General features: G+C 46.0%; 48 protein-coding genes (1 of these 48 running past the window's edge). 31 read left to right on the top strand and 17 right to left on the bottom strand.

The window, feature by feature from the left end:
- A protein-coding gene (gene ilvY / locus KUL49_RS10005) for an HTH-type transcriptional activator IlvY (protein ID WP_131137193.1) crosses the window boundary here: on the top strand, window positions 1–532 show its 3' portion. The gene continues 341 nt to the left of window position 1, outside the view; 532 of the gene's 873 nt are visible here — the last part of the coding sequence; its start codon lies off the left edge, out of view; its stop codon occupies window positions 530–532.
- Window positions 533–563: 31 nt separating this feature from the next.
- Here ilvY and KUL49_RS10000 read toward each other — a convergent pair whose 3' ends face one another.
- Window positions 564–2078, bottom strand: a complete 1515-nt coding sequence (locus KUL49_RS10000; protein WP_131137192.1) for a YifB family Mg chelatase-like AAA ATPase — start codon at window positions 2076–2078, stop codon at window positions 564–566.
- Between the two features lie 208 nt (window positions 2079–2286).
- A complete protein-coding gene (locus KUL49_RS09995; protein ID WP_014951393.1) occupies window positions 2287–2904 on the bottom strand; it encodes a trimeric intracellular cation channel family protein in 618 nt (205 codons plus the stop codon).
- A 442-nt stretch (window positions 2905–3346) separates the two neighbouring features.
- Between KUL49_RS09995 and ilvD the strand changes: the two genes are divergently transcribed.
- The gene (gene ilvD, locus KUL49_RS09990; RefSeq protein ID WP_131137191.1) at window positions 3347–5197 is read left to right on the top strand and encodes a dihydroxy-acid dehydratase; all 1851 of its coding nucleotides are present in this window, start codon (window positions 3347–3349) and stop codon (window positions 5195–5197) included.
- A complete protein-coding gene (gene ilvA / locus KUL49_RS09985; RefSeq protein WP_131137190.1) occupies window positions 5197–6750 on the top strand; it encodes a threonine ammonia-lyase, biosynthetic in 1554 nt (517 codons plus the stop codon). The genes ilvD and ilvA overlap by 1 nt, the downstream gene beginning before the upstream one ends.
- A gap of 245 nt (window positions 6751–6995) precedes the next feature.
- Here ilvA and plsB read toward each other — a convergent pair whose 3' ends face one another.
- Window positions 6996–9449, bottom strand: a complete 2454-nt coding sequence (gene plsB / locus KUL49_RS09980) for a glycerol-3-phosphate 1-O-acyltransferase PlsB (RefSeq protein WP_014951390.1) — start codon at window positions 9447–9449, stop codon at window positions 6996–6998.
- Window positions 9450–9716: 267 nt separating this feature from the next.
- Here plsB and KUL49_RS09975 point away from each other — a divergent pair, with 267 nt between their 5' ends.
- The 7 genes from KUL49_RS09975 (at window position 9717) to KUL49_RS09945 (ending at window position 21507) form a co-directional block, all read left to right on the top strand.
- Window positions 9717–12002, top strand: coding sequence for a diguanylate cyclase (locus KUL49_RS09975; RefSeq protein ID WP_131137189.1), 2286 nt, complete (start codon window positions 9717–9719; stop codon window positions 12000–12002).
- Between the two features lie 172 nt (window positions 12003–12174).
- Window positions 12175–15735, top strand: coding sequence for a hypothetical protein (locus KUL49_RS09970; RefSeq protein WP_131137188.1), 3561 nt, complete (start codon window positions 12175–12177; stop codon window positions 15733–15735).
- Between the two features lie 112 nt (window positions 15736–15847).
- On the top strand, window positions 15848–16471 hold the full coding sequence (gene lexA / locus KUL49_RS09965; RefSeq protein WP_131137187.1) for a transcriptional repressor LexA: 624 nt from the start codon (window positions 15848–15850) through the stop codon (window positions 16469–16471).
- A gap of 582 nt (window positions 16472–17053) precedes the next feature.
- Window positions 17054–18217 carry a cytochrome c oxidase subunit II gene (coxB, locus tag KUL49_RS09960; protein WP_014951386.1) on the top strand — a complete coding sequence of 388 codons (1164 nt, stop codon included), beginning with the start codon at window positions 17054–17056 and terminating at the stop codon, window positions 18215–18217.
- A 9-nt stretch (window positions 18218–18226) separates the two neighbouring features.
- Entirely contained in the window at window positions 18227–19855 is a 1629-nt protein-coding gene (ctaD, locus tag KUL49_RS09955) for a cytochrome c oxidase subunit I (protein ID WP_039228778.1), read from the top strand.
- Window positions 19856–20002: 147 nt separating this feature from the next.
- Window positions 20003–20590: a cytochrome c oxidase assembly protein gene (locus KUL49_RS09950; RefSeq protein ID WP_014951384.1), complete on the top strand. Its 588-nt coding sequence runs from the start codon at window positions 20003–20005 to the stop codon at window positions 20588–20590.
- 23 nt (window positions 20591–20613) lie between these two features.
- Window positions 20614–21507, top strand: a complete 894-nt coding sequence (locus KUL49_RS09945) for a cytochrome c oxidase subunit 3 (protein ID WP_014951383.1) — start codon at window positions 20614–20616, stop codon at window positions 21505–21507.
- 15 nt (window positions 21508–21522) lie between these two features.
- On the opposite strand, the gene KUL49_RS09940 is transcribed toward KUL49_RS09945, so the two are convergent.
- Complete coding sequence (locus KUL49_RS09940; RefSeq protein ID WP_039221374.1) at window positions 21523–21732, bottom strand: DUF2909 domain-containing protein; 210 nt, start codon at window positions 21730–21732, stop codon at window positions 21523–21525.
- 45 nt (window positions 21733–21777) lie between these two features.
- On the opposite strand from KUL49_RS09940, the gene KUL49_RS09935 reads away from it, so the two are divergent.
- Genes KUL49_RS09935 through KUL49_RS09910 form a run of 6 tightly spaced genes read left to right on the top strand, consistent with a single transcriptional unit; the run spans window position 21778 to window position 26377 of the window.
- Window positions 21778–22482 (top strand): SURF1 family protein, encoded by a 705-nt coding sequence (locus tag KUL49_RS09935; protein ID WP_131137186.1) that lies wholly within the window; start codon window positions 21778–21780, stop codon window positions 22480–22482.
- Window positions 22475–23014, top strand: coding sequence for a hypothetical protein (locus KUL49_RS09930; RefSeq protein ID WP_131137185.1), 540 nt, complete (start codon window positions 22475–22477; stop codon window positions 23012–23014). Before KUL49_RS09935 ends, KUL49_RS09930 begins: the two co-directional genes overlap by 8 nt.
- A gap of 5 nt (window positions 23015–23019) precedes the next feature.
- Entirely contained in the window at window positions 23020–24237 is a 1218-nt protein-coding gene (locus KUL49_RS09925; RefSeq protein WP_131137184.1) for a heme A synthase, read from the top strand.
- Window positions 24230–25147 carry a heme o synthase gene (gene cyoE, locus KUL49_RS09920; protein ID WP_131137183.1) on the top strand — a complete coding sequence of 306 codons (918 nt, stop codon included), beginning with the start codon at window positions 24230–24232 and terminating at the stop codon, window positions 25145–25147. The genes KUL49_RS09925 and cyoE overlap by 8 nt, the downstream gene beginning before the upstream one ends.
- A complete protein-coding gene (locus tag KUL49_RS09915) occupies window positions 25144–25788 on the top strand; it encodes an SCO family protein (protein ID WP_131137182.1) in 645 nt (214 codons plus the stop codon). Before cyoE ends, KUL49_RS09915 begins: the two co-directional genes overlap by 4 nt.
- A 1-nt stretch (window position 25789) precedes the next feature.
- The gene (locus tag KUL49_RS09910) at window positions 25790–26377 is read left to right on the top strand and encodes a GNAT family N-acetyltransferase (RefSeq protein WP_131137181.1); all 588 of its coding nucleotides are present in this window, start codon (window positions 25790–25792) and stop codon (window positions 26375–26377) included.
- A gap of 79 nt (window positions 26378–26456) precedes the next feature.
- Here KUL49_RS09910 and KUL49_RS09905 read toward each other — a convergent pair whose 3' ends face one another.
- Window positions 26457–27683, bottom strand: a complete 1227-nt coding sequence (locus KUL49_RS09905; protein WP_131137180.1) for a polysaccharide deacetylase family protein — start codon at window positions 27681–27683, stop codon at window positions 26457–26459.
- Between the two features lie 121 nt (window positions 27684–27804).
- On the opposite strand from KUL49_RS09905, the gene KUL49_RS09900 reads away from it, so the two are divergent.
- Window positions 27805–29151, top strand: a complete 1347-nt coding sequence (locus tag KUL49_RS09900) for an MATE family efflux transporter (RefSeq protein ID WP_131137179.1) — start codon at window positions 27805–27807, stop codon at window positions 29149–29151.
- Between the two features lie 98 nt (window positions 29152–29249).
- On the opposite strand, the gene KUL49_RS09895 is transcribed toward KUL49_RS09900, so the two are convergent.
- The 4 genes from KUL49_RS09895 to nfuA form a co-directional block, all read right to left on the bottom strand.
- Window positions 29250–29984, bottom strand: a complete 735-nt coding sequence (locus KUL49_RS09895) for a trans-aconitate 2-methyltransferase (RefSeq protein WP_131137178.1) — start codon at window positions 29982–29984, stop codon at window positions 29250–29252.
- 277 nt (window positions 29985–30261) lie between these two features.
- Window positions 30262–30645 carry a VOC family protein gene (locus tag KUL49_RS09890; protein ID WP_014951372.1) on the bottom strand — a complete coding sequence of 128 codons (384 nt, stop codon included), beginning with the start codon at window positions 30643–30645 and terminating at the stop codon, window positions 30262–30264.
- Between the two features lie 87 nt (window positions 30646–30732).
- Window positions 30733–31437, bottom strand: a complete 705-nt coding sequence (locus tag KUL49_RS09885) for an aspartate/glutamate racemase family protein (protein ID WP_131137177.1) — start codon at window positions 31435–31437, stop codon at window positions 30733–30735.
- 484 nt (window positions 31438–31921) lie between these two features.
- On the bottom strand, window positions 31922–32500 hold the full coding sequence (nfuA, locus tag KUL49_RS09875; RefSeq protein WP_014951369.1) for a Fe-S biogenesis protein NfuA: 579 nt from the start codon (window positions 32498–32500) through the stop codon (window positions 31922–31924).
- A gap of 160 nt (window positions 32501–32660) precedes the next feature.
- On the opposite strand from nfuA, the gene KUL49_RS09870 reads away from it, so the two are divergent.
- Window positions 32661–35318 (top strand): M14 family zinc carboxypeptidase, encoded by a 2658-nt coding sequence (locus KUL49_RS09870; RefSeq protein ID WP_131137176.1) that lies wholly within the window; start codon window positions 32661–32663, stop codon window positions 35316–35318.
- Between the two features lie 56 nt (window positions 35319–35374).
- Here KUL49_RS09870 and KUL49_RS09865 read toward each other — a convergent pair whose 3' ends face one another.
- On the bottom strand, window positions 35375–36088 hold the full coding sequence (locus KUL49_RS09865) for a ComF family protein (RefSeq protein WP_131137175.1): 714 nt from the start codon (window positions 36086–36088) through the stop codon (window positions 35375–35377).
- Window positions 36089–36186: 98 nt separating this feature from the next.
- Here KUL49_RS09865 and bioH point away from each other — a divergent pair, with 98 nt between their 5' ends.
- From bioH to KUL49_RS09850, 3 genes are all read left to right on the top strand, one after another.
- The gene (bioH, locus tag KUL49_RS09860) at window positions 36187–36996 is read left to right on the top strand and encodes a pimeloyl-ACP methyl ester esterase BioH (protein WP_110289570.1); all 810 of its coding nucleotides are present in this window, start codon (window positions 36187–36189) and stop codon (window positions 36994–36996) included.
- Between the two features lie 177 nt (window positions 36997–37173).
- Window positions 37174–37491 (top strand): hypothetical protein, encoded by a 318-nt coding sequence (locus KUL49_RS09855; protein WP_014951365.1) that lies wholly within the window; start codon window positions 37174–37176, stop codon window positions 37489–37491.
- A 14-nt stretch (window positions 37492–37505) separates the two neighbouring features.
- Complete coding sequence (locus tag KUL49_RS09850) at window positions 37506–38432, top strand: putative metalloprotease CJM1_0395 family protein (protein WP_131137174.1); 927 nt, start codon at window positions 37506–37508, stop codon at window positions 38430–38432.
- A gap of 121 nt (window positions 38433–38553) precedes the next feature.
- Here the strand turns inward: KUL49_RS09850 and KUL49_RS09845 are convergent, their stop codons facing one another.
- The 3 genes from KUL49_RS09845 to greB form a co-directional block, all read right to left on the bottom strand.
- The gene (locus KUL49_RS09845) at window positions 38554–40332 is read right to left on the bottom strand and encodes a C1 family peptidase (protein ID WP_131137173.1); all 1779 of its coding nucleotides are present in this window, start codon (window positions 40330–40332) and stop codon (window positions 38554–38556) included.
- 436 nt (window positions 40333–40768) lie between these two features.
- Window positions 40769–43117: a Tex family protein gene (locus tag KUL49_RS09840; RefSeq protein ID WP_131137172.1), complete on the bottom strand. Its 2349-nt coding sequence runs from the start codon at window positions 43115–43117 to the stop codon at window positions 40769–40771.
- Between the two features lie 178 nt (window positions 43118–43295).
- Window positions 43296–43781, bottom strand: a complete 486-nt coding sequence (gene greB, locus KUL49_RS09835; protein WP_014951337.1) for a transcription elongation factor GreB — start codon at window positions 43779–43781, stop codon at window positions 43296–43298.
- 174 nt (window positions 43782–43955) lie between these two features.
- Between greB and KUL49_RS09830 the strand changes: the two genes are divergently transcribed.
- Window positions 43956–44225, top strand: coding sequence for a hypothetical protein (locus KUL49_RS09830; protein ID WP_170826521.1), 270 nt, complete (start codon window positions 43956–43958; stop codon window positions 44223–44225).
- A gap of 266 nt (window positions 44226–44491) precedes the next feature.
- On the opposite strand, the gene fkpA is transcribed toward KUL49_RS09830, so the two are convergent.
- Window positions 44492–45277, bottom strand: a complete 786-nt coding sequence (gene fkpA, locus KUL49_RS09825; protein ID WP_131137171.1) for an FKBP-type peptidyl-prolyl cis-trans isomerase — start codon at window positions 45275–45277, stop codon at window positions 44492–44494.
- A 197-nt stretch (window positions 45278–45474) separates the two neighbouring features.
- Between fkpA and KUL49_RS09820 the strand changes: the two genes are divergently transcribed.
- The 3 genes from KUL49_RS09820 (at window position 45475) to KUL49_RS20800 (ending at window position 47107) form a co-directional block, all read left to right on the top strand.
- Window positions 45475–46407, top strand: a complete 933-nt coding sequence (locus tag KUL49_RS09820; RefSeq protein WP_131137243.1) for a WD40 repeat domain-containing protein — start codon at window positions 45475–45477, stop codon at window positions 46405–46407.
- 9 nt (window positions 46408–46416) lie between these two features.
- On the top strand, window positions 46417–46665 hold the full coding sequence (locus KUL49_RS09815) for a SlyX family protein (protein WP_052234916.1): 249 nt from the start codon (window positions 46417–46419) through the stop codon (window positions 46663–46665).
- Between the two features lie 283 nt (window positions 46666–46948).
- Window positions 46949–47107 carry a hypothetical protein gene (locus tag KUL49_RS20800; protein ID WP_012520154.1) on the top strand — a complete coding sequence of 53 codons (159 nt, stop codon included), beginning with the start codon at window positions 46949–46951 and terminating at the stop codon, window positions 47105–47107.
- A gap of 22 nt (window positions 47108–47129) precedes the next feature.
- Here KUL49_RS20800 and KUL49_RS09810 read toward each other — a convergent pair whose 3' ends face one another.
- Both KUL49_RS09810 and KUL49_RS09805 read right to left on the bottom strand, forming a co-directional pair.
- Entirely contained in the window at window positions 47130–48242 is a 1113-nt protein-coding gene (locus tag KUL49_RS09810) for a DUF748 domain-containing protein (RefSeq protein ID WP_131137170.1), read from the bottom strand.
- A 178-nt stretch (window positions 48243–48420) separates the two neighbouring features.
- Window positions 48421–48627 (bottom strand): YheV family putative zinc ribbon protein, encoded by a 207-nt coding sequence (locus tag KUL49_RS09805; protein WP_131137169.1) that lies wholly within the window; start codon window positions 48625–48627, stop codon window positions 48421–48423.
- Window positions 48628–48745: 118 nt separating this feature from the next.
- Between KUL49_RS09805 and KUL49_RS09800 the strand changes: the two genes are divergently transcribed.
- From KUL49_RS09800 to KUL49_RS09785, 4 genes are read left to right on the top strand one after another with little or no spacing between them, the layout of a single operon-like run.
- Window positions 48746–50698, top strand: a complete 1953-nt coding sequence (locus tag KUL49_RS09800) for an ATP-binding cassette domain-containing protein (protein WP_131137168.1) — start codon at window positions 48746–48748, stop codon at window positions 50696–50698.
- The gene (locus tag KUL49_RS09795) at window positions 50679–51188 is read left to right on the top strand and encodes a TIGR02444 family protein (protein WP_014977787.1); all 510 of its coding nucleotides are present in this window, start codon (window positions 50679–50681) and stop codon (window positions 51186–51188) included. The genes KUL49_RS09800 and KUL49_RS09795 overlap by 20 nt, the downstream gene beginning before the upstream one ends.
- A gap of 20 nt (window positions 51189–51208) precedes the next feature.
- Window positions 51209–52243, top strand: a complete 1035-nt coding sequence (locus KUL49_RS09790) for a hydrolase (RefSeq protein WP_014951329.1) — start codon at window positions 51209–51211, stop codon at window positions 52241–52243.
- Between the two features lie 48 nt (window positions 52244–52291).
- Entirely contained in the window at window positions 52292–52525 is a 234-nt protein-coding gene (locus tag KUL49_RS09785) for a YheU family protein (protein WP_131137167.1), read from the top strand.
- 92 nt (window positions 52526–52617) lie between these two features.
- Here KUL49_RS09785 and KUL49_RS09780 read toward each other — a convergent pair whose 3' ends face one another.
- Entirely contained in the window at window positions 52618–53172 is a 555-nt protein-coding gene (locus KUL49_RS09780; protein WP_131137166.1) for an outer membrane beta-barrel protein, read from the bottom strand.
- 858 nt (window positions 53173–54030) lie between these two features.
- Between KUL49_RS09780 and KUL49_RS09775 the strand changes: the two genes are divergently transcribed.
- Together KUL49_RS09775 and mdoH are read left to right on the top strand one after the other, a co-directional pair.
- Complete coding sequence (locus KUL49_RS09775) at window positions 54031–55656, top strand: glucan biosynthesis protein (protein WP_131137165.1); 1626 nt, start codon at window positions 54031–54033, stop codon at window positions 55654–55656.
- Window positions 55637–57628 (top strand): glucans biosynthesis glucosyltransferase MdoH, encoded by a 1992-nt coding sequence (mdoH, locus tag KUL49_RS09770; protein ID WP_131137164.1) that lies wholly within the window; start codon window positions 55637–55639, stop codon window positions 57626–57628. The genes KUL49_RS09775 and mdoH overlap by 20 nt, the downstream gene beginning before the upstream one ends.
- Window positions 57629–57671 lie beyond the last annotated feature (43 nt).

The following is a 57671-nucleotide window of genomic DNA, read 5'->3' as shown; positions in this document are numbered from 1 at the left end:
GCAGCAGCATCCTGGCGTAGATATACGCCTTATTACCGGCGACCCTGCCCTTGCGATTGAAAAAGTAAAAGGTAAGCAGTGCGACTTATCTATTGCTATCTACACCCCAGATATGCCGACAGATTTGCATTTCACCGCCCTTGATAACGTACCTTTGGTACTTATTGCGTCAAGGGAGTGGCGGCTTACTCAGCTAAGTCAGCTTGATTGGACCAAACACCAGGTGATCATGCCTGAAACTGGCCCAACCCGACGTACTGCCTATCACTGGTTTGCTGAGCACGGCATTCGCCCTAACGTTTATGCCTACGTGGGCGGGAATGAAGCTATTGTAAGCATGGTGGCACTTGAATGTGGCGTGGGTTTTGTGCCAAAAGTGGTACTAGATCACTCTAGTATGGCCAATGCAGTAACCCAAATACCTGTTGAAGATATCGAGCCTTATTCCCTAGGTTTGTGCTGCCTGCAAGACAAACAAAACGAGCCGCTTATTAACGCCTTTATGCAACTTAATGTACAAGCTCGTGGGTAAATTTAAGGTACAAGCTGTATTTAAGTTGTAATCAGCTGGTGCTCAACTGCTTAATAAGATTATCGAGGGCGCGATAGCCCAATGCTTCTGCAATGTGCGCCCGCGATACAGCGTTCTGCTCTTCAAGGTCAGCAATGGTTCTTGCCACTTTTAACGTGCGATGAAATACCCGCATAGACAAATTAAGCTGTTTAGCAGCGGCTTGTAAAAACTGCAAATCAGCGTCATCTAGCAAGCATATATCGGCAAGCTCGCCCGCATGTAGAGCACCATTTGGTTTGCCTTGCCTAAGCCCTTGTTTGTGGCGTGCCGCAATAACTCTTTCTCGCGTTGCATGTAACGAGTCGTCAGGTTTATTGGCTCGCTCTGGCAGGTCGTAGTCTGGTAGCCGTGGCACTTCGACCTGTATATCTATTCTATCAAGTAGCGGGCCTGACAAGCGGTTTAAGTAGCTAAGCTGTTGCTGGGGTGTCAACCGGTTATCATCAATATCTCCTGTCGGACTTGGGTTCATCGCCGCAACTAACTGAAAGTTAGCGGGGTATGTCGCACTTCCCGAGGCGCGAGACAAATGCACGTCTCCGGTTTCTAGTGGTTCGCGCAATACATCTAGTGCCTTTCGCCCAAATTCAGGCAGTTCGTCTAAAAACAAGATGCCATTGTGGGCCAGCGATATTTCACCTGGCACAGGGTTAGAACCACCGCCAGTAAGCGCGACGGCAGAACTTGTGTGATGGGGTGAGCGCAGGTGGCGGGTTAGAAATCGTTCTGCATGCAGCTTTTCGCCTTTCACCGAATGGATAGCAGCAACTTCCAGCGCTTCTTCCTCGCTCATATCGGGTAATAGCGACAGCATTCGGCTGGCAAGTAAGCTTTTACCCGTGCCTGGAGGCCCTACCATAAGCAAATTATGCGAACCGCTGGCGGCAATAATTAGCGCGCGTTTGGCTTGCTCTTGGCCGATAATGTCATCCCACCCTGTTAAGGTTTTGTTAGGCGCCCGTGAGGTAAACGGCTGGCCTTTGGCGAGCTTTTTGTTGCCGGTAAGGTGTTCATAAACAGACAGTAAATCGAAAGCGGGATAGCGCGTTGCGTGAGAAACCAATGCAGCTTCTACGTCATTATCCCCCGGATATACGAGCGCAATATCTTCATTTGCGGCTGCCATGACAACAGGAATAAGCCCGTTAACCGGCTTTATTTCACCGTTTAATGCAAGCTCGCCCACAAAGGCAATGTTAAGTAGGCTAATGTCTGAGATGTAGCCCGACGCAGCTAAAATGCCTACGGCAATAGGAAGGTCGAACCGCCCGCCAAATTTGGGAATATCTGCTGGCGCTAAATTGACGGTTATTCGTTTTGCGGGAAACTCAAAACCACTGTTTATCAGGGCACTGCGTACTCTTTCTCGCGCTTCTTTAACGCTGGTTTCTGCCATACCGACCAGTTGAAAAGCAGGTAAACCATTAGCTAGGTGAATCTCTACACTTACCTCTGGCGCTGCCACGCCCTGCCCTGCAAAGGTTTTAACAACAGCCATTCCCATAATCTAAACAACCTCCTCTCGCTGAATACTTATGATTCGTGGTTATGAAACGTAAACGTGTCAGCGCGGTAAAAATGTAAGCCAACGCAGTCGGCGTAAACTTTAGAGAGAGTCGGGATAAGATGTAACTGTACTAACGATGGGATTTACTGAGAGTGCATAAAACGCTTGGCATGTAATGATCCTGCTCAGCAAACTTAGGCTAGTGCTAGTGGTGGTCGTTGTAGAAAACGGGCAGCTGCCAATGCCAGCGCATGGCGCCAAGCCTAAACAGTACGGTTGTGACAAGGGCCGCAATACCACACCACTGTGTGGCGAGTTCCATTTGCATGCCTATTCCATAAACCACGCCCCCTGCAATACAGGTCATGGCATACAGTTCGCCGTTGAGTACCAGCGGTACCTCTCGGCAAATAACGTCCCGTAACAGACCGCCAAACACGCCGGTAATGGTGCCCATGGCAACCGCCACGGCCATGCCTGTATCGTTTGCCAAGGCTTTCTCTATGCCTACTACGTTAAACAGCGCCAGCCCGAAAGCATCGGCAATTAATAAATAGTGAAAAGGAAAGCGTGGACTAATACGCAGCCAGATAATGGGTATAAAGGCGGCTATCAGTGTGGTGTATAAATAATCGGTATCGGCAATCCAGAAGACCGGGACATCTAACATGACATCACGCAGTGTTCCGCCGCCAATGGCGGTTGCGCTGGCAAGCACGACCACGCCAAATCCATCCATACGCTTTTGATAGGCCATCAGGGTGCCGGAAATTGCGCACACTGCAACCCCCGCTAAGTTTAACCAATGAAACCAATCAAACATCTTCTTGTACCCTTTTACTACCCTTAAAAACTCGCCATTCCTACCGCAAAATACTTGATCAAGCCTTATGTTTCATGCTATTTCTTTGCCCAATATCGAAACGTACTGTTGAGATTACGGTTCGTGATATTGAGTGATGAGGTAAAGCCATAACCTCTAACGAACAACATTTCATAATTACAATGCCAATGGATATAGGTATTGTATGTCAAATATATCATATAAAACAAAGCGCTACTGATGTGTTAGCAGTTAGGCTTTGTTGCTCCTCGCTTTGAACGACCTTAGATGATGTGTTACATCATCAGTATGACATGCAATTTTGAGTAAAACAGCGCGTATTGGAAGTTGAGCCAAAGCATTACTGGTTTACCACTGTTTTTTAGTTTCACAAAAAGGTCTAGCGCCTAAACCTAGAACCTTAAATTAACGGGAAGGATTTATGCCCAAGTTACGTTCAGCAACTACCACCCAAGGTAGAAATATGGCGGGAGCTCGCGCGTTATGGCGAGCAACTGGAATGAAAGACTCTGATTTCGGCAAGCCTATTATTGCTATTGCGAACTCATTTACGCAGTTCGTACCTGGGCATGTTCACCTAAAAGATCTCGGCCAATTAGTGGCACGCAGCGTTGAAGAAGCGGGTGGTGTGGCGAAAGAATTCAACACTATCGCAGTGGATGACGGTATCGCCATGGGGCACAGCGGTATGCTGTATAGCTTACCATCTCGAGAAATCATTGCTGATGCAGTGGAATACATGGTGAACGCACATTGCGCCGATGCCATTGTTTGCATTTCTAACTGCGACAAGATTACCCCGGGAATGCTAATGGCGTCTATGCGCTTGAACGTACCGGTCATTTTTGTGTCTGGGGGCCCAATGGAAGCGGGTAAAACCAAGCTTTCAGACCAGCTTATTAAACTAGACTTGGTTGACGCCATGGTAGCGGCTGCTGACGACAAAGTTAGCGATGCTGATACCGACGAAATTGAGCGCTCAGCCTGCCCTACCTGTGGTTCTTGCTCGGGAATGTTCACGGCAAACTCAATGAACTGTCTAACCGAAGCGTTAGGTTTATCCTTGCCGGGCAACGGCTCTATGCTGGCTACCCACGCCGACCGTGAAGGTTTATTTAAACAAGCGGGCAAACAAATTGTTGAGCTGTGCAAGCGTTACTACGGCGAAGATGATGACAGTGTATTACCACGTAATATCGCTAACTTTAAGGCTTTTGAGAATGCCATGAGCTTGGATATTGCCATGGGGGGGTCGACCAATACCATTTTGCATCTGTTAGCAGCGGCAATGGAAGGCGAAGTGCCGTTTACTATGGCAGACATCGACAGATTGTCTCGCAAAGTGCCTCACTTATGTAAAGTGGCGCCGTCTACGCCTAAATATCACATGGAAGACGTTCACCGTGCCGGTGGCGTATTGGGTATTTTAAACGAGCTAAATAAGGCTGGCTTGCTGAACACCGATGTTAATCATGTTTTAGGAAAACCGCTTACCGACGTTATCAGCGAGTGGGACATCACTAACCCTGAAAACGAAGACGCTATTACCTTTTATCGCGCGGGTCCTGCGGGTATTCGCACGACAAAAGCATTTAGCCAAGATTGTCGCTGGGATGAAGCCGATGACGACCGCGAAAACGGCTGCATTCGCTCTATCGAGAATGCGTTCAGTCAAGAAGGTGGCTTAGCCGTGCTTTACGGTAATGTGGCTGAAGATGGCTGTATTGTAAAAACGGCTGGCGTAGATGAGTCTATTCTTAAATTTAACGGTACTGCCCGTATTTACGAAAGCCAAGACGACGCGGTAGCAGGTATCTTGGGCGATGAAGTAAAAGCCGGTGACGTGGTCTTCATTCGCTACGAAGGTCCTCGCGGGGGCCCGGGTATGCAAGAAATGCTGTACCCAACGTCTTACTTGAAATCTAAAGGGTTAGGTAAGCACTGCGCTTTGGTAACAGACGGACGCTTTAGTGGCGGTACCAGTGGGTTGTCTATAGGTCACTGCTCACCTGAAGCCGCCAGTGGTGGTGGCATTGGCCTAGTGGAAGATGGCGATAAAATTGAAATAGATATCCCCAATAGAAGTATCAATATTGCTATTAGCGATGAAGAACTAGCAGAGCGTCGCGCGAAAATGGAAGCCAGTGATAAGCCTTGGAAGCCGAAAGATCGCGTTCGTGAAGTCTCCACATCACTTAAAACCTTTGCGGCGTTAGCTACCAGTGCCGATAAAGGTGCAGTGCGTGATGTGACTAAGCTGGAAAATCTGTAATGGCAGCCGAACACGTTAGCGATCATGAATATTTGAAGAAGATCTTACTTGCCCCTGTTTACGATGTAGCAGTGGCAAGTGAACTTTCCTATATGTCTTTGCTTTCAGCCGAGCTTGGCAATGAAATTTTTCTGAAACGCGAAGATCAGCAGCCGGTAAAAAGCTTTAAGCTGCGCGGTGCCTATAACCGTATTTGCTCACTAAGCGACGAGCAATTGCAAGCTGGCGTAATTGGCGCCTCGGCGGGTAATCATGCGCAAGGCTTAGCGTACAGTGCAAAAATGAAAGGTATTCAGGCGACTATTGTCATGCCTGAAACCACGCCTGATATCAAGGTAGACGCAGTACGACGCTTCGGCGGTGAAAACGTGAATGTGGTATTGCATGGCACCAGCTTTGATCAAGCAAGTAGCCATGCAAAAGCATTATGTGAGACCCACGGTTATACCTTTGTTCCGCCCTTTGACGACCCCGATGTCATTGCAGGGCAAGGTACAGTCGCGCGAGAGCTGCTAGAGCAAAACCCACACCTCGATATCTTATTTATTGCTGTGGGCGGCGGTGGTTTAGCCGCTGGTATTGCGGTTTACTTAAAGCAACTAAAACCAAGCATAAAAATCGTTGCGGTAGAGTCGGAAGAATCGGCCTGTTTCATTAAAGCAAAGGCGCAAGGCGTGCCTACCGAGCTTGAAAGCGTCGGCATTTTTGCTGATGGCGTTGCTGTAAAAGTGATGGGGCAGGAAACTTTCCGTCTGTGTAATCGTTTAATTGATGAAACCATTACGGTTACTAATGATGAAATATGCGGAGCTATTAAGGATATCTTTGATGATACCCGTGTTATTGCAGAGCCTGCGGGCGCATTGTCGGTGGCGGCAATTCGCAAGTACGCTAAGCAACACGACCTCAAAGGTAAGAAGTTAGGCGGCATTCTGTGTGGCGCAAACATCAACTTTCATACCCTTCGCTATGTGTCTGAACGCTGTGAATTAGGTGAGCAGAAAGAAGCGGTCTTTGCGGTTAAAATTCCTGAAAACAAAGGTGCGTTTAAACAGTTTTGCGAGTGCGTTGGGGCAAAAGCAATCACCGAATTTAACTATCGCTATGCCAGTGAGAGCGAAGCACATATTTTCGTGGGCGTTAAGCTTAAAGGCGGGCAGCAAGAGTTTGCTGCACTGCAAAGCGACCTTGAAAGCAAAGGGTATGACTGCGTTAACTTAACCGATAATGAGTTAGCGAAGCTCCATGTTCGTCACATGGTTGGTGGCCGTCCGCCAACTATTCTCAACGAGCAAGTCTTCAGCTTTGAATTTCCTGAGCGTCCGGGTGCGCTACTGAACTTCTTAAATACGTTAGGTGAACAGTGGAATATTACCCTATTTCACTATCGCAACCATGGCGCAGCAGAAGGTTTGGTATTAGCAGGCTTTGATATCGCACCAGAAAGTAGAGATGACTTTAACCAGCATGTTGCTGAGTTAGGCTATAAGGTTGAAGAAGTAACAGACAACCCCGCCTATCGTTTTTTCCTGTCGCAACCAGCGAAGGTCTAAATAGCGAAACAGGCGAAACGAGCCTATCTCCCGTTTTCGCTTTGTATTGCTTCGCGTTAAGCGCAGGTTTACCGGGGAGCGATACGAAGCGGCACTATCTAGCGTCTATCTATCAATGAAGTATGGGGATTTTCAATGCCTGCCAAGATAGATTGACGCGCAATAAAAAGCCCATGCAGTAGCATGGGCTTTCTCTTTTTACCTAAGCTCCGTAGTGCTGGCAAATTCAGCCAGCTAGCGTCGCCTTAATTCGAAGCGTTTAGTGTAACGTTCTCCAAATGCTGCATCATTTCTGGCCAAATCAGGGCCATAACGTCAGCACGTAAGGCTTCACACTCTTCTGAGTACTTCAAGCTGCCATCTTTTTCAGAGTCCAGCCAGTGGTTTTCTTTCAATGCACTGATAAAGCTAGATAACACATTCTTATCGTAAAACTCTGGTGAGCTTAGTCCATAGAGTGCAGATAAGCGTTCAGCCACTTGCTTACTTTCGCGCTCAAGTGCACTTCGGCTAATGACCTTTTCTTTATCTAGAATGGTCAATACCACCGCGTAACGCTGAAGCGTTTCCTGCATGCATCGGCTTAACAGCCATGCTGAGTGGAATTGTTTGCAGTGTGCATCTGGCGGCAACAGTTCATCGCCCTCCTGACGCAACAATCCTTTGTTTAGTAGCGCTGTTATAAGCGCATCAGTATGCGCAAGCGCTTCATCTTGGGTAAGGTGCAAGAACAGTTCTTTTTGCAGCAACGGATAAAGCGCCGCAATAAGCTGAAAAATACTGTTCTTCGTGGTGCCTTTCTTCGCGAAGATAGATGCCATAATAAGACCTGGGATCGCGAATAAATGCAAAATGTTGTTGCGATAATAAGTAAGGTATACCGCTGATTTTGGTTGAGGACTGATCAAACGCCCATAATCGTCTTCTTTTACGTCAAAGCGGCCTAATTTCAGCGTATCGCGCAGTAGCTCTTCCGCTGATGAATCTGGAATGGTGGCATCATCGCTGAACGGTACCGCTTTAAACAAGTCCATGAAATCGCCCATTGCTTGTTTTAACTCAGCTTCACTCATGGTCTGTCGTTTAGAAGACAGTAAGCATAACGACGCTAACGCCATACCATTTAATGCCGCTGCGCGATTAATTCGCGTCATGACATTATTGGCCAGTTCGTTAACCGCAGGTGTAAGCCACGCTGGTTTTTTCTCTGGCTCGGCATCGCGACAATCTCGCCAGTTAGGCACATGATTTTCAAGAAACTGGTTAAGCGCAATGGGTTCGCCAAAATTCACGTATCCGTGACCATAATTCTTGAGTTTACGAATAGCCGAGAACACCTGAAGGTTAGATTCTTTTTTCTTCTTAGAGCCTTTGAGTTCGTTCAAATAGCTCTTCACTTCCATCACGTTTTCATAGCCAATATAGACAGGCACGATACTAACTGGACGGTTAACGCCTTTGAGCATGGCTTGAATGGTCATGGCTAGCATGCCCGTTTTCGGTGGGATCAAACGGCCGGTTCGGCTGCGGCCACCTTCGGGATAGTATTTTACCGAATAGCCTTTGTTAAACAGCAGCTCTAGATATTCTCTGAAAACAGCTGTGTAGAGCTTGTTGCCTGCAAAACTGCGGCGTAAGAAAAAAGCACCGCCACGACGGAACATTTTTCCAACCGGCCAAAAGTTCAGATTGATACCTGCAGCGATATGTGGCGTAACCATACCTTCGTGATAAATCACGTAAGTCAATAATAGGTAATCCATGTGACTACGGTGGCACGGTACGTAGATGATTTCATGACCATTAGCCGCCAATTCACGAATGCGATCGGCATGACCTACACTAATACCGTTATAAATTTTGTTCCAGATACGGGTAAGTAGCCTGTCGCCAAAACGAATTAGCCCTTCGCGGTAGTCTGCCGCGATTTCTGTGATGTAGGTTTGGGCAGTCTCTTTCGCTTTTTCATGAGACACCTTCTTGCTTCGTGATTCCTCAGCAATAGCGCGACGCACTGCATCAGAGCCCAACACACTATTATTGAGTTCTTGGCGCTCTAACAGCGTAGGGCCAGTCATGCTTTGGCGCTTTCTTTGAAAGTGAGTGCTTGCTACGCGCACAAGCTTGTGTGCAATACTTTGGTCACTACCATGTTGATTGGACATCGCGCGTGCAGAAACGGCTTTAGAGTAGTTAATAAAGTTGTCGCGGCCCAAAAACAGCACAATGAACAACTTACGAAGCCAACTTGGCGCCGCTTTATCAGCAATGAGATCGCTTAAGCCTGGCTTACCACGACCCGGGGCACGGCCCCACGTCACATAGACAGGAACAACTTGTAAATCTAGGTTTTCATGGTCTCTATGCAAATGAAAGAGGTCAGTAAAAACGTCTTCAATTCCCGTATCTTTAGCCGACGAACGGAAAAGAGGCTGGGTTTTGCGTAAAAATAAGGTCGACGAATACTCTCGCCCCGCTAATGTGAGGGTTTCTGTAGGACTAGGTAAACCTAGCGCTTTAGTCGACATTCTCAGTGCAAGTTGGTCTGTCACTGAGTTGGTGGGGAGTAGATAAACGATAGGTTTACTTTTATCTATTCCTAATTCGGTTTCAACGTTAACTGGAATGCTGTGGGCTTTAACCAGTAACTTAACAGGATAATGAAATACCGACAGAAGGGCTTTTCGCATCCACGACATGAATTATGTAATCCTATGAAATAAAAACGGGTGAAGTGTAACACAAACGCGTCACAATCTCGCGACAAGCCAATTTCATCGCTTCTCATGCTGTAATGACTATCCATAACATGGGAAGTTCAAAAGCGCCCTTCTCCTTTTCTTGTGAGTCACAGCCATTTCTATAATGGGTTCGAATACAGAGAACGTAACATTAGCTGTATTTAATTGCGGTACAGCCGGACTGTTACTACTTTTATAAGGGCAAATGAATATGAGCAAGCAGTAGTGGATGATCAAAGCCGGTTAAAGACAATTGATGACTTTATGCTCAATAGCGAAGTGCCGTTAGATCTTGATGATTTAATGATGGTGCTCGCAGAGGCATACAAGGTGCCGATCGCACTCATTGGCGTCGTCGGAGAGTTTGAAGAAACCTTTAAAGCACACTACGGAACCACTCTTTCTAAAGTCACTCGTGAACATGCGTTTTGTAGTCACGTTGTTGAAGAGCGCAAGCAGGTGGTTGTTAGCAACGCGCAAGAAGATCCACGGTTTATGCATAATCCTCTCGTCACCGGAGAACCTCACATTTGTTTCTACGCAGGAACGCCGGTCGAGATAAATGATCAGGTAATCGGTGCCGTATGTTTAATTGATACCGTGCCAAGAGAAATAGACGCAAAACACTTAGAAGTTTTAGAGAGAATAGGTGCTTTGGTTAGTCAGCATATTTCGCTTTCAAGAGAACACGAAGCGCTTAAACGCGAGCACGGGCTTATTGAGAAGTCTCCTATTGTGTTGGCAACGTGGCGCTATGATACGTCGTTGAGGCTGGTGTATATCTCGAAAAATAGTGAGCGTGTATTGGGAGTTTCACCCCAAGATTTGCTCACTGGAACGGTGGCATTGAGTGAGGTGCTGTCTGAGGTGGCGGAGGGTGATTTTACCTTTGCTATGCAGGCCCACATGGAAGGTGTTGAAACGCACACCTGCCGTCTTCAGATAAAGACGCCAACGCGTACTATTTGGGTGAGCATGATATCAACGGCAAATTTTCGCGAAGACGGCATGTTGTACTCGGTTCAAGCATTTTTGTTTGACACTAGTGATCAAAAGTATGTGGAAGATAAGCTCAACAAAACCAATCAGCGGATGCGTTTATTACTCGAGGCTTCAGAGTTAGGAACATGGGACTGGAACTTGGCCGCCGATGTTAATCAAGTCAACAAGCGCTGGTGCGACATTGTTGGTCTTGAGTATGAATACTATGACAGTGGCTCCCGCTTTTTTAGACAGCTCATTCATCCCGCGGATTACGTCAAAGTTGAAAAGCAGCTCAACATGCATCTAATTGGTAAGAGCAAAGTCTTTAACACCACATTTCGCATGAAACACACTGATGGCTCTTGGGTTTGGGTTGAAAGTTATGGGAAAACCGTTGAGACAGATGCCCAAGGTAAGCCGGTTCGTATAGCAGGTATTCATAGAGATATAACGCAACGAATGGAAAGCGAACTGCATGAGAGAAAGAAAACCCAGCTCCTTCAATTTATCAATAAAACCCGGGCATCATATCTCCAAAACAATGACTTGACGATGGCGTGTCAGTCCGTATTGGCCGAACTCATAGATATCTCAGATAGCCAGTTTGCCTTCGTCGGCCAAATGAAAGGAGACGGTAGCTCATCTAGACTTTTCATTCATGCGATTTCTGAAATTGTTTGGGATAACAGTAGCTTTTCTCAATATGCAGAATACAAAAAACGAAACCTCTACTTTAGTAACTTCGACAACCTTTTTGGAACCTCAATTTTAACGGGAGAAGTTACCATTAGTAATGCGCCAAACAGTCACCCTAATTCCAAAGGTGTTCCGCACGGTCATCCGCGCATTAGCCGATTTTTAGGCCTACCTATAAAAGTGAAAGATAAAGTAGTGGGAATGGTCGGTTTAGCGAATAAGTTTGATACCTACACTGACGAAGATGCTGAGTTTCTACAGCCCTTTTTAGATGCATTGGCTGGCTTGTTCTACGCAGTAGAGCTTGAGGAAGCCCGAGCCGTTGCTGAAGAGAAGCTTAGGCATTTGGCGATGACCGATTCTTTAACGGGCCTTTATAACCGACGCGCGTTCCTTGACGAGTGCATCTCATTCTCAAAACAACATTGTCGTGGATGTGTTGCTATCGTCGATATTGATCACTTCAAAAAAGTAAACGATACCTACGGTCACGATGCTGGAGATCAGGCGCTTATTGCTGTTGCGAGGAAAATAGCTAAACATAATCAAGCGCCAAATGTCGTGGCTCGATTAGGAGGAGAAGAGTTTGCAATAGTCATGATAGGTGACAAGAAAGAAGAGATCCATAGGCAGCTAGAAGCACTGCGCATTGCTGTTGAAGAGGGGAGAGTGACCTACAAGACAGACACGATGAATTTATCGATCAGCATCGGCGCAACATTTATCAAAGACACCTTTGAGGCGGATTTCAGCGCCCTCTTATCGCTTGCTGACAAGGCGCTGTACAGAGCCAAGGAGCAGGGCAGAAACCAAGTCGTATGGGATGAATAATAATAGTACGTGGCTTCGCCTACATTAAATATAAGCGTATACGCCCAAGGCGCTGTTGCTAGATTGATAAAGTTAAGTTATAAAAAACGAATATTTTATTTAACTTAATAATTAGGCGTGTTTTGAGCTTTTAACTAAAAAGCCGACATGCCTTTTAAATCAGGGACGATGTATGAAAACTTCGCGCTTGGGTTTTTCTGGCCTTTTTTCTCTTGTAGCTCTAACTGCGTGTGGTGGTGGAGGTGGCTCTGATTCTTCTCCACCTACAAACCCACCACCTCCACCTGAGCCGACAGCACTAGAAATTTTATCAAATCCTTTAGATTACTCAGAGTCACGACTAAACTCGGCGGCAACCACCTATGCTGATGCGAACTACAGTGGAGAAACGAAAGTCTCTACTGTGGATATCAGCGCAGTACAAGAGGTTTACATCACGCTCTTTGGTGACAATACAAGTGGCTCACCCTATGTAGATCAATATGATATCTACACCTTCCTAGATGAGAACGGCAACGTTGAAGGTACGACCGAGTGCTATGAATCAGGATCAGTAACATACTCAGGTAAGCTTGATGAAGACACGGGGACAGGAACGATTACTGTAGACTATGATCAGTGCATTCAATATTACGACTCCACTCGGTATGACGGACAATTTTCGCTAGTTATTACTGACGCAGGTGAAAACAGCTCCGAAGTAACGTCTTATTTCACTACTTTGTCTATGCTAGACGGTGGCGTGCGCACAACATTAAAAGGCTACTTAAGTGTTGATTTTCGCTACCGCCCACAAACAGGTACGTTTTATGAAGAGACGAGGCAGTATCTTACTGTCACGCACAATAGTGAAACTTACAAGGTCAGTGGCACATCAGCAGAAGGGGTGACAAACAACACCTTCGTGTCTGAACTTAATGGTTCAATCTACATTGCGTCTAAAGGCAAATTGGACTTTGCGTATTCTTCTGATCAGGGCGACCTTCCCTATTCGTCATCTGGCTCGCTAGTCGTAAAAGGAGATAAAACGGCTGGAATTGACGTTATTGATGGCGCAGTTCGCTATGGCGAAGATAACAACGGCGATGATATTTACGATGTAGGTGTATACTTTAATAATTTAACAGCGTTTGCCAGCGGAAACCATACTGGCCTTGCGCTTTCAGATATCGATGCGATATCCGTACCTCCTGTAGTTAATCAGCCTTATTACTATGCCTATGAGACTGTCTATACCACAGATGAAGTCACCGTTGAGCCTGGCTACTATTATGATTCAGATACTCCCGACTCAGAGCTGGTGATTTCGTTTCGCTGGTATGTAAATGGTGTAGTCCTTGACGATGTTAATAGTACCACGCTGCCACCTTACAGCGCAGTCTTCGGTGATGAAGTTAAAGTTACCATGGTGGTGTCAGACGGTATTAACGTTGTTGAATCCCAGCCTACTTTCGTTGAGATCGGCAATTCTCCTATGACGCTCACTGCATCGAATATGCCTGAAGTAGTAACTGCGGGCGGATACGTAGAGTTTACCGTATCGATGAGTGACCCAGACAGAGTTGACGATGACGTCGCGGGAGAGCTTATTTCAGCGCCTCCCGGTGCTTCGTTAAATGCGGAAGGTCTGATGACCTGGAATGTACCTGCGAATCAACTTTTCAACGCTCAAACTTATATGTTTAGTTTCGCTAGCTTAGACGGAACTGAATCCCAACAAACGCTCGAAATCACTTCTTATGCGGACAAGGCCCCGGCTTATGCTCGTACTACTGTGATGACACCAATTTATAATCATGGCTTTGCTATTGCTTCGACCAATGGTGTAAGTGAACTTATCACGGTAAATGCTCGAAACGTGGGCGCATTTTCGCTAGAAGGTAAGACGCTTAAAAATACCTATGTGTATCCGTATAAACTGCCAACTAAAGGCGAAATTAGAAGCGTGCATACCCAAGATGTTGATGGTGACAATAATGATGAAATCTACCTTCTTACTCAACAGGGATTGTCTGTAATAAAAGACCGCGAAAGTAACGCAGAAGCGGTGTTTATTATTGAAGATAGTATTATTTCTGGCTTATTTTATGACATCAATGGTGACGGGGTTGATGAAGTTGCTTATTTATATGGGAGCGAATATTACAATGCGACTTCTATTGCCATTGTAGATGTTCGCACAGGTGAGCAGTTGCAACAGTACGATATTGACGGCGTCAATAACCTTGCTTTTGGTAACGTAGATGATGACGCATCGATAGAAATGGTAACGAACAATGGTTATGTATTTGATATCGAAAGCGGTGCCAACCAATGGCTATACGGTAGCGGGTTCAGCGACGCATTTGTTGTGCTGGGTGATATGAATAACGATGGTGTAGATGAAATCATCGGTGCCGATAGTTGGAATGATATCTCAATTTACTCAGCAGTATCGAAAAGCAGTTTGGCAACGGCGGAACATGGTGACATTTGTGATATCGCCTATAGTAAAGAAAGCCCAGCTACAGAAGGAATAGTGGTTGTCTCCGAGTGTCAGTGGGGACAAGTTAGAGGTTTTGCATTAGAAGCGGGACAAATCTCTGAGCAGTGGGCTCTTAACCACAACACTTACAGTGGCATGTCACTTTTCATTGACGATTTAGACAATGACAATGTGGACGACATTATTTGGACTGGTGAGAATCAAATTTTAGTAGCGCAACAAGATGCCAACGGTGAATATGCCTTGTCAGATATAAAAGGTGCGCCGCGCGCGAGTAGATATCATGCCGCGGGTTGGGCACCTTATGGCGATAATGATGAAAGAGCCGTCTTTGTTAGCGATACAAGTAGTTACGAATCATCTATTCAGATTTTATCGGTAGATAAAGAGGATAACTTTGCGATAAGTGCTGAGGTTGGCGAAGATGTCTATAACTATAGCAAACCGGTCGTTACAGACTACAACAATGACGGTGTGGGTGAGTTACTAATAGGGGCACTGGATTATAGTTCGTCGTTTAATGTCGTGAGACTTACAGATAACGCTATTCAATGGGCACTGAACAATAATCAGAATAGTGAAATTTCGTTTATTGAAGCCATTGACGTAAATAACGACAGTTACGCCGATGCAGTTATTATTGAGAACAATCGACTTAAAGCGTTTGATATCGAGAATCAGGTGCTTATCGACTCAATCATTAACGATTTTTCAATTAATGCGCTTGCTGCCTCTGAAAAAGACGGTGTGCATTATTTTGCTGTTGGGGGCTATAGTTCGCTCAAGCTCTATAAAATGCAGGATGGTGAATTTGTTGGATTGAATGAATTGGAAACCAATTGTGACCAATTGCTCACGGTAAATTTTGATAGTGATAGCGAACTTGAAGTTGCGTGTTTAAATAGAAACTACAACACCATCAATGTTTATGACGTGGCGAGCGATGCATTAGAACTCAAAGACGCTATAGCACCGTCATTCTACCCTCAGTATATAGCGGCTGTTCCAACGACGTCGTCTAATCAGTCGATTCTCGCTATCTACCAGCCTAACGAGAATGACTATTCGTACAATTATTATGACAGCATCGCATATCGCGTGGTTGAGGTTGATAATAAAGGCAATGTGGTGTGGCAAAGCCCTGGACTTGGGCTCGATAATGTTGAAGGCATGCGCACACGTCAAAATAGTGATGGGGAGCTGGAGTTACAAATTAGTAACCCGAACATGGCTCTTCTCGTAAAATAAGAGGAAAGCACTTGTCGTAGGCTATTGCAGATCGCAAAAGACGCGGCAAGTGCTTGTTATTTAGTTTTAGGTGTATATACTTACAGGAACTGTATGAACAGACAGGTCTTTTATGCGCCCACTCACAGCTCGACAAACCGAAGTTTTAGAACTTATTAAAACAACCATGTTAGAAACGGGAATGCCGCCTACTCGTGCGGAAATAGCCCGTCAGCTTGGCTTTCGTTCTGCTAATGCAGCAGAGGAACATTTGAAAGCATTGGCGCGTAAAGGCGTGATTGAAATTTTGCCTGGTACGTCTCGTGGCATTAAGCTCAATATCCCTCTTGATAACGACGCACAAGAAGAAGGCCTACCGTTAATTGGGCGTGTTGCAGCCGGTGAGCCGATCTTGGCGCAAGAGCATGTTGAATCGCACTACAAAGTCGATCCTGCACTGTTTCAACCCCATGCCGACTTTTTGCTACGCGTTAACGGTATGAGCATGAAAGACATTGGTATTTTAGACGGTGATCTTCTCGCTGTTCATCGCACCACTGATGTACACAACGGTCAGGTGGTTGTGGCGCGTGTAGATGAAGACGTCACCGTAAAGCGTCTAGAGAAACGCGGGCGTGAAGTATTGCTTCATGCTGAGAATGATGAGTTTGCACCAATAAAAGTCGATTTGGCGACTGAACATTTTGCGATAGAAGGTATTGCGGTGGGTGTGATCAGAAACGCTGACTGGATGTAGTATTTTAGCTTGTTTGTATAAAAGCGGCGCGTTAGCCGCTTTTTTTATGTCTTTTGTTCCTGTTTTTTTCTTCAATCTGCCAACTTAGGTTTTATCCTGCCCAGCAAACCTGTTGGTTTTCTGCGCGCTTATTTTTATCATTACTCACGTTATTCTTTCTATGAATGCTTCAAGTATTTTCCATTTTTTATTTTGAATTTTGTTTGAAATCGACATTGAGTAATCGATTACTTATTGATTTCTTAACTAGTTAGTCGAGCATTTACTTTAATCCCGTGTTCAAAATGCCTGTTTGATTCCAAGGGCATCCCACAGCAATGGCTCTCTCTTTTTGCACGTGAAATCCCCCGCGACCATTTTAGTAAATGATTAAAAATTAACCGCTTCGTTAAATTTTTAATAGAAAAGACTAGACGGCACGACATTATTGCGCAATTCTTATACAGAGATTAACAAAATAATAACAATGACTCTAAATTTGTTTTACAAGTTGAGGTTATGGGTCAATCGTTCGCAAACCATTTGGTAGGGCATCGCGCAAATTAATCAGCGTCTTTGACCACGCCATTACGGAGGTGCTGAGTGAAACAACTAACGACCGTTTTCGCAAAATGGTGTTCTAGTATACCAATTTTGCTTTTTTCCCCTTTGCTTTTTGCGCAAGAAGCAAGCGAAGAAGCCTCTTCGCTTAATTTGAGACGCGGTGCTACCGACATCAGTGGGCAGGTATACGACCTCCATATGTTGATGTTCTTCATTTGTGTAGGTATCGCGGTTGTAGTTTTTGGCGTGATGTTCGCCTCAATGTATCTACATAGAAAGTCCCGTGGTGCCAAGCCAGCTAATTTTCACGAAAACGTGAAGGTCGAAATTGCTTGGACCGTTATTCCTTTCCTTATTCTTATTTTCATGGCGGTACCCGCAGCGAATACTCTAATTGCTATGGAAGACACGTCTGAGCCTGACATGACGGTGTTAGTAACAGGCTCTCAATGGAAATGGCACTACAAGTACATGGATAGCGATGTAGAGTTTTATTCTTTACTCGCCACTCAGCGCGAGCAAATAGAAAACAAATTTCAGAAAACAGATAACTACCTGCTTGAAGTTGACCGCCCTCTGGTTATTCCTACTGGGAAAAAAGTACGCTTTCTTATTACTTCTGACGACGTTATCCACTCTTGGTGGGTTCCTGACTTTGCCGTGAAAAAAGATGCCAACCCCGGCTTTATTAACGAGTCTTGGGCCAAGGTGAATGAGCCGGGTATTTATCGCGGACAGTGCGCAGAGCTTTGTGGTAAAGACCATGGCTATATGCCGGTTGTGGTAATTGCTAAAGAACCCGCCGAGTTTGAAAAGTGGATGGGCGAACAAGAAGAGATTGTTCGTAAAGCAAAAGAAGAAGAGCAGCGTCTACTTTCTATGAATATGTCTATGGATGAACTGATGAAAGAGGGCGAGCGAGTATACAACGCAACGTGCGCTGCTTGCCATATGCCAAATGGTGAAGGTTTACCTGGCGTGTTCCCGGCATTAAAAGGCAGCAAGATGGCACTAGAAGATCAGCAAGGTCACATTGACATCGTGCTGCATGGAAAGTCAGGAACAGCCATGCAAGCGTTTGGAAAAATGCTAAGTCTTAAGGAAATTGCCGCCGTAGTCACTTACGAGCGAAATGCCTGGGGCAATAAAACTGGCGATATGGTTCAAGCCAAAGATGTCAACGCAGTGGCAAACGGAAACTAGGAGCAGACAATGAGCAAAGCAACTGAAGTTATTTCGCCAGATACCTCTGCGCCTCATGACGGTCACCTACATGATGACCATGAACACCACGATCATATTCCTAAAGGGATAACGCGTTGGTTGTTTACCACTAACCACAAAGACATAGGCACACTTTACCTGTGGTTTGCCTTTATTATGTTTTTAGTTGGTGGTGCGATGGCCATGGTGATCCGCGCTGAACTATTCCAACCCGGTCTACAAATTGTAGAGCCAAACTTCTTTAACCAAATGACTACGGTACACGGGCTTATCATGGTATTTGGTGCAGTAATGCCAGCCTTTACTGGGCTCGCAAACTGGCTTATTCCCATGATGATCGGCGCACCTGACATGGCGTTACCGCGCATGAATAACTGGAGCTTCTGGATTTTACCAGGTGCCTTTCTCATTCTTTTGAGCTCGCTCTTTATGGAAGGCGGCGGCCCTGCTTTTGGATGGACTTTCTACGCGCCCCTTTCAACGACTTACAGTGGCGATTCGACAGCGTTGTTTGTGTTCTCTGTTCACATCATGGGTATTTCATCCATTATGGGTGCGATTAACGTGATTGTGACCATCTTTAATATGCGTGCGCCAGGCATGACCTGGATGAAAATGCCGCTGTTTGTATGGACGTGGCTTATCACCGCGTTTTTGCTGATTGCGGTAATGCCAGTGCTCGCCGGTGCGGTTACTATGGTGTTAACTGATAAGTTCTTTGGCACGAGCTTTTTTGATGCTGCTGGTGGCGGCGACCCGGTTATGTTCCAGCATATTTTCTGGTTCTTCGGGCATCCTGAAGTGTACATTATGATCTTGCCCGCTTTCGGCATTATCTCGCAAATTGTTCCTACCTTCTCTCGAAAGCAGCTGTTTGGATACGCGTCTATGGTTTACGCCACGGCGTCGATTGCGCTGCTCTCTTTTGTTGTGTGGGCTCACCATATGTTCACCACGGGCATGCCGGTGTACATGGAAATGTTTTTCATGTTTGCCACCATGCTTATCTCGGTGCCTACTGGTGTAAAAGTGTTTAACTGGGTAGCGACCATGTGGCGCGGCTCACTGAGCTTTGAAATGCCAATGATGTTCGCTATTGCCTTTATTGTGCTGTTCACCATTGGTGGGTTGTCAGGGCTAATGTTGGCGATCACGCCCGTGGACTTCCAATATCACGACACTTACTTCGTTGTAGCCCATTTCCACTATGTGCTGGTAACTGGCGCGGTCTTTTCCATCATGGCTGCGGTGTATTACTGGTTGCCTAAATGGACGGGAAAAATGTACGACACAACGTTAGCTAAATGGCATTTCTGGTGTTCTTTAGTGTCGGTTAATGTGTTGTTCTTCCCTATGCACTTTGTGGGTTTGGCTGGTATGCCACGCCGTATTCCTGACTATGCATTGCAGTTCGCTGATTTTAACAAATGGATAAGCCTGGGTGGTTTTGCATTCGGTTTATCTCAGCTCATCTTTCTTGCCCTGCTCATCAAGGCATGCAAAAAGCAAGGTGAGCCGGTATCAGCGCAAGTTTGGGACGGCGCAGAAGGACTGGAATGGGAAATTCCATCACCCGCTCCTTATCACACGTTTGAAACGCCACCTGTCGTTAAGTAACGGTAGGTGGAGTTGTGAATAGGTCATTCCTTTCAACCGGCAAAAGCCGATGGGAATGACATTCACACATTGCAGGTGGTGAGGGAGATAAACGACTAAGCAAGCGTTTACCAACCTTCATCTATGGATTTACCCGGAGGTCACGTGATGTCACAGCAAAGCGCAAACAACAAGATGGTTATTAAACTTGTTGCTATTGTCATTGGCATGTTTGGCTTCGGCTTTGCCCTTGTTCCCTTGTACGACGTATTTTGCGACGTTACGGGAATTAACGGAAAAACCGAAGGCACGGCTGCGGTTTATCAATCGGTTGAGATTGATGAGTCGCGAGAAGTGACCGTCGAGTTTATTACTCGCACAAATACCGGTATGCCGTGGGAGTTTCGTGCTGAAACCAAGCGCGTGAAAGTGCACCCTGGCGAACTTAATACGGTGTCGTTTTATGTGAGAAACCCTGCATCAAGCAATATCGTAGCTCAGGCCATTCCCTCTGTATCCCCCGGAACGGCAGCACTGTACCTGAACAAGACTGAATGCTTCTGCTTCAATCAGCAGCCATTAGATGCGGGTAGTGAAGCCTATATGCCCATGCAGTTTTATGTAGACCCTCAGCTACCTGAAGAAATTACGTTTTTTACCTTGCAGTACACACTCTATGACGTCACAGCGCGAGCCAGTGACCTAACGACAACACCGAATCCCTTTATGGCTTCAACACCATCAAATGGCGAATAGGCCGAAGGGGTAAGGAGAAGAAAATGCAACCCGAAGTACAGAATCACGAATACCAAAAATATTATGTACCCGCACAAAGTCCATGGCCCATCGTAGGGGCCGTTGCTCTATTTCTTATCGCCGTAGGTGCGGGCAATTATGTGGTGCAAGCAACCAAAGGTGAAACAGGCTATGGCGGTCATATCCTTTTAGCGGGGATAGCAGTATTGCTCGTTATGCTTGTAGGTTGGTTTAAAAATCAAATAGACGAATCTATGGCAGGGCTTTACAGCGATCAGCTGGGGCGTTCATATCGACAAGGTATGAGCTGGTTTATCTTTTCAGAGGTGATGTTTTTCGCTGCGTTTTTCGGCGCCCTCTACTACGCGAGATTTATTTCCGTTCCGTGGCTGGGCGGCGCATCGAACAACGCTATGACCAATGAGGTCTTATGGCCGACCTTTGAGGCCATGTGGCCGCTGGTGTCAACGCCAGGCGGCACTACCACACAGGAAATGAGTGCTGCGGGGTTGCCCACAATCAACACGGTTATCTTGCTTATATCATCTATTACACTGCACTTCGCTCATGTGGGACTAGAGCAAAACAAACGCAAACAGCTAACCCTAATGCTGGGTATCACTATCTTACTTGGATGTGGGTTCTTGTTCCTACAGGTAGAAGAGTACATACATGCGTATCGCGACTTGGGGCTTACGCTTCAGTCAGGCATTTACGGCAACACCTTCTTTATGCTCACAGGGTTTCACGGCATGCATGTGACCCTTGGCACCATCATTCTAATTGTATTGTTTTTTAGGGTCTTGAAAGGCCATTTCACGCCTGAAAACCACTTCGCGTTTCAGGCGGGGAGCTGGTACTGGCACTTTGTAGATGTAGTGTGGGTCATGCTCTACATCTTTGTTTACGTACTTTAAAAGGAATCCCCAAACTCAGTAAGGCCTTGGGTTTGGGGTAATTAAACCGGTACCAATAGCGATAAGAATAATAATAACAATGACTGCAGAAGTGAGCACGCGTCGACCAATGTACTTACTCATAGGCCCTTTTGATGTGTCGTTTTTCATCATGATTCGCATCGCCATAAACAAATTCACAATCATGTACAGCACCAACGCAACAAGGACTATTTTTATCAACATATTCACCTCTGTTTTTATTCTAATTTTGCATGGTGCGAAATAATCATGTTTTCTCGCACTCGCCACGTTATTCCTTGGTTACTCACGGGCTTTAGTGTGGCGATTATGTGCGGTTTAGGGTACTGGCAACTTGATCGCATGGTCCAAAAGCAACAACGCTTAGCTAGCATAGCGCAAAAGCAAAGTAATGGAACCTTGAGTTTAGAAGAGGCGTTGTCTCATGATGATCCTCGGGATATTACCGTATCGTTCAGCGGCGCAATAGACGCTAACCATGTGTTGCTATTAGATAATCAGATTCACAATCAGCGGGTGGGTTTCGATGTCATCTTACCGGTAAATACCAATGTCGGGTGGCTCTTGGTTAACTTTGGCTGGGTGCCTGCGCCAGACTTAACGCGCACGCTACCGGATATAAGTTTTACAAGCCAAACGCGCGAATTAATCGGCGTGCTTAGCGTGCCGGGTAACAACCCCTTAGTGAAAGAAACCAACATGGCTTTGTCGCAAAGCCCCGCGCTTGTACAACACATAGAATTCCCTGCACTAAGCAACGCCTTAGAGCGCAAACTTTTACCCTTTATTCTTCACCTTACCACGCCTGACCCCGCGTTTATTCGCGAACATCAGGCCGTCGTAATGTCTCCTGAAAAGCACCTTGGCTATGCAGTTCAATGGTTTGGTTTAGCCATTGCCGCTGCAGCCATTGGCGGCTTTGCAATTAGTAAGAAAGGACGTAGTTATGAGTAATGCTGCTTCGAAAAAAACATTAATTATTATGGTAGCCGTGTTTGTTTTACCTGTTGTTTTGGCAAAGCTCGCACTTGATAACGATTGGTTTACTAAAGGCGCGACAAATAAAGGTCAGCTGCTCGCGCCGACCATCGACATGAGTGCGCTTTTAGAAAACGCGGAACCTAAATGGCGTTTATTGTATGTGATGCCAAGTGAATGTGACGCAGTGTGCGAGAACGCACTTTTTAGCATTAACCAAGTGTGGCTTGCGCTAGGTAAAGAATCGGACCGTGCCCAAGCAGTGGTCGTTACTACCGCTTCAAGTGACCAAACTGCGATAGCCGCGCTAGAAGACTACCCTTTTGTCGAAACCTTACCCGTTACTACACCAACGGCGCTTACCTCTAGCAGTGTTTATATTGTTGATACGCAAAATAACGCCATGCTCTTTTACGACATTAAAGACGATAGAAAAGACGCCGTGATGGAAAGCCGCAACATGCTGGCAGATATGAGAAAGCTTCTTAAACTATCGCGCATAGGATAACGGCCATGAAAAAATTAACCCTCTTCAGTATTTTTTTGGCGGCGGTCGTTATTATTCTGGGAGCGTATACGCGCTTGACCGACGCTGGGCTAGGATGTCCCGACTGGCCTGGATGCTACGGTAACCTAACCGTGCCTTTGAGTGAGGAAAAAGTGGCACAAGCTAACGCCGCTTTTCCTGAACGTCCAGTTGAGGCATTTAAGGCGTGGAATGAAATGATTCACCGCTACTTTGCAGGAACGCTGGGGCTGTGTGTTCTGGCTATTGCCATTATTGCTATTCGGCAGCGTGACAAAGGCACGCCCGTTAAATTACCTCTGTTACTGCTTGGGCTTATTATCTTCCAGGCAGCACTTGGTATGTGGACCGTGACGCTCAATCTGCTTCCCGTCGTAGTTATGGGGCATTTGCTGGGGGGCTTCTCTGTACTCTCTTGCCTGTTTATTCTCCACCTCCGTTTGCGCAACACCGCAGGCGATGCATCGAAAATTAAACAAGCGCCCATAGCGTCAGCTATGCATGATCAGGCCATGACAGACTTACCTCAGGCGAAAGCCTTTCAGCGAAACCTTAAACTTTTTGCCTTTATTGGACTTGGTGTGCTTGTTACACAGATTGCACTTGGTGGATGGACTTCTGCCAATTATGCTGCGTTAGCCTGTACCGAAATGCCGGTTTGTGAAAGCGGTTGGCAGGAGAGAATTGATATGGCAGGTGCATTCAGTGTGCCTGACGCAGACAACTATGAATTTGGCGCTCACGATTACGGCGAGCGAGTTACCATGCACATTGTGCATAGGTTCGGCGCGGTCATCACGTTTTTATACTTACTCGCACTAGGTATAAGTGTGTTGATAAGCCGCCACACCACAAGTAAACAAAAATATGTGGGTGCGTTTATGTTGGCAGCATTGTGCACGCAAGTAGCATTAGGGCTTAGCAACATTATCTTTATGCTGCCACTGGCTGTCGCTGTAATGCATAACGCGGTAGCCGCCGTGTTACTGCTTTCCTTACTCAACCTCATTTTTACTGTATTTCTGGCATTAGAAAACGACAACGCTTTTAGTACAGAAAAACGAAATACAGGCTCATTCTCAGGTTCGAAACCACTGCAGGGTGCAGGTGCATTTAGCATCCACGAAGCGCCTTTGCACGACCCTTTAAACGCGTCAACGTCTTCTCATATTCTCCCTAAAGCACCAGGAGGTTTCCATGGCTAAATCGGTTTCTTTACATGCGCGTACTTCACGTCAGCACACTGTAGTCACGTGGCGTGATTACTATGAAATGACTAAGCCTAATGTCGTCATGTTGTTGCTGTTAACCGCATTAGTAGGTATGTGTTTAGCTACGCCTACCTGGGTGAACGCAACCATACTTATCTGTGGCTTATTGGGTATTGGTATGTTGTCTGCGTCTGCTGCCGTTATTAATCACGTTGTCGACCATAAGATAGATAGTGTGATGGCGCGTACTTTTAATCGCCCCGTCGCAAAAGGCAAGGTTAGCGTAAACAACGCGCTGTGGTTTGCAGGCGTTTTAGGTGTGGTTGGATTTGTAGTGTTAGCTCTTTTTGTGAATATGCTAACCGCGTGGTTAACCTTAGCAAGTCTAGTAGGCTACGCGTTTATCTACACGATGTATTTAAAGCGAGCGACACCGCAAAACATCGTGATTGGCGGTTTAGCAGGGGCTGCTCCACCGCTTCTAGGTTGGACCGCGGTTACAGGGGAAATACATGCCCATGCCCTGCTTTTAGTGCTAATTATCTTTACCTGGACGCCGCCGCATTTTTGGGCGCTCGCTATTCATAGAGAAAAAGATTACGCCAAAGCGAAGGTGCCCATGCTGCCGGTAACCCACGGTGTGTCATTTACGAAAACGTCAGTGTTGCTGTATACAGTATTGTTGGGGCTGGTATGTTTGCTGCCCTACCTTACAGGCATGAGCGATCTCATTTATTTGATTGGCTCAAGTGTGCTTAACATTGGTTTTTTATACTATGCATTAAAGTTAAAATTCGATGCAGAGCCACAAACTGCAATGAAAACTTTTAGGTTTTCAATTATTCATCTCATGGTATTGTTTGTCGTATTACTCTTAGATCACTACATACCACTGAGTTTATGAATCAACGAACTACCGTCGGCCTTGTTGCATTTTTAGCGCTATGTGCAGGCATCGTAGGGGCGCTGTATATCGCGCCCCCAAATGTTGAAAGTCAGCCTGAATACTTTCAGACTTACCCAGAGCCGAGAGCATTATCACCGTTTTCACTTACATCTCATGAAGGTGAAGTGTTTGATAATTCGTCGCTTGAAGGGCAGTGGAGCTTAGTATTTGTGGGCTATACCTTCTGCCCCGATATTTGCCCAACTACCATGGCTGAACTGAACGGCATATATCCTGAACTAAAAGCATTAAATAGTGTCGAACCTATTCGAACTGTTTTTGTATCCGTTGATCCAAATCGCGATTCAATTGAAAGACTTTCAGAGTATGTGAGCTATTTTAATGAGGAGTTCATTGCCGTTACTGGAGAGCATAAGGCGTTATTCCCGTTTGTACGTAATTTAGGAATGATGTATGCCATTGCTGAAAGTACCGATAACCCCAACTATTTAGTTGATCACAGTGCATCTGTCGTACTTGTCGACCCTGAAGCTAGGGTGATAGGAAGATTCAAACCAAAAAGAGAGCCAGGAAAGCTATCGATAAGTGATTCCCAGCAAATATTGGCTGATATGCCAATAATAATCTCGAAGCAGTAATATGGAAATCAAAATAAGGCAAGGTGTGGCATCTGATGCTGCGCAAACTACGCCGCTTATATTGAATGCGGCGCAGTCATTGTTAACGTCTATTTTCGGACAAAATAAAAATAAAACAGCTGAGGGCTACCTGTCTCATGCATGGGAACTCGGTGGCGGGCAATATGGCTTTAAGAATCATTGGGTGGCGTGTAGCGGCGACGAAGTACTCGGTGTTGTGACCTCTTGGCACAGCAAACTTGGTGCAACATTTGATAGGGCGACCCTTGATAGCATCACATCTTACTTTACCCTCGATGAGGCTATGACAGTGCTCATGCGCAATCAGACCGTGGCCATCAATCTTACGCCGCCTACTAATACCGAACTCATGATAGGCCATCTCTCTGTTGAAGAAAGTGCCCGTCGAACGGGCGTGGGAACGATACTGGTAGATGCTATGCAAGCGCGAGCAGAAAAACTGAACAAACGTAAACTGGTACTAGATGTTGAAGTGTCGAACGTGTCAGCCATTCGTTTCTATCAGCGCCATAGTTTTGTGGAAGAGTCGATAAATAAAGGTTTTATTCGATTTTCTAAACCTGTATAGGTAAACGTTTCCTTATGTAAGCACGAGCCCAATCGATATGCGCTCGCGCTCAAGCCTGGATGTGCCTTATCGACATGCCCTAGTCTGGGTAATTGCCATTTTCATCTGCCACAAAGAAGGGTGTAGAGTACCAATAATAACGCCCTGATTGCGCATTAGACGGTGCTGTACAATTCACACGTGAACGTCCTACTGGAAGGGTTTCATCAAGGGTAAACGTAAACACATTTTCTTCTAGGCTAGTCTCGATAGGGTCGCCGCCGAAAAAACAATTCACTTGTGTAAGGCGAACATCGTCACTGTCTATCGTTAAACTAATGGGCGATGACAGGTTTCGCGCTGTCATACGAGGGTCTTTATGTGAACTTTGCGTCACTGGCATGGCAAGACTATTAAGCTTGGTCTTTAGCGTTGCCAAATTGGCGTAAGGACCGGCCGCGGGGAAGCGCGGTAGTGCCTGCATGTCGCTAGATGGGCCCACAGCCCCGGAATGCTGCCCGAATCCTATGTAACCTTCAGCTTTGAGCTTATTAGCGAGCGCCGTGTTGTATTCACCAAACGGGTACGCTAAATATTTAAGGCTAATATCCAGTTTATCTTCAATCTTCTTTTCAGCGCTTTCTACATTCTGCCAAACTTTCTCCAGCCATGCGCGCTCGCCCATTGCTTGCTCACCGTTTAGCATATGAAGGTGGTCTAGCGTGTGGTTGGCAAAAACAACGCCATCGTTATGCATAGCAATAACTTGCTCCCACGTTAGCTGCTTAGGACCTACGCCAATTTCATCAGGGTTGATAAACACGGTATAGGGGAAACCTAGGTCAGCCAGTATTGGGTGAGCATTGTCTAAAATGTTTGCGTAGCCATCGTCAAACGTAATTGCAACCGCATTTTCTGGCAGTGTAGTGTTGTGTTGTATCGCAGAAACAACGTCCTGAAGCGAAACAACAGTGTGGTGTGCGTCCAAGTATTCCATGTGCGATTTAAAGGCTTCAGGCGAAATACTGGTACTGGCTGGTGTTGAAGACGACACATGGTGATAAAGCAAAATGGCGGCGTTAGGCGTGGTGCTCACACTAGAGTCGATGTTACTACCACTTTGTTCCTTTGTAGTGGAAGTCGCATCAGCAACAGGATTTGCATCTGAGCTTGAAGCAATGCTAGGTGAGACCAACAAAACATTGAAAATTCCCGCAAGCATTGAAGGTAAAATCTTCAAACGAGTGCGACTCGTCGTTCTATTTTGAATTACATTGTTGGTTTTCATATCATCATCCACTGAGTGCCTAATCAAATTCAATAGCATGGTAAACTCCAAATAATGCGACTTGGCCAATCTTATACATGGTCAAGCTGGTATGCATTTCACTTATGCCGCTGCATAGGTTGATAGTATATAGCGAAATTAACTCCTACTGAGATCATTTATGTCCCCTGCCCAACCAACTCAGCGCTCCTTTTTTGACGACCATTCCCGTCTATTGGCGTTAGCGCTTCCCATGATCTTAGCGAATATTACTACGCCTCTATTAGGTTTGGTGGATACCGCGGTTTTGGGGCACATGTCTTTACCAGCCATGCTTGCAGGGGCTTCGGTGGGCGCACTTATCTTAACGCAAATATACTGGGTGTGCGGGTTTCTTCGCATGTCATCAACAGGCTTGAGTGCACAAGCTAAAGGCTCACCGAACAATACATTAGAGTCAGCAAAAGTGCTGTGGCAAACGGTGGCGGTTGCTCTAGTGTTGGGGGCTGTGGTACTCGCTCTTCAATCTCCTATCTTGTCTATAGGCTTAGCTTTAACTCAGCCAAACAGTGAAGTTGCCCTGCATCTTCAAGACTACTTTTCGACGCGGGTATGGGGCGCACCAGCTGCCATGCTTAATCTGGCATTAGTTGGATGGTTAGTAGGGCAGCAAAAAACGCGCAGCGTCATGGCTATTCAAATTGTGGGAAATTTATTGAATGCGGGACTCGATGTAGTGTTTGTGTTCGGGCTTGGTTTGTCTGTAGCTGGCGTGGCGCTGGCCAGTGTTATCGCTGAGTATACCATGGCTATAATGGCGCTAGCGGTGGCGTTTAAGCGCGTTGGCGGTGTCGCGGTGAGTGCATCGTGGTTTAACCGTGCAGCTCGGAAGGTACTGATGAAGCTTAACGGTGACATGCTATTACGTAACTTAGCATTACAGGGTTGCTTAGCGTTTCTCACCATTCAAGGTGCCCGTTACGGCGAAACGTCGGCGGCCGTCAATGCCATACTCATGCAGTTCTTTGTTCTTATTGCATTGGGACTTGATGGCATAGCCTATGGGGTTGAAGCGCTGGTGGGTGAGGCCAAAGGGGCGTCTGACAGCAGCGAAGTGAAACGACGCACCTATCAAGGGTTAGTCTGGTCGAGTATTTTTGCCCTTATTTATAGCTTGATATTTTTCGCTGGCGGTGAGGCCATTATCGCGCTGCTTACCGAACATAGTAACATTGTAAAAGCTGCGCTACCTTATCTTGGTTTAATGGTATTACTTCCTCTATTAGCGCATTGGTGTTTTTTGTATGATGGCGTATTTGTTGGTCTTACCCGAGCCAGCGCAATGAGAAATACCATGATAATAAGTGCGTTAGGGGTGTATTTCCCCGTTTGGTATCTCACGCAAGATCAGGGTAACGTCAGCCTTTGGTATGCTCTCCTTGCCTTTTTACTCGCTCGCGGTGTGACATTGGCTTGGAGCTTTTATCGTTTAGATAAACGCGGTGAGCTAGCGACACCGCAAAGCTAGTGTTTTATAACGCTTCGCTGACCTTACTTAGGGAAGGCGTGCTGAGCACGGTGACTCTCTCAGTTTTTCTAGGGCATCATTCAGTATTATTTTTTTTGCTACTGTGTTTTTTGCGCGGTTCTTTTTTGCACAATGATAATAGTGTGTAGTTCAGGGTGCTGATCGAATTCAACGTGACGAACAAACCCGCCTGCTTCTATCAATATTTCTATGTATCTATGTAGCCCCAGCGAGGCGTAGTAGACTTCTGGGCCCATCACTTTGTTTGTGTGTTGACCGCTTTCACCTGTACCCCCACAGGTAAAAAGCAACACACCATCATCGTTTAAATGATCCACTAGCTTCTTAAGCAAAGGCTCTTGCTGAGTTAGGGGAATATGCCAAAAGCTATCCCAAGCACTAATAAACGAATAGTGCTTGGGGATAGTGAATGTACACACGTCGGCGCAATAGAAGGTATGAGCGGGTAATTGGGACGCCGCAATGGCAAGCATATCTTTGGAAACATCAATGCCTTCGTAAGTTAGCCCTGCGCGCTCGATAACCGGGACAAAACGATTGGTGCATCCGCAACCTATGTCTAGTGCGTAACCTCGTTTCTTTGGTTTGTCGTTATTGCTCGCTTCTCCCTTATTAGGCGCTTCACTCTTATCATGCGCTTCTCCCTTATCAAGCGCTTCGCTAGGCACCGTATCAGGCTCTTGTGATGGGGTGTCCGCTAAAAATGACAATGCTTTTTGGTAGGCGGTTAACCCATTTTTCTGATTAAATTCAGGACGAGTCCAAAGGTGTGTAATGGTGTCGTAGGCCTTGCCAGTTTCTTCAGGTGTCATATTCCCTCTGTTAGCTGAGCTTTTACTGGTTCAAGGTTAATTCATTTAGCAGCAATGTATAGTGCAAAGTGCAAAGACGAGAAAAGGCGAAACCCGTTTAGGATATTGGGTGGCCAGACAGTAACGCCTATGCTGTTTCGCTTGGTTAGGGCTTACATGTAGACTTAACTAGGCATTACCCAAAGCGCTATTACTCAAAGGGCTTTGGGCCAAATAGACAGCTTAAAGCAAATAGCCTGCAAAAAGAGCGTGATCATTTAAGCAGGCAGCACTTCAGCTATTTTCTTACGATGTGCGTGGCACAGAGCTTGTTGCCCGCTGGGTCTCGCAGATAAGCAAGATACAGTTGGCGTTCGCCATTGCCTCGAATACCCGGTGGGTCCTCGCATGGCACGCCCCCATTCTCGCTTCCTACTTTATGCCATTCATCAACGATGTCTGGTGTTCGAGCGGCAAGGCCGAGCGTGGTGCCATTACCGTGTGTGGCAGCCTCTCCGTTAATCGGCTTTGTTAGCGCTAAAATACCTTTCGGCGTATAGTAAAAAACCCGTCCGTATTCATCAAAAACGCCTGGTTCGTATCCTAATACTCCTAAAATAGCATCGTAGAATTTTTTTGATGCTTCAAGGTCGTTCGCACCAATCATTACGTGGCTAAACATAGCTGTGTCCTCTGAAAATAGTAGGGCCAATTCCCTTTTATCAAAGTTAGGTTATGTGTGTTTCGCTACTTACCCTTTGCTAACGCTTTAGGGAGCTAATGCAAAATCTACCGCAGCTGAAGCATGGATAGCGGTAGTATCGTATAACTTAACTTTGGTGTGATGTTGTTGAACTAATAAGGCAATTTCTGTGCAGCCTAAAATGATGCCTTCAGCACCCTCGGCCGCCAGTTCATTTATAATGTCAATATACGCGTTACGGGATTCAACACAAATCACGCCCTTGCATAATTGTTCATAAATAATGTTATGAACCGTGTCTCGTTGTTGGGCATTTGGAGTAACAACCTCAATGCCAAAAATCTCTTTAAGGCGGGATGTATAAAAGGTTTGTTCCATGGTGAAGCGGGTGCCCAGTAGCCCAACTTTCTTAACCCTATCTTGTTGCAACATGCACCCCGTAGCGTCGGCAATGTGAATAAGTGGAATGGTGATCTTCTGCTCTATGTCTGCTGCTACTTTATGCATGGTATTGGTACAAATTAATATGGCTTTTGCACCCGCAGTTTCTAAGTGCTTCGCCTCGCGGATCAGTATATCGGCGGTTTTATCCCATTCTCCTTTATGCTGAAGCTGCTCTATGTGGGCAAAGTCAACGCTGCTTATTATCAGCGGTGCGCTATGAAGGCCGCCAAGTCGAGCATTAACACCACGGTTTATGGCTTGATAGTAACTGACCGTTGATTCCCAACTCATTCCGCCAAGCAGGCCCAGCTTCTTTGTTGTATTCACCACAGCTCCCTTTTATTTTGTTAGGCACTTTGCGCAACCTCTAATCTACCTACAAAATGAACTCCCGACCAGTGGCAGAGTGAATGGAGTATAAGCCTCAAAAAATTAAGAATAACAGTGTTATGCGTGAGTGATGTGAATAGAAAGTTTGGAATGTCTGATGATGCTGCAGGGGTAATTGCTGGAACTAAATGGCAAAGTTCGTTGGCTAAAACTTGGGTGGCGGCTTTTTATTTTTAATAAACGAGAAACGCTGAATAAAAATTCCCCAGTAACCCAACATGGCGATAGCGAAACCGACAAATAATATAAGAAGGCTCAGGTAATGCAGCGTGATATGAAGTTCACTTAAGGTAAACAACAGCAAGACGCCGACAACGAAAATAGATAGACCTATTTTGAATCGTTGCCAGCTTTTGTGAATGTCTTGCTTTAGCATGAGATAGTTATCGAGATATGCACTTAAGCAAGTGCAATATTACGCTTAGTAGTAAGAGTGCTCACCCGCTTGGTGCTCAGTCGCATCGCGCACGCCCTTAAGCTCGCCAGCGAATTGCTCGACCATTTGCTTCTCAATACCTTCTTTAAGCGTTACGTCTACCATTGAGCAACCATTGCAGCCGCCGCCGAACTGAAGTATGGCGTAGCCGTCGTCAGTCAGTTCTGTCAATACAACATTGCCACCATGGCTCGCTAACTGAGGATTGATTTCCGACTCAATCATATAGTTAATTCGCTCAATTAATGGTGCGTCGTCAGACACTTTACGCGCTTTTGCATTAGGTGCTTTTAAGGTTAACTGTGAGCCCATTTGATCGGTAACGTAGTCAATTTCCGCTTCCTCTAAGTAAGGCGCGCTTTCTTCATCTACGACCGCATCGAAACCATTAAATGGCAAACGGGTATCCGTTTCTTCAACCGCGTCTGGTGGGCAATAGGACACGCCACACTCAGCCGACGAAGTGCCTGGATTTACGACGAATACACGAATATTCGTGCCAGACTCTTGTTTACTCAACAGTTTTACGAAGTGAGCCTGGGCTTCTTCTGATATAGTTATCATCAGCAAGTCCTACATATTTTGAAATTTGGATTATTGTATCAAATTTACCTGAGTAAAACAGTCAGGTATTAATTAAATAAATTATTCCAGTGAATCGAATTTGTTGAGAGGCGTGCACGTCGACACTATTCTCAACCATAACAACAAGACGGGAAGCGCTATGTTCGCGAAATTGCATTACACCGCCAAAAAGAATCCATTCTCACTCGTTTCATTATTAGCCCTTGGTACCATGGCCTTTGGGGCAGCAGCCAGTCAGAAATCATTAGCACAACCCGCCTCTGCTTCAACTGTTACTATTGCACCTGATGTAGGCGGGCAGCCGGTGACAGCATACTTACCTGACACGGTATCCTACAACCCAGCTATTCCCACGCCTGAATCGATACTAGGCGCCAACATTGGCGAGTGGCATGTGCGTCACGACCAAGTCGTCAATTATATGAAGCTACTTGCCGAGAAGTCTGACCGTATCACCATTGAAGAAACCGGCCGTACTCACGAAAACCGCCCACTTCTGTTACTGACAATCACAGCGCCCTCAAATAGAAACAATATTGAGGCGATGAGGCAGCAACACATTGATGCAATGGAAAGCGGCAAGAAAGTAGGTAGCGATGCTCCCCTTATTTTCTACATGGGCTACAGTATTCACGGTAACGAGCCTTCCGGAACCAATGCTTCACTTGCGTTGGCTTATTATTTGGCCGCGGCTGAAGGTAAAGAAATTGATGCCTTGTTGGATAACAATATTGTGCTGTTTGATCCGTCTTTCAACCCCGACGGGCTTTCTCGATTTGCTCAGTGGGCAAATATGCACAAGGGCAAGCAGCTGGTTTCTGACAGTCGACATCGTGAACACGATGAGGGGTGGCCGTCAGGTAGAACAAATCATTACTGGTTTGATTTAAACCGCGACTGGCTATTGCTGGCGCACCCAGAGTCGCAGGCGCGAATTAAACAGTTTCATAAATGGCGCCCACATATCCTCACCGATTTTCATGAAATGGGGACAGACAGCACCTATTTTTTCCAGCCTGGTGTGCGCTCGCGTAAAAATCCACTGACGCCTGATGAGAACGTAACGCTAACTGAAGCGCTTGCCCAGTATCATGCTGCCGCGTTTGATGAGCAAGGGGAGCTCTATTTTACCCAAGAAGCGTTTGACGATTTCTACGCAGGCAAAGGCTCGACCTATCCAGATTTACACGGCAGTGTGGGTATTCTTTTTGAGCAAGCAAGCTCACGGGGCCACATTCAGGACTCTATTAATGGCAAGCTTGCCTTCAAAGACACCATAGCAAATCAAATTACTACGTCTTTAAGCACTTTTAGAGGCGCATTGGCAAATAAGGCTGCTATTCTCGATTATCAATCGGGTTTTGTTAAGAGCACACAGTCACTGGCTGAAAAGGATGAGCAGGTAGGTTTTGTTGTTAGTGCATCGAATGACACAGCTCGCTTTAACGCATTTGTTGCATTGCTTGAACAGCATCATATTAATTACGAGGTGTTAACGAAAGATGTTGAGGTAAGCAAAGTTCGCTATGGTGCAGGTCGCGCGATTTATATTCCTTCAAACCAGCCTCAATACCGTTTAGTAAAGTCAATTTTCTCTACCCAAACCTCGTTTGAGAACAACACGTTTTACGATGTATCAACGTGGAATTTGGCTTTGGCTTTCAATTTGGATTACGCGCCTCTAGATAGGGGCGATGCGCGAAGCCTAAAACTTAGCGACAGCACCGCACTTGCACAACCATCACTTAACGATATCCATCCAGACGCATACGCGTATGCGTTTTCATGGCAGCAGTACTATGCGCCAGCCATGCTGCAAACGCTATTGGAAGTAGGCGTGAAGGTACGCAGCAGTGAAGAAGCGTTTTCCGCTATTAAATACGATGGCAACAGCATTGAGCTTCAGCCTGGCAGTATTATTGTGCCTAAAGGTTTGGGTCAGCCAGAAAACCTGGCGGCTATTTTGCGTGAAGCGCAACAGCAACTTAAAGTGCCTGTCTTTAGCCTGCGTAGTGGATTAACGCCAACAGGACACGACCTAGGTAGCCGAAGCATGGCGCCTGTTACCTTGCCACAGGTGTTAATAGTGGGCGGCGAAGGCACCAGTGAATACGAAGCAGGTGAAATATGGCACTATTTCGACACAAAAGTGGGGCTGGCTGCCAGTATTGTTGAGCAACAACATCTGACAAGCGCGCTTAATGATCCGAGCGTTACTTATACGCACCTTTTATTCCCTAGCGGTGGATATCGCTTTAGTGAAAGTGAAAGAACTCAAATTGAACAGTGGGTGAAAGCCGGTGGCGTGATCGTGGGGCAGAAATCCGCGTTGCGTTATTTCGCTCAACATAAATGGTTAGACGTAGAAATTGTTAGTCGAGAGAGTATTGATAACGCGTTCGATGAAAGCGAACTCAGCTATAAAGATGGCGCATCGTTATACGCCAGAAAGTTGGTGGCTGGCGCTGTGTTTGAAGCCAATATCGACAATACTCATCCATTGTTCTACGGCTATGATGACGACACACTGCCCATGTTTAAAACCAATAATATGATAGTGGAGGCCAGTAGCTCACCCTTTATAACACCTGCACGCTACACTGATGAGCCTCTCATGGCTGGGTTTAGTGACAAAAGAATGGTTGCGCTAATGGCTGAATCAACTGCTGTGACGACTCAAAAAATGGGTCGCGGCGTTGTCATTGGCTTTACCGACAATACGCAGTTTAGAGGGTACTGGTATGGCACGAACAAGATGCTGGCCAATGCAATCTACCAATCGCATTTTATTCGCTAAATCAGTTTGGAAGGCGCGGCGAATGCCGCGCTTTTCAGTATCACCGCTTCTGATCACTAGGCTTTCTGATACAGACTGCTTTTAGGTGGTGGCGTAAATGCCGCTACCCACACCTGAATGTGTAAATTTGGGTAGCGTTTTTTGAGCCTTTTACTCAAAGTATTCACGGTCACGCCGGTGGTGAGTACGTCATCGACGATTGCAACGCTGAAGTTGCTGCCATCTTTAATGCCTTGCGCTATTGCTATCTCATCATCGATACACTGCGTCGATAGACTAAATACACGGCTTGCGTTTTCGGCTCTCGCCATTTTGGATAAGTGATGCTGCACGCTAAAGCCCCGTCGTTTGGCCCACGACTGGTTAACTGGAACATTCAGCTCACTGCTTATGCTTTCACACAGAAGCGTAGCCTGATTGTAGTGCCGTGTAGCAAGTCGCCATGCACTAATTGGCACCGGAAGCAGCACATTGGGCACTGTTAAAGTGCACTGTCGCATTTTATGGACAAACCAGTTACTTAATACTTTTCCTGCCGTAAGGGAATGCGTAAACTTTAACTGGTGAACCAGTGATGACATTGGCCACGTATGAAGTCCCAAAACGCGTAACGCGTCATAGTGGCTATGCTTGACGTGGCCTGCCACAGGGCCATATTGAAGTAAGTTACTTCCGTGCAACGTGGCATCGAAAAAAAATATGTCATCTTCACACCAGTGACATACTGGCGTAGGACTTGCCTGATAACATAGCAAGCATGAAAGGTTCATAGTGTTGATTCCATCAACTTCCTTGAATTGTCGAACGTCGACCTGTTTTCATTATTTCGTGTTGCCTCAAAAACACGTGACTGCCTAAGGAGGTGTAAATGGAAAGTTTGCATACAAACGGCGAGCTTGTCACCCGTACTCAGGGTACAGGCGTAGATGTGGTATTTCTTCATGGTTGGGGTATGAACAGCGGAGCGTTCACATCCTTTATCCCTTATTTAAGTGATAATTTTCGCGTCACCACCATAGATCTTCCTGGGTTTGGGGAAAATGCGGAGTTCGTTCCGTCACCGTATAACGTGGAAACATTGGCTCAATCCATTGCGAACCAACTGCCAGACCAGTGTGTGTTGGTTGGGTGGTCATTAGGTGGCCTAGTTGCGCAAAAGTTAGCGCTGTTAGCACCAGAAAAACTTACCGGACTGGTAACGATTGCTTCAACACCTCGATTTATAGCAGGGCCTTGTTGGCCGGGTATTGCTGCCGATTTACTTTCAATGTTCGAGACTCAGCTTGAAAAGAACTATCAGAAAACACTGGAACGCTTTTTGGCAATTCAAGCGATGGGCAGCGAAACGGCAAAGCAGGATATTAAGGCGATCAGAGAACAGGTAACCCAATTCCCAGATCCCGCCGAGGAAGCGCTTAAGAAAGGTTTACGCATATTGTCTACTGAAGATATGCGTCAAGACGTGGGGCGAATAACTACACCCACGTTACGATTGTATGGCAGGTTAGATAGTCTAGTGCCGACCAGCGGAATAGATCGTATATGTGAGCTACATCCGCAGGCTGATACCGTTGTTCTGCCTCATGCGTCGCATGCGCCGTTTATTTCACATCCTCAGCAAACTGCTGACATTTTATTTCGCTTTGCCGCTGGCGTTTACCAGCAAAAGGCGTCTTAATAAAGCGATGACATGAAGCTTCAAACCGCCGCTTGCCGATAGTTTGAAGCTTTTCTTATCTTTGACAGCTTAATAAAAATCGCCTGCTTACAATAAGTTAATGACAGGGTGTAATACATGTCTTTCCATTTGTGTGAAATTGGTTAATAATTGCACATGAGAGGTTAGGGGTAGTGTATGACAAGTATTGATGGTTTAGGTGCAGGCTCTGCATTTGCAGCGGCTCAATATGGTTTACAAAATGCCAGCGACGGAATTTCGCAGGCAGCATCAAATATTGCTCAGCGAACTGCTGAGGATGCGGTAGCACCCGCTCAACCTATTGCGACCAATACCGACACAATAAACACGTCATCGAATTCAACGTCTACCTCCACGCGTCTCACTGACGACTTAATCGCGCTCAATGTAAACGAACGTAATGCCCAAGCCTCTGCCAAAGTATTAGGTGTTGCCGATGAGATGCTTGGTACCATCATAGACGTGCTTGCGTAGGTGGAGCAGTTACGGTGAATATCGTTACACCAATCCTTAACGCCATTGCTTATCCCACGGCGAACATAAATACAGAGTCTGCACGTAGAGATAACGTGCAGCGTGAAACTATTCCCCAAGCGTCAGATTCCCAGCAAGGGGCTTCTCAAAAAGGCTTGGGGTCAGAAGCCGATAAAGCGAAGAGCCCCGGCCAGCCGCCAGCGCCGGTTACTTACGAACGCCCTCAGGTACAAACAGAACTTCAAGCTGCCTTTCAAAACGTATTTGGGCAACAGAAAGATAATGCGCAAGATGAGAGTGCAGGCAAGCAGGGCGCGCAAGACAGGCAACAAGAACAGCAAAAGAAACAAGACGCTGCTGAAATTGAGCAGTTAAAAGCCCGCGATCAGGAAGTGAGGGTTCACGAGCAAGCGCATGCTTCAACAGGCGGTCAGTACGCTGGTGCTCCACAGTATGAGTACACTACAGGCCCTGACAATAAACGCTATGTGACCGATGGCGAAGTGTCGATTGATGTTTCAGAAGAAAAAACGCCTGAAGAAACGCTGAAAAAAATGGAGCAAGTGCGCGCAGCCGCCCTCGCACCAGCTGAACCTTCATCACAAGATTTAAAAGTGGCTGCAGAGGCTTCTCAAAAAGCCACAGAGGCCCGTAGCGAGATTGCCAAAGGCCAAACAGAAACGGCTTCAACAGGTTCTACCTCAGCACAAAGCAATGGCATTGTTGCAGACTCAGGGGCAGCCTTGCAGCCCGATACAAATATAGGCACCGCAACCGATTCTATTGCGAATATGGTGTTAGATAATCAATCCTCATCAGCAGACACACAAGGCTTTCAGGCAAATGAGCCTAATGTGATGCAAACACGAATTGGCCGAATTCAAAATGCTTATTTGCAAGCTTACACCCCCTCTAGAGAAGGTTTATCGCTTCAAGCATGATAACGTGCAATTAACGCTAGCTGCTTAACATTGCACGAACGATTTAGCCCGTCATAGCTAAGGGCTAAATCGCGAAAAAAGCACTTTCACTTCCCTTGCATTGCCTTAAAACCAGCAGGCCCTAATAATCCAGTATTGCCTTTGTAAACGGATATTTAGGTGAGCCGCCAGTGATGTCTGAAAGTACCGAGTTCATGGTATCTACGTCGCTATCGAAGCCACCATGGGACGTGGCGGCGGTGGCATCACCTACTTTCCCCTCACTGTACTTAAACGTCACGTTAGGCAGCGGCTGATTAAACACAGCCATACCTAACAAGGGCATCTCTGGTTTGGATTCAAACGCATTTGATACTAAATAGAGCAACGACTTCTGGTAAATACGCGCCACGTGGTCATCTTTTTCCAACGCTTCAGATAAGTTGTAAACCGTGGTCGATTCAATGTGTTTCCCTTCTATAAGCGCAGAGAGCTTTTCGTTGAACAAGGAGTAGCTAATGGCTGGAGCCAGTAAATGCAGACTCTTAATCGTTATGTTTTCATCAACTTTACACAGCCTAGATAGGCTGTGTGCATGAAAAATAGAGCCTGCCGAATGACCGACGACATGCAGCTTAATATCTGAATTGTCTTTCAAGTAGGCGGCCAATTGCGTTAGGAAATACGTACCATCTGATGTGGTACGGGTAAAAGGCGTGCAAGCGTCTGATTTCATTTCTCGCCACAGTGCACCGCCTACTTTACGTGTTGCCCATTCTAGTATGCGGTCGGTGTAGTCGGTGAAGGCCCCAACTTTGTTGCTAATCTCTTTATTTTTAAAGCCAAGAATATCCTTGAGTTCTTCTAGCATACCCGTGTCGTACATGAAGTGAATGGGGTAAATATCGTTTTTAAGAAAGGTGTCTTTCATTGCTGCAATGCGTTTAGCCGAAGCTTTTATGCTATTTAAGCCGCCATGTGCATACAGCATTACGTGGCGATGGTTACTGTCAGAAAGTTTTTCAATAATGGCATCGACGTGGTTTTTATTGCTCCAATATTTACTTCTGGTATCAAAGTGTCCGTCGTCGAAATGAACGAAGTGATCTTGAATACTCACCCGTGGTGTGGAACGAGAAAACAAACCCTGTGCAATAGAGCGCGTAGCTTGGTGGTAAGTGCCTGTACCTGAAATAGGAAGTGCGAGTTGAACAACCCATGCATCCATAACGTTTAGCGCCCAGTCGTCGTATCGCCAAAGTGCCAATCCTGACTTTTTCCAATCCGTACCCCAAGAGTTTTGGATCCAAAAACCTTCATCGTTATAGCCAACAATAGCAAACGCGTGGCCGCCCATGGGTTCAGGCCTTAGGCTTATTACATCACCTTCGCTATCTTTCCAGCCTTCATGAATTCTGGCAGAAACAAAGATTACGCCCACTTCGTTAAGCGCCGCATGAAAATCGCTAATTTCTCGTTCAATACGGTAGTACGCACCTAGCCTGTGATTGCTTGCATTGTTAGCAATAGCTAGGGTCATTTCAAATTCGTTGCTGTGCTTAATATCTTCAGTTAGTGACTCGTTACATACGCCACTGTTGTACCACCCCTTAATTGCACCGCGGCAGCTAGAGCCTTCATACGCTTCACCTAACCACTCATCATGACGTTTAGCCATGGCATAAAGCATCCACGGGCTAACAGTATGTTTTCGGCCTTGCTGACGGTAAATGAAATTAATGGTAGCGGCCAATGCAAAGCCGGTGCACGCTCCATCTTTACCTTGGTCTAAAATAACCAAATTGCCTGGCGGGTCGATAAAAGGCTTAAGTGGAGTAAGATTTGGCTGGTAATAACGATCCCGAAGGTCGGGGTAATCGGCGCTGACATTCAGCATGTTTTTTGAGACAGGCGAGTTCATAAAATCATCCTTTGATGAGGGCAGATAATCTTTGCTGTACAGTTGGATGATTACGCTCGTACACCAAAGGTTAGTGGCCCTTAGCTCATTATGGTTGTCCGAAAGTGCTGCCTAGAAAAAGGCTGTGGTCAAATGAGCAACATTACCTTCGTTAAACGTTAAGGCTCTAAACGCATGTCAACGGCCTTGCTAAACGCTACCAATATACGAACTTCGGTTTCGGTGTGACCCACACCTCTTCATTATTTCGGTATTCTCTATTCTGGTGCTTTTGGTTAAAGAGTTTTTGGGCACATAAAATTTCTATGCGCCCGAACTAATGTACCACAATCTAATGTAGCAAAAACGGCAGGCTAAATGGAAGTGTGATACAAAGAGGGCCTGTCAGTGACAGGCCCTCTATAAGCAACAGTAAATTATGTTGAATCGCTACTGTTTACTTTTTTGCTTTAGCAAATGCATCAGCAAAGGCGTTGCCCATGGCGCTGTTTTGAGGCTGGCTGTTGCGATTGCCGCCACCCTGATTTGAACGAGGGTTTGCTTTTGCGTTAGCACGCCCAGCCCCTTTACTTTGTGGTTTTCCTGCTGCTGGTTTACCGCCTGCATTATTGCTTGGACTCGGTGTATCGTCTAAGCGCATGGTGAAGGAAATACGCTTGCGCGGTACGTCTACTTCAAGCACTTTTACTTTCACGATATCGCCCGCTTTAACCACCTCGCGAGGGTCTGAGATAAACTTGTTAGTCAAGGCTGAAATATGTACCAGGCCGTCTTGATGCACGCCAACGTCAACGAATGCGCCAAAATTCGCCACGTTGCTCACTACGCCCTCTAGGATCATACCCGGCTTAAGGTCATTGATGGTTTCAACGCCTTCTTTAAACGCAGCAGTTTTAAACTCTGGACGAGGGTCGCGACCCGGTTTATCTAGCTCTTTTAGAATGTCTTTAACGGTGGGCAAACCGAATGCATCGCTGGTAAACGTATCTGGCGATAAGCTTTTAAGTAGCTCGGTATTACCGATAATGTCGTTAACCGCAACAGCGGTAGTATCAACAATCTTATCGACCACTGGGTATGCTTCAGGGTGAACCGCAGAGGCATCAAGTGGGTTGGTGCCGTTTACAATGCGCAGGAAGCCTGCCGCTTGCTCAAAGGCTTTAGGCCCTAAACGTTCAACTTTCAATAGCGCTTTACGGTCTGGGAAAGCGCCATTAGTGTCTCTGAAATTAACAATGTTATGCGCTAGAGTTTTATTCAAGCCCGATACGTAGCTCAATAGCGCGGGCGAAGCAGTGTTCAAGTCAACCCCGACAGCGTTTACACAGTCTTCAATAACACGGTCTAGCGACTTGCCTAACTGACTTTGGCTTACGTCATGCTGATATTGGCCAACACCAATGGCTTTAGGCTCAATTTTAACCAGTTCTGCTAACGGGTCTTGCAGGCGGCGTGCGATAGACACCGCACCACGAATTGACACATCAAGGTCAGGTAATTCCTTTGAGGCAAGCTCAGAGGCTGAATACACCGATGCACCCGCTTCACTGACCATAATTTTTTGTGCAGTAAGCTCGCTGTTGTTCTTGAGCATTTCACCAACAAGTTTGTCGGTTTCGCGTGAGCCTGTACCGTTGCCAATGCTAATTAAATCTACTTTGTATTGCTTGCACAACGTGGTGAGCGTACGAATAGATTTATCCCACTGGTTTTGTGGTGCATGCGGGAAAATGGTGTTGGTTGCGACCACTTTACCCGTGCTGTCTACGACCGCTACCTTAACGCCGGTTCTCAAACCTGGATCTAAACCCATAGTGGTTTTTGCACCTGCAGGCGCAGCCATCAACAGGTCGTTTAAGTTTTTAGCAAATACCTCAATGGCTTCCTCTTCAGCGCGCTCACGAAGGGCGCTGAAGAGCTCAGTTTCCATGTGTAAACCAATTTTGATTTTCCACGTCCACTGTACAACTTGAGCTAAGAAGTCATCTGCACCACGGCCGCGGTGCATAATATCGTAATGGCTGGCAATAATATGTTCGCAATGCGACGGGCCGTTGTCTTCTGACTGCGGGTCGGCATCTAGCTGAATGTGTAGCATGCCTTCGTTGCGGCCTCTAAACATCGCCAGCGCGCGGTGAGATGGTACGTTCTTGTACTTTTCACTGTGTTCGAAATAGTCTTTATATTTGGCGGCTTCTTGCTCTTTGCCTGTTACAACCGTGCTTTTTACATAAGCATTTTCAGTTAAGTACTTGCGCACTTTTGCCAGCAGTGTAGCGTCTTCGGCGAAGCGCTCCATTAAGATATAGCGGGCGCCTTCTAATGCTGCTTTAGTATCAGCAATGCCACTATCTGCGTTAACGTATTCGCTTGCTGCACTTTCAGCATCGGTATCTGGGGCAGAAAATAAGGTATCAGCTAAAGGTTCAAGGCCCGCTTCAATAGCAATCTGGCCTTTAGTGCGTCGACGGGGCTTGTACGGTAAGTACAAATCTTCCAAGGTAGTTTTGCTGTCAGCACTGGTGATGCTACTTTTAAGCTCGTCGGTTAGTTTGCCCTGTTCCTCGATAGATTTAAGGATTACATCGCGGCGCTCTTCAAGCTCTCGCAGGTAGGTTAAGCGCTGCTCCAAGGTACGCAGCTGTGTGTCATCAAGGCCTTGTGTCACTTCTTTTCGGTAGCGCGCGATAAAAGGTACGGTAGATCCTTCATCAAGAAGTTTAACAGCGGCAGTTACTTGCGAAGGTTGAACGCTAAGTTCATCTGCAATTTTATTGATAATCATAAGTCGCTCTAAGATACTAATAATTCGCCTCAGGCAATGGCGAATAAACGGTGTGTGAAAGGCTTATATACACAGCGTCGGTAGTGAAAATAGGAGCGGTGAGTATATCACCGCGGTGTAGGGGAAGTCGTCTGATCATTGTGTTACAAATGGGTGATTAAATAGGGCATATTAGTGCTCACAGTTTGTCTGTTGCGTCGTACCAAATACGGTTTATCCACCACTCTTTCGTGCCCGTTTCGGTTTTTACAACAAACTCATCGTCTTCTTCTTTGCCAAGCAGTGCTCGCGCCATCGGAGAGTCGATAGAAATGTAATCCTTTCGGCCGAAAATTTCGTCGTAGCCCACGAGCCTAAGTTCCATCACCTTGCCCGCTTCGTTTTCAATTTCAACCCATGCACCAAAGAAGACCTTACCCTCTTGCTGTGAATCGTAGTCCACAACCTTTAAGTTTTCCAAGCACTTGCGAAGGTAGCGTACGCGTCGATCAATTTCCCGTAGCTTCTTCTTATTGTACTGGTAGTCGGCATTCTCGCTTCTGTCACCAAGGCTCGCTGCCCAGGTTACCTTGCGAGTAATTTCAGGTCGTTCTTCACGCCACAAGAAATCCAGTTCTTGTTTAAGCTTTAAGTAGCCCTTTCGAGTGATAAGCGGTGTTTTCACAATGTCCTATAAATAATCCAGCTAATTACCCCTACTTTATGTGGGTAATAAGGCAAAACGCAATCTTTCTGTACGTCAAAAAGTGATAAAAGAGCCAGATTGAATAATTATTGAACATAAACCTTTCGTTTAGTGTCGTAGTATAAATAATAGTCAAACCATTAGGGGAAATGAATGCGTAACAGGATACCAATGTTGAACCGTCGAAGGTCGGGGAACGATCCGTTCCAAACCAGCGGTACTATCATCGGTTTTATGCTGTTTTTAAGTGGCGCGCTGTTATTGTTGTATGCCTTGCTTGATATCGTTGTTCGCTTAAATAGTATGCAAACCGTGATATATCTTATTTTAGGTTGTGCTATGTATAAGGTGGGTCAGTCTCTGTTAAATCATTTTGCTACGTTTAAGGTACACACAGAAAGACGGCGCGCCCCTCAGCGTTAAAACCTTTTGTTTTAAGCACCAAGTTTTAAGGCGAAATTGTTCCAAAAAGGCTTGGAATAGACCGTGAAATTTGGTCGATTTAGACTAAGCTTATTAGTGTAATTCGAGGCACCAAGCATATTGAATAACCCACTTTACTATTTGGGTACGCGCGTGGTGAAAACCCACTGGCTCGTAGGGAAAAGGTAAGCAAGGATCACGCTGACTCACTAAAACAAAAAAGCCGACGCTATGCGTCGGCTTTCTCTTTTTCCTAAAGCGCTGAATTATTCTGCTGGCGCTTCGGCTTCAGGCTTAACTACTTCTAGCAACTCAACGTCAAAGATTAGTGTTGAGTTTGGCGTGATTGCGCCGGTAGAACGCGCACCATAAGCGAGTTCAGATGGGATATGGAAGCGGTATTTCGCGCCTTCCTTCATTAGCTGAACACCTTCCGTCCAACCAGAAATAACGCGGTTAAGCGGGAATTCCGCTGGCTCGCCACGCTTGTAAGATGAATCAAACTCAGTGCCATCTAACAAGGTGCCACGGTAGTGAACTTTAACCATGTCTGTCGCTTCTGGGCTTGCGCCTTCGCCTTCTTCAAGTACTTCGTACTGAAGACCAGACTCTGTCGTTACCACGCCTTCTTTCTTACCGTTTTCTTCTAGGTAAGCCAGGCCTGCTTCAATATTTTTCTCTGCGGCTTGTTCCGCCATTTCTTGCTGCTTAGCACGAAGTACTTCTTCGCCTTGTTGAGCGATTTGCTGAATCTGCTCTGGCGTAAACTTAAGGGTGTCGTTAAGACCGTCTTTAAAGCCTTGTTGTAGCGCATCTTGGTCTAGTGTTAAACCTAGCTGCTCTTGTTGCTCCGCACGGTTGCTAACAAACAAACCCATGCTTGCGCCCATGGCATAAGCTTGCTTTTGTGTATCTGTCATTTCTTCTGCTGAAACTGCAGTTGTTTTTGCACTATCAGCGCTTGTAGAAGCGGCCTCATCAGATGTATTTGGCTGGCAAGCGAAAAGGCCTAGCGCAGCGATAGTAGATAAGGCAACGAGCGACTTCTGCATAAAAACGTCTCCATTAATTATTATCATCATGCGTCTATGTCTATACTGCTGCATCTAAGGCAGTGTGCACGATAGTTAAAGATGCGTGATCCATGCTATGTTAAACCTAGCGTTTACAAAGCGAAACCTATTTGATTATGTTTAGGCCTCAAATGTTCCACAGAATAGTGTTACTCACCTTACTAATTGGCAATTCCATGGGATGTTCTGTCCCTGATACTACGCCAATACAACAGTGGCGTCATGTAGAAGAAGGTGCATACGCAGCAGATATTTCTACCGACGGTACACTTGCTGTGGTGTCAGGTGTGAATAATGGCGTTAACGTGTGGCGGTTAGGCCAAAGTGAACCGCTTTATCATTGGAGCCACCAAGGAGAAGGGGATAACCTTGTTATGTCAGTGCACATTAGCGCCGACAAACGCTACGTTGTTACCGCTGACCGCGAGGCTTTTGCGCTGTGGAGTTTAGAAACTGGCGAACCAGAAGGGTTTTGGCGCATTGACGAGTCATCAATTAGAGATGTTGTGGTTACCAATAATGGTAACGGCATATTGGTGGCGCGCTCAAATGGCAAAGTTATGTACTTTGAACCTCGTACTTCGCGTCGACTAGAGTTTTTAGGGCATCAAGAAAAGGTTAACTCCATTGATATTTCCCCTAACGGTAAGTGCGCATTGACGGGGGGAAACGATTACATAGCGTATTTATGGAGCACTGACACTGGGCAAATAATTCATACATTCACCCACCCCACGCGAGTAACAAAAGTAGCGCTTGATGATGAAGGCCGCTTTGCTTTTACTGCGGACAGCCAGAGCAAGTCGCAAGTGTGGAATGTGCAAACCGGGCAGCCTGTGGCATCCCTCAAATATGCAGCGCGTCAGAAAATCTTCACAGACGTTGAGTTTTCCAAAGATGGTCAGTTTTTACTAACAGGCTCTCCCGCCAGAAAAGTATACCTGTGGGATTTGGAAACTGGCGAGCAAGTGCAATCCATTCAGGTTGCTTCACGAGAGTCGGTTTCACCACCAACCGCAGTTGTGTATGGCGTCGCCTTCCTCCCCAATGATAATATATTGTCCATAAGCAGTAGTGGCCTTGCCGAAGAATGGCAACGAGAGAGATAGAGAATTTACATGACAGAGAAAAGCGCTGAGCATCTACAACAGCAAATAGATAGCGCCAATAGCTATATCGAAGAGTTACAGATGAAGGTAGCCTTTCAAGAACACACTATCGAGGCACTTAATGAAGCGCTGTCTTCGCAACAAAAGCAGCTTGACGATTTAGCCTTTAAAGTACGCCATGTCGTTGACCGCGTTAAGTCTATCGAGCCGTCTAATATTGCTAAACAGTCAGAAGAAACCCCGCCTCCGCATTACTAAAATAATTGAAGCGCAGTAGCAATTGCAGCGCGGTATTCATTTGGAGCACGTCCATTGGCGATGACACTTATTGTGGGGCGCTCATCGTGGGGTGAGGCCTGTGAAGACATCAAAGGCGCTTCGTTGATGTGCAGTAGTGTTGAAAAAACATCACGCTAGTTCATCTTGTTATGAGTTAGGCGAAGTCTTCATTTAGCCAGAATATACATTTGAATTACACTTGCGCCCCGATACAAAGGCTTCAGCAAAAAGAAGCCTTTTTTACTATTTAAGAGAGTGAGTTATGAGCGATTTTGATATGGATGCGTTTGATAGCATCGATTTTGACTCTGTTGAGCAGTCAGTAGCAGAGAAACAGGCTGAAAAAGACAAGCAAGAGAGTCAAGAGATTGAAGGTATGCGCGACGGCGCCAACGACTGTGGCGATAGCTGTACTATTTAAGCGCGCTCAGCGGCGAGGGCTCTTAATTTTCAGAGCCTTCCGGCGCTTCCAACTTATCCAGATCGAGTCTATCCAACTCTATACTTTTCTCCACATCGCCGTTAAAAGCTTCGATAAATGCATTTTTTAAAATCGCGGTAAATGCCTCCCATGTTTGGGTGTCAGGGCTTGATAAATCGCCTTCAACAGGAATGCGTGTGGCAATTTGCTCTTCGCTTTGGTTTTCAAACAGTTCGGTGACAAACGCGGAAATGGCTTCGATACTGCCTTCAATAAAACCATCGCCGTCACGTTCAATGTCACCCTTCCAAGAAAATACCTCCACATTATGCAAAATGGGTTTGATATAGCCTTTTACTTTCCCTTCATTAGACGCCACTTCAGCCGCAAGCGTGAGTGTGCCGGCTTCCAGATCAAACGGTGCGTAGGTATCAAGTAGGTTCTTAAAGTTCACTAGTCCAACGTTGTCAGCTTGAATATCAACGTCAAATGTGGGGGCTGTTGTTGCGGGGTTGAGTTTAGCGTTTAAGGATATCGTGCCCTGCTGTGCCGTTTGTCCTTGCGCTTTGGCCGTTGCTACACGTGAGTCTGACAAGTTATCGCTATTCACCAAGTTATTCACTTCAAGCTGAATATCATGAAGCGCAATGTCGATAGCCGGAGAAGTATCGGGGTTGTGGAAAGCGACTTTTCCTTGGTTAATAGTTAGCTTGTCGATGCGTAACGGGAAGAGTTGGTCGGCGATAGATAACCAGTTTTCATCCTTACCAGACTGGCTTCTCTCCTCCGTGTTGCCGTCTACAAAATTAATCTCTGGGGAATTAACAATGACTTTTCCTACCGCTGCACCTTTGAAAAGCTGTGACCATGAAAGCGTAAACTCCACATAGTCAGCTTTAAACAGCGGCCTATCTACTTGCCCGTTCGCCTTATAAAGCAAAACATGTTCTAAACTGTATGCGCCACGCCATAGCATTAAATCTACATCGCCCACGCGGCCGTTATACTCTTTTGACTGACTCAGCGTCGTGTTGATGTATGACGCTGCGGCGTAAGGCAAGTAAAGTCTTATGGCAATAAGCGTAAGCAACAAGGCTATAATGACATAGCAGACACGTTTTTTAGCATGTTTCATATTTCACTCCTCTACTAAGCGAATACAAAAATTATGCCTGCGTAACTTTTTTCGCTCTAGAACAGGGAGGCGCTTTGTTGGCGGGGAGTGTGGAGATTATTTCAAAAAGCCTGAGTACGATGATAAGAGGTGTTACACAGGCTTAGCGGTAAGATTTACTGAGACGTGGGTAGGAATGTTAGTGAGGTTTAAAGATACCAATCACATTTTCGTTTTCACGGGTGGCGGCACTGACTTTCTCGTCAGTTTGCGCTTCGTTATAACCACACGCCACGCACTCAAGCTTTTCTACGTTATTTTCAAAATACAACGAAATCGTATCTAGCTCTTGGCATTTCGGGCACGTAGCCCCTGCAACAAAGCGGCGTTTTACACGTTTTGACATACATACACCTTTGGGGAATTTCGCGGTTATTATACCTTGAAATGGTAAGTGTTGATCAGCTTTTACCTTAAGTTTTTGATATTATACGCGCCTTAGTTTGTTCCATCACAGGTTACTCATGATAAAGCTTTCAAATGTATCGCTACTTCGCGGCCGCAAAATGCTGCTAGAAGAAGCGTCGGCGCAGGTTTTTCCAGGCCATAAAATGGCGCTGATTGGCAGTAATGGCTGCGGAAAGTCTACGCTATTTGCGCTACTGCGAAGTGAGTTGAGTGTTGATGCTGGCGACTGCAGCGTACCCAGTGATTGGCGAATTGTGAGCGTGGCACAGGAAACGCCAGCCACTGACCGAAGTGCAATAGACTATGTAGTGGACGGCGACAAACATTTACGTACTCTGCAAGCACAATTAAAAGCCGCTGAAGAAAGTGGAGATGGCGTAAAAATTGGCCAAATACATGGGCAGTTAGAGCAAGCCGGGGCTTACGATGTGGAATCACGCGCAGCGACTATTTTGTCGGGTCTTGGATTTACCAATACGCAGTTAAGCGCGCCAGTTAGCGATTTTTCAGGTGGCTGGCGTATGCGATTGAACCTCGCTCAAGCGCTGCTTTGCCCTTCAGACTTACTGCTGCTTGATGAACCTACTAACCACTTAGATTTAGACGCCGTGATATGGCTAGAAAAATGGCTTCAACGCTATGCGGGTACGCTGCTGCTGATATCTCACGATAAAGCTTTTATCGACAATACGGTTGCGCAAATTATCAGTGTTGAGCAACAAAAGCTTATCACCTACACAGGTAACTACTCGTCATACGAAACTCAGCGTGCTGAACGTATTCGCCTACAAAACATTGAATATGAAAAGCAGCAGCAAAAAGTAGCGCACCTCAATTCGTTTATTACCCGGTTTAAAGCTAAAGCGAGTAAAGCAAAGCAAGCGCAAAGTCGTATTAAGCAGTTGGAGAAAATGGAAACCTTGTTGCCAGCCCATATGGCAAGCCCATTTAGCTTTTCTTTTGCGCCGCCGTCGGCACTGCCTAACCCGCTTGTGCAAATGGAAAAGATACAGCTGGGATACGATGATCATATTGTTCTTCAACAGGTAAAACTCAATTTAGTGCCTGGCAGCAGAATAGGTCTTCTAGGTCGAAACGGGCAGGGTAAGTCCACGCTAATCAAACTATTGGCGGGTGTGCATGCGCCAAAGCAAGGTATTTTTAATACGGCTAAAGGCCTTAAGATTGGTTACTTTGCTCAGCATCAGTTAGAAACATTAGATGCTAACGCTACGCCGCTTCTTCACCTGCAACGTATTGATGAAAAAGCCACCGAGCAGCAACTTCGCGATTATCTGGGTGGATTTGGGTTTAATGGTGATGAGGCGTTGGCCCCCGTGGCACCTATGTCAGGTGGCGAAAAGGCGCGCTTAGTGTTGGCACTAATTGTTTATCAAAAACCTAACTTATTGCTGCTGGATGAGCCTACCAACCACTTAGATTTAGAAATGCGCCATGCGCTGAACATTGCGCTTCAAGGTTTTGAAGGGGCAATGGTATTGGTATCGCACGACCGCTTCTTACTTTCCTCGGTATGTGAAGATTTCTATTTGGTAGACAGTGGCGAAGTTGAACCATTTAAAGGCGACTTGGACGACTATCGCGACTGGATTTTAAAACAGCAGGCAGCGGAAAAAGCCAAGGCCAACAGCGACGCCAAAAACGAAGAGCAACAAGAGACTGGCGCGCAGAGTAAGCCGGAACGCAAATTAGATCGTAAAGAAGAAAAACGCCGTGAAGCCGAGTTTAGGCAAAGGGTTGCGCCACTTAAAAAAGCCATTGAAAAACACGAAAAAGCCATGGAAAAATGTGGTGCTGCTTTGGCTGAGGTGGAAGCGTCACTTGCCGATACTTCGCTTTACAGCGAAGACAAAAAGGCGCAGCTTATGGGCCTACTCGACAAGCAAACTCAGCTTAAGCAACAGCTTGAAGAAGAAGAGATGGCATGGCTAGATGCCCAAGAGCAAATTGAGCTAAAGCGAGAAGAGTATGACAATGCCAACGCCTAATATCGAAAACCGCGCGTTTTGGGAGTATAGCGTTTCTCGCTATACCAAAGGTGATATGGCTCCCCTTGCGCTTTTACTGCAAGACAATCACAAGGTTAATGTAAACGTTCTCTTGCTGATTTGCTGGTGTTTAGAGAATAATGTCATCATTAATTTGCCACAGCTTAAGGCAGTGATTGCGGCATCAAGTGCGACCGAAGAAAAGTTACAGTATCACCGTGCAAGGCGAAAGGCTGCGAGCCCCGAAAAAGGCGGAGACCAAGCGGAATATGACGCACTCAAAGCACAAGAGCTAGAGCTTGAAAGACAGCAGCAGCACGATATTGTTGCGTCGTTCAATGAGCAGCCAGTCACGCATCTGGGTCAGGGGCAATCTGTATCGTCTAACGTATTTAACGCGTCTATCGCAGCGTTTATAAATGCATACGGACTGCGAGACAACAACGAGGCGCGCCAGCTAGTGAGCCTAGTGGTTAACCAACTATCGTAAAAACACAATAAGAAAATAAAATGAGTAAATCAGCGCTATCGCATGGAAAGATAATAAAAAGCAGCTTTAAGGTGCCAGGGTGGGCGAAGAACCGTCATGTGCAAACCATATGGCCGCGTTTTATTCAAAAGCGGTTGCCTTTGTCTTACGACATGGAGCGTCTCACATTACCCGATGACGACTTCGTCGATGTGGCGTGGGGGCCAAAACCACAGGAAACATCGGGTATCGTGGTGATGTTTCACGGTTTAGAAGGCAGCATTAAGTCGCATTACGCGAACGATATGATGGCTCAACTGTCAGTAAATGGTTGGCAGGTGGTGATGATGCACTATCGCGGCTGTAGCGGCGTGCCAAACTTAAAAGCGCGGGCGTATCACAGTGGAGAAACAGAAGACCCCAGCTTTTTCTTAGAGTGGCTTCACGATAAATTTCCACGAATTCCTAAAGTGGCCATCGGCTTTTCCCTTGGCGGAAACATGCTATTGAAACTGTTGGGCGAAAACCCTGCGCAAAAGTGGCTTAAGGCAGCGATTGCCATTTCTTCACCTCTTAAACTTTCTGAATGCGCTAAATCAATTAACCAGGGTTTTTCTCGCGTATATCAAAAGTATTTACTTACTAGCATGAAAGATACGCTGCGTAAGAAAATGGAGTACATCGATTATCGCAAGCTTATACAGCTAACAAAAACTGATGTGGAAGAGATCACCAGCTTTACCCAATTCGACGAGAAGATCACAGCGCCGCTTCACGGCTTTGCAGACGCTCAAGACTACTATGAAAAGTGTAGTGCGTATCACTTTTTAAGCGCGATCCACTGTCCTACACTGGTATTGCATAGCATTGATGACCCCTTTATGAATCACTTAATTGTGCCTAAGGAAGAAGAGCTTGCGCGCAACGTTACCGTGGAGCTTAGTGAACGAGGCGGTCACGTTGGGTTCATGCAAGGTTCTATATTAAATCCTAAAGTATGGCTGCACGAACGGGTGAAACGTTTTGTAAGTGAAGCCTTACCTGTAAATACTACGTGTCGTTATGTCAGCCGCTAATGTTGATGCCCTAATAATTTACCCAAACGCTTTTTATCAGGAGTGTGAATGATAATCCCCATTGACGCGCTAGAAGCCGATACGCTTTATAGCTTGGCTGAGTCTTTTGTTCTGCGAGAGGGCACGGACTACGGCGCTGAAGAAGTTGCGCTAGATGTGAAAGTGCAGCAAGTGTTAGACAGACTCAAATCGGGTGAGGCGGTGCTGGTCTATTCAGAACTTCATGAAAGTGTAGACATCAAAAGAAAAGAAGATATTGAGCCCAGCGACACTGCTGAATAGAAAGCGAAGCGATAGAATAACCGTCTACTTGAAATACAGACACAAAAAAGCCGGGTCGAGCAACCCGGCTACCTACCTGAGGAGAGGAAGGCTTAAAACGCGTAACGTGCAGTTACCTGCATAATGTCTAAATCATCAATGATTCTGTAGTTTGCACCCACAGCCCATTGTGGCGTGATGTAGTAGTTAGCGCCTACTCTAAATGTCGCTTCACCATCGTCTACGTCGTAGTAGCCTACTTCACCCGCCAGCTCTACCTGCTCTGTGATCATCGAGCGAAGGCCAGCATTAATGCTGTAACCGGTTTCGTCGTTTACGTCACCGTCGATACGCTCTAAGTTGGCACCAAAATACGCGTCTGTGGTCGCGTTTACAGGTAAACGATAGCCAGCACCTAGTGTCAACATATCAAAATCGAAGTTACCTTCTTCAAAGAAGCTATACTCGCCGTTGAGGTACCAGTTGCTGTTTAATAGGTATTTACCGTTAACGGTTAGGCCGTCTGGCTCGAAAGACTCGTTGTCGTCAAAGTCCATTTTGGTGTAACCACCTTCTACGTAACGCCAGTCAGGCTTGTCGGCCATTGCTGTAAGAGGAAGTGTTGCCGCCGTTAGTGCTGCTGCAATAAGTGTGATTGATTTACGCATGTGATAACTCCTTAGTATGTTCAGTAACCCACCTTGTTCACCGCAAACGTTTTCGTTGTTTAAACACGTTCTAGGTACTCTATAAAGCTCTAACCTTTTCATAATGGTTCTAGTCTTTACACAATGGCTCTAGATAGTTTGCAAAACGTTTTTCAAGTCAGTGCTTTACGACACACTGCAAAAGGTTACTCAGTTGATGAGCACAAAGCTAAACTCGCCTTTATGTCATCTTTTTTATTTCCGTTAAGAAATAGTGTCCGATAAATTTATCAACATGATGAATAGCAAAGCGTTTGCCAACTTCGTGAAAAGCGATTGAGCATGTGTAGCGCAATTTATCTATCTAACTAATTAATAAAGATAAAATTGTTACAGGAAAAGTAAGCGAGTGATGTCTCACTAAGTAAAATTACTGAATGGTTTTAAAATCCAAGCATATTGGCACCTTCAACTGTCTCTAAAAAACAACAGTTAACCTTTTGTCTAACTCATCGGACAAATTTACAACAAGGTAATCATGACCGACTTCTAACAGCATGAAATTTAAATCACTGTAAATAAAGGTAATTATAAAAAATATTGCCGCTTTATTCGTGTTGGAACAGCTTTTGCTCAAGTCATTATGAGTTATCCAATGTTCACTCAAGCCATTAGGCAAGGAATTCGGCTCTCGCGATATCCGCGATGCCAGTGAACACAGAAAGGAATAGAGCGCCTTTCTCGCATGGTTTCAATCAGCCCCTTTTTTTAGATTTGCATCTTAAGTAACAGACTCACTGTTAACAGTAATATGTAGCAAGGCAGTAAAAGGGTGTGATGACCATCTGGATAACCATTGTTTTCATAAGGAGAGGACAAATGGCTAAGCCAGTTTCAATTTTCGGTAAAGATTTACAAACGAATGTGCGTCAGCGCAATAAGCTTTCACACCTTCTTTTAGCGATGAGCAGTGTCATCGCATTATTTGCGTTTCATCAAGCCGGTGCTGTAGAGGTGAACGATACTAATCAGCCTCAAAAAGCATCCCCCGTTCTTCAGTCAATTATTGACGCTGCTCGCAAGTCAGCGACAGAGAGCTATGAGCAGGACGATCACGGATTAAACAGTAAGCTTAAAGAAATTGACTACACAACGTATCGCTCAATTCGCTTTAAGCCAGAGCAGAGCCTTTGGCATGGCGAAAATGATTACGAACTGCAGTTTTTTCACCCGGGTTTTTTATATGAATACCCCGTCACTATCCACACTATTGGCGAAAACAATAAGCCTGAACGTTTAGCGTTTGACAGTGACATGTTCAACTACGACGGGTCTGCGTCGGGGTTAGCTGGGCTAACGGACGAAAAGTCAGGGTTTGCTGGATTTCGCGTTCACTACCCTATCAAGAACGAAGAGTACAAAGATGAATTTGCTGTATTCCTCGGCGCTTCATATTTTCGTTTGGTAGGTAAAAATCAAGTTTATGGTATTTCTGCTCGAGGTTTGGCAATTGATACCGCTTTAGCAAAAGGTGAAGAGTTTCCTCACTTCACTGAGTTTTGGGTCATAGAACCGAGTGAAGGCAAGCCAATTACTATTTATGCCCGTCTAGAAAGCCCTTCGGTGGCTGGGGCTTATAAGTTTGTTATCCAGCCTGATATTGATACCAGTGTAAAAGTTGAGAGCTGGTTATTTGCCAGAGATGACGTAAACAAGTTAGGCATTGCTCCTTTTACCAGTATGTTTTTGTATGGCGAGAACACAGAAAAGCGCCATGACGACTATCGTCCAGAGGTGCATGATAGTGATGGTGTACTCATGGTCACTCACGCTGGCGAAGAAATTTGGCGTCCGCTGACTAATCCTGCTCGCCTCCAAGTCACGTCACTCAGCGATACAAACCCCAAAGGGTTCGGTATGCTTCAGCGCGACGGCGAATGGGATAATTACCTTGATGCTGAGGCCAACTATCATATTCGTCCAGGGCTTTGGGTTACGCCAGAAGCAGGTTTTGAGAAAGGCCGATTAGAAGTTGTAGAAATTCCTACTAAGTCTGAGATCCATGACAATATTGTGGCTTTTTGGACGCCTGAAAAGCCGTTTAAGTCGGGTGAATCTCTGTATTTTGCTTATGAGCTTAAAACGGTAGAACAGAACCCTTTTGTCAGTGAATTGGCCTCTGTAGTACGTACCCGCCAAGGCAAGGCTGTATTGCCGGGTGACGAGTTTAAAAACGACAGTCTGAATACGACACGACAGTTCAGCGTAGATTTTAGCGCGCCTTCCGCCGTTGCTTTTGATAGTGAATCGATGAAGTTGGTGGTACAGGGTACTAACGGCACGATTTCTCAGCAGCGCCTTTATCCCGTTGCTGACGGACAAGAGTGGCGTGCCACTTTCTTCCTAAAGCCAAAAGAAAAGCAAACGGTAGATATGCGCGCTTACATTGAGAAAGACGGTAAGCGTGTGAGTGAGGTTTGGAATTATGTCTACCAGCCAAAATAATCACACGAATAAATCGGTATCGAACGGGGCTAAAGCCGTGCCTCAGGTTAAAAGTGATAGCACTGCACGTGCTTCACACTTCATCTTAAAAGGAGAGCATATGCGTTTGTTTATCATGGCAATGCTAGTTATTCCAAGTACGGCATTGGCCGGTTGGAGTTTATACGAGATCTTTTTACCTAACGGCCTTACTAACTTGGAGATCGCACAGTTGGGGTTGGGGTTAACCCTGTTTGCTTGGCTGTGCATGGCATTTTGGACAGGCATTATTGGTTTCTTTTTGCAGCTTTTTAACATTGACCCGCTAAGCTTGCGCAGAAATCAATCTCAGCCTGATGCTACTGCGCCATTAACGCAAAAGCACGCCGTGGTCATGCCGGTTTATAACGAGGATACCCGCCGTATCATGGTGGGGTTTGAAGCTTGTATTCGCGAGTTGATGGAAAGTGAAAACAGTTCGAAATTCGACTTTTTCATGCTTAGCGACACCCGCGATATGGAAAAAGCGGATGCAGAGCTACGTGCCTTTACCCGTTTGAAAAAGCGTTTAGGTGCCTTCTCTAGCCAAGTCTTTTATCGTCGTCGCGAACAAAACCTGCACAGAAAAGTGGGCAACCTTAAAGAGTTTTGTGAACGCTGGGGCGCAAATTACGAGTCAATGATTGTGTTAGATGCCGACAGCGTAATGACCGGAGAGCGCATGCAAGACTTGGCGCGTCGTATTGAGCAAAACCCTGATACGGCGCTAGTGCAGACCATTCCGATGCCGGTGCGTCAAAACAGCTTCTTTGGACGTTTTGTGCAGTTTGCCGCTCACCTGTATAGCCCAATGTTGGCAACAGGACTATCGTTTTGGCAGACAGACAGTGCGAACTATTGGGGGCACAATGCTATTATTCGTATTGCACCGTTTATGCAGCATTGCGGGCTACCTACCCTTGAAGGGCGCGCGCCTTTTGGTGGCGAAATACTAAGCCATGACTTTGTTGAGGCTGCGCTTTTGCGCCGTGCCGGCTGGCAGGCCTACTTGCTTACCGACACTACAGGCAGCTATGAAGAAGTACCAAGTAACATTGTTGACTATGCTATTCGCGATCGCCGTTGGGTGCAGGGCAACATACAGCATTTAGGGCTATTGAACGTTAAAGGTCTTAAAATGGCGAACCGCCTGCACTTCTTATTTGGTGCGTTTGCGTATATCTCTTCACTCATATTATTTTGCATGTTGGCGCTAGGTACGGCAGATGCGTTAATTCGCGCCACGTCAGTGCCAGAGTTCTTCGTGTCTGAATACCAGCTGTTCCCTAGTTGGCAGGTTGCGCGTCAAGACATGATGATGGTAACCATGTGGGGTACGGCGGCCTTATTATTCTTGCCTAAACTTCTCGGTATTACCTTAGCTTTAATAAAACGTCGTGGCGAATTTGGTGGCGCGTGGTCTTTACTTAAAGGGGCAGCAATTGAATTGGCTATGGCCGTGCTTATTGCACCGCTAATGATGTTCTATCACAGTTATTTTGTGATTAGCGTTTTTGTTGGCCACTCAGTTAAATGGGAAGCGCAAGAGCGCGAAGGGCGCAAAGTACCGTGGAAAGTTGCAATTAAACACACGCAAATTATGAGCTGTCTGGCGGTAGCGTGGGGCGTAACTACCTTCTATTTCACTCCGTCGCTATTTATGTGGTTGTTACCTGTATTGGTAGGCATGGTGTTAGCGGCGCCGGTTATCCGCTTAACAAGCAGCGATAAGCTGGGCATAGCCATGCGTAAGTGGGGCGTGTTTGTTATCGACCAGGAAGTGAATGAGTGTAAAGCACTTAAGCGTTTACGCGTTGCAATGGAGTATTTTGCTATCTCACAGCACAAGGCAGACATCCCAGCGCTTCCTGATAACGTGTGGCAGAGCATGCCAGAGCAAGTACTAAGTCAAAAGCCATTACCTATGCGCCACAGGCTTCCTAACAGCGCATAATAGACTCACAGTAGATATCAAAACAAAAAAACCGCACATGTGT

It is taken from the genome of Alteromonas sp. KUL17 (assembly GCF_006538305.1).
Lineage (GTDB): Bacteria > Pseudomonadota > Gammaproteobacteria > Enterobacterales > Alteromonadaceae > Alteromonas > Alteromonas macleodii.
The sequence above is the reverse complement of the archived record's forward strand: the minus strand, read 5'-3'. Positions and strand labels throughout refer to the sequence as shown.

Coding starts and splice junctions, on each gene's coding strand:
- KUL49_RS09780 (WP_131137166.1), bottom strand. CDS start 53,172: ATGCGTAAATCAATCACACTTATTGCAGCAGCACTAACGGCGGCAACA.
- KUL49_RS09800 (WP_131137168.1), top strand. CDS start 48,746: ATGATAAAGCTTTCAAATGTATCGCTACTTCGCGGCCGCAAAATGCTG.
- KUL49_RS09845 (WP_131137173.1), bottom strand. CDS start 40,332: ATGAACTCGCCTGTCTCAAAAAACATGCTGAATGTCAGCGCCGATTAC.
- KUL49_RS09925 (WP_131137184.1), top strand. CDS start 23,020: ATGAAAAAATTAACCCTCTTCAGTATTTTTTTGGCGGCGGTCGTTATT.
- KUL49_RS09930 (WP_131137185.1), top strand. CDS start 22,475: ATGAGTAATGCTGCTTCGAAAAAAACATTAATTATTATGGTAGCCGTG.
- KUL49_RS09970 (WP_131137188.1), top strand. CDS start 12,175: ATGAAAACTTCGCGCTTGGGTTTTTCTGGCCTTTTTTCTCTTGTAGCT.
- KUL49_RS09895 (WP_131137178.1), bottom strand. CDS start 29,984: ATGACACCTGAAGAAACTGGCAAGGCCTACGACACCATTACACACCTT.
- KUL49_RS09890 (WP_014951372.1), bottom strand. CDS start 30,645: ATGTTTAGCCACGTAATGATTGGTGCGAACGACCTTGAAGCATCAAAA.
- ilvD (WP_131137191.1), top strand. CDS start 3,347: ATGCCCAAGTTACGTTCAGCAACTACCACCCAAGGTAGAAATATGGCG.
- KUL49_RS09830 (WP_170826521.1), top strand. CDS start 43,956: ATGCGTAACAGGATACCAATGTTGAACCGTCGAAGGTCGGGGAACGAT.
- KUL49_RS09790 (WP_014951329.1), top strand. CDS start 51,209: ATGAGTAAATCAGCGCTATCGCATGGAAAGATAATAAAAAGCAGCTTT.
- KUL49_RS09950 (WP_014951384.1), top strand. CDS start 20,003: ATGTCACAGCAAAGCGCAAACAACAAGATGGTTATTAAACTTGTTGCT.
- KUL49_RS09820 (WP_131137243.1), top strand. CDS start 45,475: ATGGGATGTTCTGTCCCTGATACTACGCCAATACAACAGTGGCGTCAT.
- KUL49_RS09810 (WP_131137170.1), bottom strand. CDS start 48,242: ATGAAACATGCTAAAAAACGTGTCTGCTATGTCATTATAGCCTTGTTG.
- KUL49_RS09935 (WP_131137186.1), top strand. CDS start 21,778: ATGTTTTCTCGCACTCGCCACGTTATTCCTTGGTTACTCACGGGCTTT.
- cyoE (WP_131137183.1), top strand. CDS start 24,230: ATGGCTAAATCGGTTTCTTTACATGCGCGTACTTCACGTCAGCACACT.
- KUL49_RS09815 (WP_052234916.1), top strand. CDS start 46,417: ATGACAGAGAAAAGCGCTGAGCATCTACAACAGCAAATAGATAGCGCC.
- KUL49_RS10000 (WP_131137192.1), bottom strand. CDS start 2,078: ATGGGAATGGCTGTTGTTAAAACCTTTGCAGGGCAGGGCGTGGCAGCG.
- mdoH (WP_131137164.1), top strand. CDS start 55,637: ATGTCTACCAGCCAAAATAATCACACGAATAAATCGGTATCGAACGGG.
- KUL49_RS09940 (WP_039221374.1), bottom strand. CDS start 21,732: ATGTTGATAAAAATAGTCCTTGTTGCGTTGGTGCTGTACATGATTGTG.
- bioH (WP_110289570.1), top strand. CDS start 36,187: ATGGAAAGTTTGCATACAAACGGCGAGCTTGTCACCCGTACTCAGGGT.
- KUL49_RS09910 (WP_131137181.1), top strand. CDS start 25,790: ATGGAAATCAAAATAAGGCAAGGTGTGGCATCTGATGCTGCGCAAACT.
- KUL49_RS09795 (WP_014977787.1), top strand. CDS start 50,679: ATGACAATGCCAACGCCTAATATCGAAAACCGCGCGTTTTGGGAGTAT.
- KUL49_RS09945 (WP_014951383.1), top strand. CDS start 20,614: ATGCAACCCGAAGTACAGAATCACGAATACCAAAAATATTATGTACCC.
- fkpA (WP_131137171.1), bottom strand. CDS start 45,277: ATGCAGAAGTCGCTCGTTGCCTTATCTACTATCGCTGCGCTAGGCCTT.
- KUL49_RS09785 (WP_131137167.1), top strand. CDS start 52,292: ATGATAATCCCCATTGACGCGCTAGAAGCCGATACGCTTTATAGCTTG.
- KUL49_RS20800 (WP_012520154.1), top strand. CDS start 46,949: ATGAGCGATTTTGATATGGATGCGTTTGATAGCATCGATTTTGACTCT.
- lexA (WP_131137187.1), top strand. CDS start 15,848: ATGCGCCCACTCACAGCTCGACAAACCGAAGTTTTAGAACTTATTAAA.
- ctaD (WP_039228778.1), top strand. CDS start 18,227: ATGAGCAAAGCAACTGAAGTTATTTCGCCAGATACCTCTGCGCCTCAT.
- nfuA (WP_014951369.1), bottom strand. CDS start 32,500: ATGATAACTATATCAGAAGAAGCCCAGGCTCACTTCGTAAAACTGTTG.
- KUL49_RS09775 (WP_131137165.1), top strand. CDS start 54,031: ATGGCTAAGCCAGTTTCAATTTTCGGTAAAGATTTACAAACGAATGTG.
- KUL49_RS09900 (WP_131137179.1), top strand. CDS start 27,805: ATGTCCCCTGCCCAACCAACTCAGCGCTCCTTTTTTGACGACCATTCC.
- KUL49_RS09995 (WP_014951393.1), bottom strand. CDS start 2,904: ATGTTTGATTGGTTTCATTGGTTAAACTTAGCGGGGGTTGCAGTGTGC.
- KUL49_RS09905 (WP_131137180.1), bottom strand. CDS start 27,683: ATGCTATTGAATTTGATTAGGCACTCAGTGGATGATGATATGAAAACC.
- KUL49_RS09855 (WP_014951365.1), top strand. CDS start 37,174: ATGACAAGTATTGATGGTTTAGGTGCAGGCTCTGCATTTGCAGCGGCT.
- plsB (WP_014951390.1), bottom strand. CDS start 9,449: ATGTCGTGGATGCGAAAAGCCCTTCTGTCGGTATTTCATTATCCTGTT.
- KUL49_RS09870 (WP_131137176.1), top strand. CDS start 32,661: ATGTTCGCGAAATTGCATTACACCGCCAAAAAGAATCCATTCTCACTC.
- ilvA (WP_131137190.1), top strand. CDS start 5,197: ATGGCAGCCGAACACGTTAGCGATCATGAATATTTGAAGAAGATCTTA.
- KUL49_RS09805 (WP_131137169.1), bottom strand. CDS start 48,627: ATGTCAAAACGTGTAAAACGCCGCTTTGTTGCAGGGGCTACGTGCCCG.
- KUL49_RS09915 (WP_131137182.1), top strand. CDS start 25,144: ATGAATCAACGAACTACCGTCGGCCTTGTTGCATTTTTAGCGCTATGT.
- KUL49_RS09840 (WP_131137172.1), bottom strand. CDS start 43,117: ATGATTATCAATAAAATTGCAGATGAACTTAGCGTTCAACCTTCGCAA.
- KUL49_RS09865 (WP_131137175.1), bottom strand. CDS start 36,088: ATGAACCTTTCATGCTTGCTATGTTATCAGGCAAGTCCTACGCCAGTA.